The 55,190-nt window shown below is 67.0% G+C and carries 55 protein-coding genes (2 of these 55 running past the window's edge); 27 read left to right on the top strand and 28 right to left on the bottom strand.

The genetic code is table 11. The features are described 5' to 3' along the window. From AC5P7A_RS06530 to AC5P7A_RS06500, 7 genes are all read right to left on the bottom strand, one after another. Positions 1–987: the 5' portion of a hypothetical protein gene (locus AC5P7A_RS06530; protein WP_014645777.1), read on the bottom strand. The gene continues 114 nt to the left of window position 1, outside the view; 987 of the gene's 1,101 nt are visible here — the first part of the coding sequence; its start codon is at positions 985–987; its stop codon lies off the left edge, out of view. Beyond that, positions 978–2,174, bottom strand: coding sequence for a hypothetical protein (locus AC5P7A_RS06525; protein ID WP_053495494.1), 1,197 nt, complete (start codon positions 2,172–2,174; stop codon positions 978–980). The genes AC5P7A_RS06530 and AC5P7A_RS06525 overlap by 10 nt, the downstream gene beginning before the upstream one ends. 106 nt (positions 2,175–2,280) lie before the next feature. Then, positions 2,281–3,543 carry an RNA polymerase sigma factor gene (locus tag AC5P7A_RS06520; RefSeq protein WP_169412369.1) on the bottom strand — a complete coding sequence of 421 codons (1,263 nt, stop codon included), beginning with the start codon at positions 3,541–3,543 and terminating at the stop codon, positions 2,281–2,283. 45 nt (positions 3,544–3,588) lie between these two features. Next, entirely contained in the window at positions 3,589–3,945 is a 357-nt protein-coding gene (locus AC5P7A_RS06515; protein ID WP_014645774.1) for a DUF1428 domain-containing protein, read from the bottom strand. 23 nt (positions 3,946–3,968) lie between these two features. Continuing rightward, positions 3,969–4,379: a VOC family protein gene (locus AC5P7A_RS06510; RefSeq protein ID WP_014645773.1), complete on the bottom strand. Its 411-nt coding sequence runs from the start codon at positions 4,377–4,379 to the stop codon at positions 3,969–3,971. A 36-nt stretch (positions 4,380–4,415) separates the two neighbouring features. Next, positions 4,416–4,838: a VOC family protein gene (locus AC5P7A_RS06505; RefSeq protein WP_014645772.1), complete on the bottom strand. Its 423-nt coding sequence runs from the start codon at positions 4,836–4,838 to the stop codon at positions 4,416–4,418. Between the two features lie 67 nt (positions 4,839–4,905). After that, positions 4,906–5,319, bottom strand: coding sequence for a YciI family protein (locus AC5P7A_RS06500; protein WP_014645771.1), 414 nt, complete (start codon positions 5,317–5,319; stop codon positions 4,906–4,908). A gap of 748 nt (positions 5,320–6,067) precedes the next feature. On the opposite strand from AC5P7A_RS06500, the gene AC5P7A_RS06495 reads away from it, so the two are divergent. Next, complete coding sequence (locus AC5P7A_RS06495) at positions 6,068–6,475, top strand: YciI family protein (RefSeq protein WP_012479004.1); 408 nt, start codon at positions 6,068–6,070, stop codon at positions 6,473–6,475. Here AC5P7A_RS06495 and AC5P7A_RS06490 read toward each other — a convergent pair. Then, a complete protein-coding gene (locus AC5P7A_RS06490) occupies positions 6,453–8,534 on the bottom strand; it encodes an NHL repeat-containing protein (protein WP_049441465.1) in 2,082 nt (693 codons plus the stop codon). The two genes, AC5P7A_RS06495 and AC5P7A_RS06490, sit on opposite strands and share 23 nt — an antisense overlap. A gap of 165 nt (positions 8,535–8,699) precedes the next feature. On the opposite strand from AC5P7A_RS06490, the gene AC5P7A_RS06485 reads away from it, so the two are divergent. Further along, positions 8,700–10,220, top strand: a complete 1,521-nt coding sequence (locus AC5P7A_RS06485; protein ID WP_111206133.1) for a hypothetical protein — start codon at positions 8,700–8,702, stop codon at positions 10,218–10,220. Between the two features lie 97 nt (positions 10,221–10,317). Here the strand turns inward: AC5P7A_RS06485 and AC5P7A_RS06480 are convergent, their stop codons facing one another. Then, positions 10,318–11,094 (bottom strand): lytic transglycosylase domain-containing protein, encoded by a 777-nt coding sequence (locus tag AC5P7A_RS06480; RefSeq protein ID WP_111206132.1) that lies wholly within the window; start codon positions 11,092–11,094, stop codon positions 10,318–10,320. A 203-nt stretch (positions 11,095–11,297) separates the two neighbouring features. Then, complete coding sequence (gene cycA / locus AC5P7A_RS06475) at positions 11,298–12,671, bottom strand: D-serine/D-alanine/glycine transporter (protein ID WP_032962245.1); 1,374 nt, start codon at positions 12,669–12,671, stop codon at positions 11,298–11,300. 230 nt (positions 12,672–12,901) lie between these two features. Between cycA and AC5P7A_RS06470 the strand changes: the two genes are divergently transcribed. Further along, the gene (locus AC5P7A_RS06470; protein ID WP_049441460.1) at positions 12,902–14,518 is read left to right on the top strand and encodes an EAL domain-containing protein; all 1,617 of its coding nucleotides are present in this window, start codon (positions 12,902–12,904) and stop codon (positions 14,516–14,518) included. Between the two features lie 217 nt (positions 14,519–14,735). Here the strand turns inward: AC5P7A_RS06470 and AC5P7A_RS06465 are convergent, their stop codons facing one another. Together AC5P7A_RS06465 and AC5P7A_RS06460 are read right to left on the bottom strand one after the other, a co-directional pair. After that, a complete protein-coding gene (locus tag AC5P7A_RS06465) occupies positions 14,736–15,920 on the bottom strand; it encodes an MFS transporter (protein ID WP_111207063.1) in 1,185 nt (394 codons plus the stop codon). Continuing rightward, positions 15,917–17,095, bottom strand: a complete 1,179-nt coding sequence (locus tag AC5P7A_RS06460) for a serine hydrolase domain-containing protein (protein ID WP_495219972.1) — start codon at positions 17,093–17,095, stop codon at positions 15,917–15,919. Before AC5P7A_RS06460 ends, AC5P7A_RS06465 begins: the two co-directional genes overlap by 4 nt. Before the next feature lie 230 nt (positions 17,096–17,325). Here AC5P7A_RS06460 and AC5P7A_RS06455 point away from each other — a divergent pair, with 230 nt between their 5' ends. Continuing rightward, positions 17,326–18,225, top strand: a complete 900-nt coding sequence (locus AC5P7A_RS06455) for a LysR family transcriptional regulator (RefSeq protein ID WP_329768431.1) — start codon at positions 17,326–17,328, stop codon at positions 18,223–18,225. A gap of 211 nt (positions 18,226–18,436) precedes the next feature. Continuing rightward, the gene (locus AC5P7A_RS06450; protein ID WP_495219971.1) at positions 18,437–20,044 is read left to right on the top strand and encodes an ATP-binding cassette domain-containing protein; all 1,608 of its coding nucleotides are present in this window, start codon (positions 18,437–18,439) and stop codon (positions 20,042–20,044) included. A gap of 186 nt (positions 20,045–20,230) precedes the next feature. Here AC5P7A_RS06450 and AC5P7A_RS06445 read toward each other — a convergent pair whose 3' ends face one another. After that, a complete protein-coding gene (locus tag AC5P7A_RS06445; RefSeq protein WP_014645761.1) occupies positions 20,231–21,556 on the bottom strand; it encodes a GTP-binding protein in 1,326 nt (441 codons plus the stop codon). 69 nt (positions 21,557–21,625) lie between these two features. On the opposite strand from AC5P7A_RS06445, the gene AC5P7A_RS06440 reads away from it, so the two are divergent. After that, entirely contained in the window at positions 21,626–21,997 is a 372-nt protein-coding gene (locus tag AC5P7A_RS06440; RefSeq protein ID WP_014645760.1) for a MerC domain-containing protein, read from the top strand. A 76-nt stretch (positions 21,998–22,073) separates the two neighbouring features. Here AC5P7A_RS06440 and AC5P7A_RS06435 read toward each other — a convergent pair whose 3' ends face one another. Next, positions 22,074–22,358 carry a metal-sensing transcriptional repressor gene (locus AC5P7A_RS06435; RefSeq protein WP_041863029.1) on the bottom strand — a complete coding sequence of 95 codons (285 nt, stop codon included), beginning with the start codon at positions 22,356–22,358 and terminating at the stop codon, positions 22,074–22,076. Between the two features lie 48 nt (positions 22,359–22,406). On the opposite strand from AC5P7A_RS06435, the gene dmeF reads away from it, so the two are divergent. Beyond that, positions 22,407–23,381 carry a CDF family Co(II)/Ni(II) efflux transporter DmeF gene (gene dmeF / locus AC5P7A_RS06430; RefSeq protein WP_053494887.1) on the top strand — a complete coding sequence of 325 codons (975 nt, stop codon included), beginning with the start codon at positions 22,407–22,409 and terminating at the stop codon, positions 23,379–23,381. A gap of 88 nt (positions 23,382–23,469) precedes the next feature. On the opposite strand, the gene AC5P7A_RS06425 is transcribed toward dmeF, so the two are convergent. Next, the gene (locus AC5P7A_RS06425) at positions 23,470–23,754 is read right to left on the bottom strand and encodes a hypothetical protein (protein WP_032961769.1); all 285 of its coding nucleotides are present in this window, start codon (positions 23,752–23,754) and stop codon (positions 23,470–23,472) included. A 90-nt stretch (positions 23,755–23,844) separates the two neighbouring features. Here AC5P7A_RS06425 and AC5P7A_RS06420 point away from each other — a divergent pair, with 90 nt between their 5' ends. Then, positions 23,845–24,261 (top strand): hypothetical protein, encoded by a 417-nt coding sequence (locus AC5P7A_RS06420; protein ID WP_075076834.1) that lies wholly within the window; start codon positions 23,845–23,847, stop codon positions 24,259–24,261. A 65-nt stretch (positions 24,262–24,326) separates the two neighbouring features. Continuing rightward, positions 24,327–25,247: a class I SAM-dependent methyltransferase gene (locus tag AC5P7A_RS06415; protein ID WP_230548521.1), complete on the top strand. Its 921-nt coding sequence runs from the start codon at positions 24,327–24,329 to the stop codon at positions 25,245–25,247. Between the two features lie 3 nt (positions 25,248–25,250). Here the strand turns inward: AC5P7A_RS06415 and AC5P7A_RS06410 are convergent, their stop codons facing one another. Continuing rightward, a complete protein-coding gene (locus AC5P7A_RS06410; RefSeq protein WP_495219970.1) occupies positions 25,251–26,219 on the bottom strand; it encodes a polysaccharide deacetylase family protein in 969 nt (322 codons plus the stop codon). A 64-nt stretch (positions 26,220–26,283) separates the two neighbouring features. Beyond that, on the bottom strand, positions 26,284–26,928 hold the full coding sequence (locus tag AC5P7A_RS06405) for a hypothetical protein (RefSeq protein ID WP_080342709.1): 645 nt from the start codon (positions 26,926–26,928) through the stop codon (positions 26,284–26,286). 138 nt (positions 26,929–27,066) lie between these two features. Between AC5P7A_RS06405 and AC5P7A_RS06400 the strand changes: the two genes are divergently transcribed. Then, positions 27,067–27,747 carry a hypothetical protein gene (locus tag AC5P7A_RS06400; RefSeq protein ID WP_495219969.1) on the top strand — a complete coding sequence of 227 codons (681 nt, stop codon included), beginning with the start codon at positions 27,067–27,069 and terminating at the stop codon, positions 27,745–27,747. Between the two features lie 110 nt (positions 27,748–27,857). On the opposite strand, the gene AC5P7A_RS06395 is transcribed toward AC5P7A_RS06400, so the two are convergent. Continuing rightward, entirely contained in the window at positions 27,858–28,031 is a 174-nt protein-coding gene (locus AC5P7A_RS06395) for a hypothetical protein (protein WP_005415066.1), read from the bottom strand. Between the two features lie 9 nt (positions 28,032–28,040). Continuing rightward, positions 28,041–28,853 (bottom strand): alpha/beta fold hydrolase, encoded by an 813-nt coding sequence (locus AC5P7A_RS06390; protein ID WP_197606606.1) that lies wholly within the window; start codon positions 28,851–28,853, stop codon positions 28,041–28,043. 221 nt (positions 28,854–29,074) lie between these two features. Between AC5P7A_RS06390 and AC5P7A_RS06385 the strand changes: the two genes are divergently transcribed. From AC5P7A_RS06385 to AC5P7A_RS06375, 3 genes are all read left to right on the top strand, one after another. After that, on the top strand, positions 29,075–29,554 hold the full coding sequence (locus AC5P7A_RS06385) for a nuclear transport factor 2 family protein (RefSeq protein ID WP_495219968.1): 480 nt from the start codon (positions 29,075–29,077) through the stop codon (positions 29,552–29,554). A 75-nt stretch (positions 29,555–29,629) separates the two neighbouring features. Further along, positions 29,630–30,022, top strand: coding sequence for an XVIPCD domain-containing protein (locus AC5P7A_RS06380; protein WP_032960177.1), 393 nt, complete (start codon positions 29,630–29,632; stop codon positions 30,020–30,022). 294 nt (positions 30,023–30,316) lie between these two features. Continuing rightward, the gene (locus AC5P7A_RS06375) at positions 30,317–31,378 is read left to right on the top strand and encodes an MrcB family domain-containing protein (protein ID WP_227864210.1); all 1,062 of its coding nucleotides are present in this window, start codon (positions 30,317–30,319) and stop codon (positions 31,376–31,378) included. 50 nt (positions 31,379–31,428) lie between these two features. Here the strand turns inward: AC5P7A_RS06375 and AC5P7A_RS06370 are convergent, their stop codons facing one another. The 4 genes from AC5P7A_RS06370 to AC5P7A_RS06355 all read right to left on the bottom strand — a co-directional run bounded on the left by AC5P7A_RS06370 (position 31,429) and on the right by AC5P7A_RS06355 (position 35,331). Further along, complete coding sequence (locus tag AC5P7A_RS06370; protein WP_495219967.1) at positions 31,429–32,574, bottom strand: YncE family protein; 1,146 nt, start codon at positions 32,572–32,574, stop codon at positions 31,429–31,431. 184 nt (positions 32,575–32,758) lie between these two features. After that, positions 32,759–33,769, bottom strand: coding sequence for an XVIPCD domain-containing protein (locus AC5P7A_RS06365; RefSeq protein WP_495219966.1), 1,011 nt, complete (start codon positions 33,767–33,769; stop codon positions 32,759–32,761). Positions 33,770–33,772: 3 nt separating this feature from the next. Continuing rightward, positions 33,773–34,408 carry a hypothetical protein gene (locus AC5P7A_RS06360; RefSeq protein WP_126411659.1) on the bottom strand — a complete coding sequence of 212 codons (636 nt, stop codon included), beginning with the start codon at positions 34,406–34,408 and terminating at the stop codon, positions 33,773–33,775. Next, positions 34,405–35,331, bottom strand: a complete 927-nt coding sequence (locus tag AC5P7A_RS06355; RefSeq protein WP_495219965.1) for an XVIPCD domain-containing protein — start codon at positions 35,329–35,331, stop codon at positions 34,405–34,407. The genes AC5P7A_RS06360 and AC5P7A_RS06355 overlap by 4 nt, the downstream gene beginning before the upstream one ends. Before the next feature lie 136 nt (positions 35,332–35,467). Between AC5P7A_RS06355 and AC5P7A_RS06350 the strand changes: the two genes are divergently transcribed. From AC5P7A_RS06350 to AC5P7A_RS06335, 4 genes are all read left to right on the top strand, one after another. Continuing rightward, on the top strand, positions 35,468–36,415 hold the full coding sequence (locus tag AC5P7A_RS06350) for a hypothetical protein (protein ID WP_448140737.1): 948 nt from the start codon (positions 35,468–35,470) through the stop codon (positions 36,413–36,415). Positions 36,416–36,436: 21 nt separating this feature from the next. Beyond that, on the top strand, positions 36,437–37,762 hold the full coding sequence (locus AC5P7A_RS06345; protein ID WP_495219964.1) for an XVIPCD domain-containing protein: 1,326 nt from the start codon (positions 36,437–36,439) through the stop codon (positions 37,760–37,762). A 91-nt stretch (positions 37,763–37,853) separates the two neighbouring features. Beyond that, on the top strand, positions 37,854–38,069 hold the full coding sequence (locus AC5P7A_RS06340; protein ID WP_172412071.1) for a hypothetical protein: 216 nt from the start codon (positions 37,854–37,856) through the stop codon (positions 38,067–38,069). 486 nt (positions 38,070–38,555) lie between these two features. Next, positions 38,556–38,924, top strand: a complete 369-nt coding sequence (locus AC5P7A_RS06335) for a hypothetical protein (RefSeq protein ID WP_495219963.1) — start codon at positions 38,556–38,558, stop codon at positions 38,922–38,924. Positions 38,925–38,975: 51 nt separating this feature from the next. Here AC5P7A_RS06335 and AC5P7A_RS06330 read toward each other — a convergent pair whose 3' ends face one another. Next, positions 38,976–39,329 (bottom strand): hypothetical protein, encoded by a 354-nt coding sequence (locus AC5P7A_RS06330; RefSeq protein ID WP_495219962.1) that lies wholly within the window; start codon positions 39,327–39,329, stop codon positions 38,976–38,978. 248 nt (positions 39,330–39,577) lie between these two features. Beyond that, positions 39,578–42,265 (bottom strand): pyruvate dehydrogenase (acetyl-transferring), homodimeric type, encoded by a 2,688-nt coding sequence (aceE, locus tag AC5P7A_RS06325; protein ID WP_012478970.1) that lies wholly within the window; start codon positions 42,263–42,265, stop codon positions 39,578–39,580. A gap of 546 nt (positions 42,266–42,811) precedes the next feature. Here aceE and AC5P7A_RS06320 point away from each other — a divergent pair. The 3 genes from AC5P7A_RS06320 to AC5P7A_RS06310 all read left to right on the top strand — a co-directional run bounded on the left by AC5P7A_RS06320 (position 42,812) and on the right by AC5P7A_RS06310 (position 44,910). Further along, positions 42,812–43,372, top strand: a complete 561-nt coding sequence (locus tag AC5P7A_RS06320) for a PadR family transcriptional regulator (protein ID WP_169411549.1) — start codon at positions 42,812–42,814, stop codon at positions 43,370–43,372. Between the two features lie 60 nt (positions 43,373–43,432). Next, positions 43,433–44,230, top strand: coding sequence for a siderophore-interacting protein (locus AC5P7A_RS06315; RefSeq protein ID WP_495219961.1), 798 nt, complete (start codon positions 43,433–43,435; stop codon positions 44,228–44,230). 278 nt (positions 44,231–44,508) lie between these two features. Then, a complete protein-coding gene (locus AC5P7A_RS06310; RefSeq protein ID WP_414611577.1) occupies positions 44,509–44,910 on the top strand; it encodes a hypothetical protein in 402 nt (133 codons plus the stop codon). Between the two features lie 230 nt (positions 44,911–45,140). Here the strand turns inward: AC5P7A_RS06310 and AC5P7A_RS06305 are convergent, their stop codons facing one another. Continuing rightward, positions 45,141–45,848 carry a YceI family protein gene (locus AC5P7A_RS06305; protein WP_005415047.1) on the bottom strand — a complete coding sequence of 236 codons (708 nt, stop codon included), beginning with the start codon at positions 45,846–45,848 and terminating at the stop codon, positions 45,141–45,143. Between the two features lie 86 nt (positions 45,849–45,934). Then, complete coding sequence (locus AC5P7A_RS06300; RefSeq protein WP_005415046.1) at positions 45,935–46,525, bottom strand: malonic semialdehyde reductase; 591 nt, start codon at positions 46,523–46,525, stop codon at positions 45,935–45,937. Between the two features lie 126 nt (positions 46,526–46,651). Between AC5P7A_RS06300 and AC5P7A_RS06295 the strand changes: the two genes are divergently transcribed. From AC5P7A_RS06295 to AC5P7A_RS06270, 6 genes are all read left to right on the top strand, one after another. After that, entirely contained in the window at positions 46,652–47,611 is a 960-nt protein-coding gene (locus AC5P7A_RS06295) for an ELM1/GtrOC1 family putative glycosyltransferase (RefSeq protein ID WP_197602876.1), read from the top strand. Between the two features lie 128 nt (positions 47,612–47,739). Next, positions 47,740–47,967, top strand: a complete 228-nt coding sequence (locus tag AC5P7A_RS06290) for a hypothetical protein (RefSeq protein WP_014645731.1) — start codon at positions 47,740–47,742, stop codon at positions 47,965–47,967. A 48-nt stretch (positions 47,968–48,015) separates the two neighbouring features. Beyond that, on the top strand, positions 48,016–48,867 hold the full coding sequence (locus tag AC5P7A_RS06285) for a DUF2145 domain-containing protein (RefSeq protein WP_069118074.1): 852 nt from the start codon (positions 48,016–48,018) through the stop codon (positions 48,865–48,867). 19 nt (positions 48,868–48,886) lie between these two features. Continuing rightward, a complete protein-coding gene (locus AC5P7A_RS06280; protein ID WP_014645729.1) occupies positions 48,887–49,390 on the top strand; it encodes a hypothetical protein in 504 nt (167 codons plus the stop codon). Between the two features lie 31 nt (positions 49,391–49,421). Then, a complete protein-coding gene (locus AC5P7A_RS06275; protein ID WP_014645728.1) occupies positions 49,422–49,937 on the top strand; it encodes a hypothetical protein in 516 nt (171 codons plus the stop codon). A gap of 75 nt (positions 49,938–50,012) precedes the next feature. Continuing rightward, a complete protein-coding gene (locus AC5P7A_RS06270) occupies positions 50,013–50,573 on the top strand; it encodes a queuosine precursor transporter (protein ID WP_014645727.1) in 561 nt (186 codons plus the stop codon). Between the two features lie 373 nt (positions 50,574–50,946). Here AC5P7A_RS06270 and glnE read toward each other — a convergent pair whose 3' ends face one another. Further along, the gene (gene glnE / locus AC5P7A_RS06265; protein WP_495219960.1) at positions 50,947–53,742 is read right to left on the bottom strand and encodes a bifunctional [glutamate--ammonia ligase]-adenylyl-L-tyrosine phosphorylase/[glutamate--ammonia-ligase] adenylyltransferase; all 2,796 of its coding nucleotides are present in this window, start codon (positions 53,740–53,742) and stop codon (positions 50,947–50,949) included. Positions 53,743–54,127: 385 nt separating this feature from the next. On the opposite strand from glnE, the gene scpC reads away from it, so the two are divergent. Continuing rightward, positions 54,128–55,190: the 5' portion of a succinyl-CoA:acetate CoA-transferase ScpC gene (gene scpC / locus AC5P7A_RS06260; protein ID WP_032960979.1), read on the top strand. It continues 452 nt past the right edge of the window; the window shows 1,063 of its 1,515 coding nt (coding positions 1–1,063); it begins with the start codon at positions 54,128–54,130; its stop codon lies off the right edge, out of view.

Below are 55,190 nucleotides of genomic sequence, written 5' to 3'. Positions count from 1 at the left end.
CTGCACCGGGCCGACCGACGACACGGTGCGCGGGAAACGACCGGTCACGTCCAGCACCTTGCCGGTGACAGTGACGAACACGCGGGTGTTGCCGCTGGCCGGATCGCGGTCACGCATGCCGACGTCGAGGGTGCCGACGGCGATGTACGGGATGTTGGCCGCACGGATGCCATTGGCGGTGTCGCGCAGGGTGGCCGGGGCCAGGTCGTTGCCGGTGCTGAAGTCCTTGCGGATGCGCTCGATGCTGAGCAGGCCGCGCGACTCGCCTTCCACGTACTCGGCTTCAACCACCTCGTAGCCGGCGGCGCTGAAGGCACCGGTCATCGCGGTGTTGACTTCGGCGGCGTTGGCCACCTTCCAGGTGATGTTGTCGGCGCGCGCGGTGGTGCTGCCGCCGCTGGTGACCGACACCGAACCGTTCTGGTTGATGCTGCCGTTGGTGCTGACCGAATTGCCGCGGAAGCTGTCGCCTTCACGGGTGTTCTCGCTGTAGCTGCTGCTGGCGTCGACGCGGCGGTATTCCTTGTCCTGGAACGACTGCACGGTGTCCTGCGAGCGCGCCATGAACAGGAACGTCAGCAGCGAGCGCTGCGCAGCGGTGGCGCCGGCCACGGCCGAACCCGCATCCAGCTTGGTCTGCAGCAGGGTGGTGTTGATCTCGGCGCGGACGGTGACGCTGTAGGTCTTGGCCTTCTTGTCTTCGGTGTCCGACAGCTGCACGGCGCTGAGCACGTAGCGGTCGATCTCGCCGATGAACTCGGCGCGGCGCGCCTCGAACAGGCGCAGCTTGGCCGCACCGGTTTCGGCGATGTACGCCTCCAGGGCATTGACCTTGGCCTTGTTCAGGGCCTGGGCACGGGTATCGGCGCTCAGGCGCAGGCCGTAGCTGGCCGAGCCGGTACCGCGCGAACTCGCGGTCTGCGCAGCGACCGGCGAGGCCACCGCCAGCGCGATGAGGATGAGCAGGATGGTACGCATCAACGACATGACTTGATCAACTCCTGGAGGGCTTGGGTCTGCTGCTGCAACGGGCGGCCGCCCGGCTTCTGTTCGTCCAGCCAGGCGCGCGAATCGGCACGCTTGGCGGCGGCGCCGGCGAAGGCGTCGAAGCCGGCCAGCAGGGTTTCGTAGCTGGCCGACCACTGGTCGACCTGCCACTGCGTGACCGGCACCACCTTGGTGGCCCCCTTGCGCAGCGGCTGTTCGAAATAGACCTTGCCCGAGAACGGCTCGCTCACCTTGGCGGTGAAGAAGGCGCCGAACAGCATCGTCTTCATCGCCGGGGTTTCCTCGATCACGCCGTTCTTCAGTGCATCGACCTGCAGCTGGATGACGTAGTCGGGTTCGGGAATCTTCAGCTGGTAGACCTTACCGTCGGCAAAGCGGGCGGCCATCGCACCGCCGATCGCCTGGCCCGAGGCCGGCGGCAGCAGGCCAACGCCAGTGTTGGACGACAGCGTCTTGGACAGTTCGTGCGCAAGCGTGGCACGCAGCGGTGCTTCCCACTTCGGGTCGGGCAGCTTGGCGCGTGCCGCGTCGGACAGGGTCACCCCGCCCACCTGCAGGCGACGCACGGCGGCATCGGGCAACCGGGCCTGCGCCAGGCTGGCCGCCAGTACCTGCGACAGGCTGGTATCGGCACCGCCGTACAGCAGATCGGCGACGATCGCGTCGATATCGTCGTTGTCCGGACGGTAGTCCTGCACGTCGATGCGCTGCAGGGTGAGCGGATAGGAGGCGATCACCTGGCGCTCGCGGAAGTCGAAGAACAACGCCTGCAGCGCCACTTCCACCAGCACCTTGTACTGGTCGCCGATCGGTTCGACCGAGACCAGCTCGCGATCCAGCGCAGCGGCCAGCACGGTGGCACTGGTGGTGCCGTCGAGCATCGCCACCGGCTGGTCGATCAGCTCCAGGTGGGCCGGTGCGTGGCGCTTGAGCGACTGTGCCAGCGTCTGGTTCAGCGGGACCAGCCCACGCCGTTCCAGCACCGCGTGCGCATGCGGGGTGGTCGCCTGCACGGCGGCGGCGTCAGCGGTATAGGCAAAACCGGCCCAATAGGCCTGCTGTGATTTGTCCGCAGCCTGCACGGCCATCGGCCATACGGCCAGGCACAGGGCACAGGCAAGCAGGCGCGCAAAAGCGCGCGATGCGCTCTTCGTCCTTGAATACATCCAACCGCTCCTCGGTCAATACGCACGGATCGCGGACGCTGATGCGTCCGCTGGGCGCGAAACATAGCCGCTCAGGCGGCCGGCGACAAGTGCTGCCTTTGTCGGCTCAGTCCGTGGGGGGCAGGCCCGCCCGTTGCCGCAGCAGTCCGCGCTCGGCCTGGTTCTGGCTGAGCCGAGCGGCCTGGCCAAAAGCGTCACGTGCGTCCTGCTCACGCCCCAGTGCCTGCAGCAGCTCGCCGCGCACCACCTGCAGCGGCGCATAGTCGCGCAGGCGCGCGTCGACCAGCAGGGGCTGCAGCTGCGCCCACGCGGCGAACGGGCCTTCGCTGCGCAGGATCGCCACCACCCGGTTCAATGCCACCACCGGCGAAGGTTGCACCTGCAGCAGCTGTGTATAGAGCGCGGCGATACGCGGCCAGTCGGTCGCGTCGGCGCGCCGCGCAGCCGCATGGCAGGCCGCGATGCGCGCCTGCAGCACATACGGATCCTGGTCGCCACCGATGGCCAACGCGCGCGCCAGCACCTGCTGCCCGCGGTCGATCTGCAGCCAGTCCCAGCGCGCGCGGTTTTGCTGGTCCAGCAGCACCGGCGCGCCCTGCGCGTCCACCCGTGCCGCTGCGCGCGAGGCCTGCAGTTCCATCAGCGCCAGCAGGCCCAGTACCGGCGGCACCGGCAACCGATGCGCCAGGATGCGGGCCAGCCGCAGCGCTTCCTCGCACAGCGCCGGGCGCATCCAGTCATCACCGGCGCTGGCGGCGTAGCCTTCGTTGAACACCAGATAGATCGCTTCCAGCACCGAGGCCAGGCGCTCCGGCATCGCGTCGGCGCGTGGCACTTCATAGGGCACCTGCTTCTGCGCCAGCGTGCGCTTGGCGCGCACGATGCGCTGGGCGATGGTCGGCTCCGGCTGCAGGAACGCACGCGCGATCTCGACGGTGGTCAGGCCACCGAGCAGGCGCAGAGTCAGTGCCACCCGCGCATCGGCCGGCAGCACGGGATGGCAGGCCACGAACATCAGCCGCAGCAGGTCATCGCCCAGGTCGTCCTCCAGTGCCTGGCTGTCATCCGGCGCCGGCAGTGCCGCCGGATGCAGTTCCTCGCCCCACTGCGCATGCTGCTGCGCCACCCGCTGGTGCTGGCGCAGCACATCGATGGCACGGTTGCGCGCGGTGGTCATCAGCCAGGCTCCGGGGTTGTCCGGGATACCCTGCTCCGGCCAACGCTCCAGCGCGGCCAGCCAGGTGTCCTGGGCCAGCTCCTCGGCACGGCCGACATCGCCACCGAGCAGCCGCGCCAGGCGCGCAATCAGCACTGGCGACTCCATCCGCCAGAGGGTTTCCAGACGCTGCGTCAGTGCGGGCTCGAGCATGCGCCGATCACAGCACGCACGCCCGGCCCGCACAAGCGCCGCAGCTCACGCTTCAACAATCGGCTTGAAACCGCCCCAGAACATGCGCCGGGTATCGAATGGCATGTCCTTCGGGCCCAGCGACGCCAGCCGTGGATCGGCCATCACCTTTGCGTTGATGCGGTCGCGTGCCGCGCGCGAGCGGAACACCACGAAGGCGACGATCACCGTCTCGCCCGGTTTCGCCTTGACCGCGCGCGGGAACGAGGTGCTCTTGCCCGGCTCCACATCGTCGGCCACGCATTCCATGTACTGCAGCGCGCCATGGTCCTTCCACACCGCACCGGCCTTGCGGGCAAGGCGACGGTAGGCCGCCACCTTGTCCTGCGGGCACGGCAGCACGTAAGCGTCCACGTAAGCCATGCGGGTTCTCCCTGCGGCGGCCGTCAGCCCGGCTCGCCGTCCATGTGTGCGATTTCCCAGAGATGGCCATCCAGGTCCTGGAAGCCACGCTGGTACATGAAACCGTAGTCGCGCGCGGGCTGCGGTTCACTGGCGCCGGCCGCCAGAGCCTTGTCCACCATCACGTCCACCGCCTTGCGGCTGTCCGCCGACAGGCAGGTGATCACCTCGGTCTGGCTGCGTGCGTCGGCGATCGGCTTGGTGGTGAACTGCTTGAAGAACGGCTGGGTCAGCAGCATCACGAAGATGCTCTCGCTGATCACCATGCAGGCGGCATCGTCATTGGTGAAGGTCGGGTTGAAGCTGTAGCCCAGCGCTGCGAAAAAGGTCTTGGACGCGTTCAGATCCTGCACGGGCAGGTTGACGAAGATCATCTGCGGTTGCGGTGCACTCATCGGTGAAGCTCCTTGTGGATGAAAGAAAGAGAGGAATCAGGGCTGCTTCATGCAGTTGACCATCCACGGCTTGCCATAGCGGTCGACCAGCATGCCCCAGCGGTGCGCCCAGAACGTTTCGGCGATCGGCATCTGCACCTGCCCCCCCTCGGCCAGCGCGGCAAACACGCGTTCGGCTTCTTCGATGCTGTCGACATCAACATTGATGGTGGTCGAGCCACCCTCGCCGCCGCCGGGGCCGTCGGCCGCCATCACGATGGCGTTGCCGATCTCCAGCTGGCTGTGGGCGACGTGGTCCAGGGTTTCCGGCGGCATCTCGTTGCAGCCCGGCGAGCCATCGGAGGGCGGCATGTCGCGGTATTTCATTTCCGAAGTGACCTGGCCACCGAGTGCCTTGGCGTAGAACGCCATCGCCTCGTGGGCCTGGCCGCTGAAGCCGAGGAAGGGAATCAGTCTCATGGCAATACTCCGTGATGTGGTTCAGGGCGGTAGCGCCGGGTCGTGCCCGGCGTGGAGATGAATCGGGTCAACCTTCCAGCTGTGCACGCAGACGCTGTTCCTGCTGCTGTAATTCGGGGGTGAAGGCTTCACCGAAGTCTTCAGCGGAGATCAAGGGACGCAGTTCGAGCGTGCCGCCACTGCCGAACGGCGCGCGGCTGGCCCATTCAACCGCTTCGTCCAGCGACCGCACCTCCCACAGCCAGAAGCCGGCGATCTGTTCACTGGCAGGACCGAACGGACCGGCCTCGACCTGGGGTGCCCCGCCGCCGAAGTGAATGCGACGGCCGCGCTGGGTGGCGTGCAGGCCTTCACCGGCCAGCATGATGCCGGCGGCCACCAGTTGTTCGTTGAAGGCGCCCATTTCGGACAGTTCCTGTTCGCTGGGCATGCGGCCGGCTTCGGAGTCGGCGTTGGCCTTCACGATCACCATCACTTTCATTGCGGTCTCCCGTGGGGACGCGTGGTGCGTGCCCTTCATTGGGTACAACGAACCAGGGTCATCGGAATCGACACGTTTCCGGAAATTTTTTTTCTGCGTGGAAGGCACGCCTTCGGCGGGAGTCGGCGAACGGCGGAGCCCCTCCGTGGTGGGTTGGGTTGGTCGCTGAAAGCGCGGGTTCATGGGTTTGGCCGGGTGGGTAGGCGGGTCGGGGGACGCCGTAAACCCATCCATGGGGGCTTGGCCGCGGCATCCATGCCGCGGACACCCCCGCCCCGCCTACCCACCCGGCCCTGGACAGTTTCCTGCCTCCGGTACCCACCACGGGAAGATCAAGAGAAAAGGCAACAGCAACGGCGACAGCAACAGCAACAGCAACAGCAAAAGCAAAGACGGTTGGCTGGCGGGCTCGGCTTTGCGAGCGAAGCGACCCGCTTTTGCTCTTGCTTGTTGATTTCCCGTGGTGGATCGGCCGCCGGAATCTGTCTGGGGCCGGGCGGGTGGGGTTGGCGGGGTATCCGCGCCATGGATGGCGCGGCTAAGCCTCCAGGGACGGATTCACGGCGTCCTCGCCAATCCCACCCGCCCGGCCCACCCTCAGGAAACCCGCTTTCAGCGACCCACCCAAACCCACCACGGAGGGGCTCCGCCGTTCGCCGCCCCCGCCGAAGGCGCGCTTCTGCGCTGCAACATGCCCATGCGCCATCCTGCGCCATCATGGGCACCCCGCCCCCGCCAGGACCGTCCCATGCAGCAGTACCTGCTTCTGATCTATATCGAGCCTGCCCTGCTGCAGGCCCTGCCCATCGAAGAATTCAACGCGCTGATGCGCGACTGCCTGGCCCACGCCGACAAGCTGCAGGCCGAAGGCACGCTGCTGGCCGCGCAGAAACTGCAGCCGGTCGACACTGCACAGACCCTGCGCGTGCGTGATGGCAACAGCCGTGTTCTCGATGGCCCGTTCGCCGAAACCCGCGAACTGCTGGCCGGCTTCAACCTGATCGTCGCCCGCGACCGCGACGAAGCCATGCGCATCGCCCGCGACTTCCCGTGGGCGCGCTTCGGCAGCATCGAAGTGCGGCCGCTGGAAGACATGGACGCCGAGCGCGAACGCTGCGGCGCCCCGGCTGCGGCTATGGCAGCAGCCGTACCCTGATCTCGCGCGGACCGACGCCTTCGTTGCCGCTGTAGTCGCGCACGCTGGCGCGCACGATGTACTCGCCCGGCGGCAGCGCCGCCGGCTGCCAGCGCCCGGTTTCCATCAGGCCGTCGCGCACGGTGTTGGTGGCCAGGTAGCGGAAACGGGTCACCGCGCTGCCATGCACGGTGATGCCGCTGTCCGGTGCGTAGGCCACGCGCACAGCTTCCTTCTGCGGCGGCATGCGGTTGAACACGATGTTCCAGCGTGGCTGTTCATAGCCCTGCAGCGCTCGGCCATCGGCGTCGAGGATCTGGTAGCCCACCTGGTACATGCCCAGGCGGCGGCGCGGCAGGTTGTTGTCGACCTGGTCCCAGGCCTCGACCACGATCTGCACGCCGCGGCCCTGGCGCGCCACCATCACCACGCCATCGCCGCCCGGCGCCATCGGCTGGTCGTTGTCGTCCAGCAGGGCCACATCGGTGATGCGCGGCGCGAAGTGGTCGGCGTAGCCCTGGAAGCCCAGCGCCACCGCGTTGGTCTCGAAGCCGCCGGTACCCACCGCCAGGTGCACGTGCGCCTGGTTGTTGATGCTGCCCAGGCGGTCACCGACGTGGATGCGCATGCCGCGGCGCACGCGCATCCGCTCCAGCCTGCCCTGCTCGTCGTACAGCGCCTGCCAGCGCGCATCGTAGGGTTCGTCGCGCGGGGTGCGGCCGACCCGCATGTGGATGTACTTGAGGCGATCCACGACCAGGCCCTCGGCCTGCTCACCCAGGTTCCAGGCGGCCACCGGGCTGCTGATCTTGCCTTCGGCGATCGCCAGCACGGTCTGGCCCACATCACCGCGCACGTCGAAGCCGCCATGCAGGTGGTGGCGGCTCTCACCGGTGAAGTTGCCGCGCACCTCGCCCAGGGTGCCGACCACTTCGTGCCAGCCGTCCTGCGGTGCCAGCGGCCAACGGCCCCCGGTCTTCGGCAGCGCGGCATCGGCAGCCGGGCCGACCAGTGCCGGTGCCGGCAGGTCGCCCACCGGCAGCGGGCGCAGGCGATGCAGGCGGTAGCTGGCGGCGTCGGCCACCAGCACGCTGCCATCGGCATCCAGCGCCAATCCGCTGGGGCGGGCCAGGCGCGGCAGGCGGCCATTGCCGACCAGCGCGATCTGATGGCCCTGCGGCGTCACCTGCACGATGCGGCCATCGAGGTCACCCACGTACAGCACGCCGTCATGGGTGGTGGCCAACGACAGCGGCCCATTGATCACGCCACCGGCGGCGACCACGGTGCTGACCGTACCATCGGCACCCACCCGGCGCACGGCGTTGTTGAACAGGTCGGCCACCAGCAACGCGCCCTGCGCGTCGAAGGCCAGCGCCACCGGCGTATCGAAGCGCGCAGCGGCGCCCACGCCATCGGCAAGGCCCGGCCGATCACCACCGGCCAGGGTGCGCACGCTGCCATCCGTACCGATCACCCGGATGCGATCGTTGAACGTATCGGCCACGTAAACCTGGCCCTGCGCATCCACGGCGATGCCCATCGGCGCATCGAAGCGGGCCTGCGCGGCAGGGCCGTCGGCGTGGCCCTGTTCGCCACCGGCCAGCGTGGTCACCTGGCCATCGGTACTGATGCGGCGGATCGCATGGTTGCCGGTGTCGGCCACATACAGGTTGCCCTGCGCGTCGGCGGCAATGCCCGAAGGCGTGTTGAAACTGGCCTGCAGTGCAGGGCCATCGACACGTCCCTCGCCCTGCCCGGCCACCGTTTCAACGCGGCCATCGGGAAGGCGGCGACGGATCCGGTTGTTGTCGCCGGCATCGGTGAAATAGACGCTGCCATCGGCACTGCGCAGCAACGCGTACGGATCGGCGAAGCGTGCCTGCGCGGACGCGCCATCACGGTCACCCGGGTGGCCATCGCCGGCCAGCGGTTCGATCTGCGCGGTCCACGCCAACGGCGTCGGAGCCGGACCCGCCGGTTCAGCCAGCGTATGCAGCGGTGTCTCCCACCAGGTCGCAGCCAATGCCACTACCGTCGCCAACGCTACGCCTGCCGCCATCCATTGCCACCGTGCCATCGTGCTGCGCTGCCTGCCTGCTGTCTGAAGAGGCACCGACAATAGACGCTGCGCGTGCGATCCGCCACGGCCGATTGTGCGGCTGAACGCCAGAATTCGCTTCGTCGTGCTTGTCCTCGCTGGCTGCAGCAGGTTCAATGCGGTTCCCACGGATGGAGATTCTCCATGCCCCGCGTTCTCCCGCTCACCGCCCTGCTGCTGGCCGCATTGGCCAGCACATCCGCCACTGCTTCGATCACGGTGGCGCCGCAGAAGCCGTCAATCACCGCCGATGCGATGCACCAGGCCTATGCCACGCGCTGGGATGAGGCCATCCAGCAGTCACGCAGTGGCAACACGCTGGGCGCGCTGATCAGCATGGAACGGCTGATGGAGGATCCCCTGCTGGACGACTTCGATGCCGAGCATCGTGGCCGCGCCTCGCAGGTCGCTGGCTGGACCGCACTGATGCAGAAGAAGCCGGCCCTGGCCCGCCGCTACCTGCAGCGGGCGCAGGAGGCCCTGCCGGAGGATGCACAGATCCTGCTTACCCAGGTGTCGGTGGAACTGTCGGACAACCAGCCGGCCGCAGCCACCACCTTCCTGGTGAAGGCACTGCAGCATGCCGACGCGCCGCTGCCGGTCGATCACCACGCCATCAACTACCTGCAGTACCGCCTGCGTGACCAGCCGATGAAGCGCATGGACCTGCTGCAGGCGCTGTTTGACAACGGCTGGAAAAGTGCCGGCCTGGAACCCACCGGGCTGTGGCTGACGCTGGCCACGCTGCAGGCCGACAATGGCCGTGGCGACGGCATTCCAGCCACGCTGGCCCGCATCGACAGCCCGGCCGAGATCATCCGCCTGCGCAGCGACAAGCGCTTCGACCGTTATGTCGATCGCGGCGATGCGCGTTTCGATCCGGTGCAGGCGGCGCAGCGCCACCTCGATGAACTGCGCGTCTCCGGCCTGCTCGACCGTGCACTGGACGCGCGCATGGCCGAGTTCAGCACCACCCTGCTCATGCTGGACCGCAACGAGGAAGTGCTGTCGTTGACCGAAGGCATGGCCGGTGCCGCGAGCAACGGCGAATCACCTGCCGCCGCCGAAGCGGAATGGGTGGCCTGGCTGCTCAACAGCCGGCTCACCGCACTGCGCCGGCTGGGCCGCACCGATGAGGCACTGGCCACGGCGCAACAGGCCCAACGCATCGGCGCACTCGGCCCGGATGGTGTCGAGCACCAGATGAATGTCGGCTTCGTCTTCAGTTCGCTGGGGCGCATGCAGGACGCTGCGCAGGCAGTGAATGACATGCCGGGCCTCGCCGGCTACGGCAAGGCCGCGCAGGCGCTGCTGCAGTTCGCCGCCGCCCGCGAGCGTGGTGATGCCAAAGCGCGCGAAGCGGCACGCGCGGTGATCCTGGCCCAGCGCGAGGATGCCCGCCTGTTCCATCGCGAAATGCTGCTGGAGGAAGGCAACCTGGACGGTGCCGCCGCCGTGCTGATCGAACAGCTGCGCTCGCCCATCGAACGCGGTGAAACCCTGGCCAGCCTGCAGGACATGCGCACGTATCCGTCATTGCCGGGTGATGTGCGCATCGATGCCGCGTGGCGTGCACTCAAGCAGCGTGCCGACGTGCAGGCCGAGGTGGCACGCGTCGGCCGCATCGAGCGCTACGACCTGGTCAGCACCTCCACCTCGCGCTGAGCGGCTTTTGTGTAGAGCCGAGCCGATGCTCGGCTGCAATTGGCGCAGCCGAGCATCGGCTCGGCTCTACAACGCCACGTGCAGGCGGCACCGTCCGCTAGCGCGCCGGCACTTCGGTGCGGATGCCCATCGCTTCGCGGTAGCGTGCGTACAGCGCCATCACCTTGTCCACGTAGGCCAGGGTTTCGGCGTAGGGCGGCACGCCCTTGTAGCGGGTGACCGCACCGATGCCCGCGTTGTAGGCGGCCGCCGCCAACGGGCGGTCGCCGTTGTAGCGGCGCAGCAGCGCGCGCATGTAGCGCGCGCCACCCTCGATCGACTGCTGCGGCGAGAACGGATCGCTCACCCCGTATTCCTGCGCGGTTTCGGGCATCAGCTGCATCACGCCCTGTGCGCCCTTGCTGGATACCGCCAGCGCGTCGAAATTGCTTTCGGCGTGGGCGATGGCACGCAGCCAGGCATCATCGACGCCGGTGGCCCTGGACGCGGCCTTGAACTGCCGGGCGTGCTGCGCCAGCTGCGGCGTGCCGACCTTGCCCAGGCCTTCGTGCGCCGGCTCGCCTGGCGGCGTGGCCACGGTGAACTTCAGGAACACCCGCGAGCCGGGCAGGTTGCGCGTGGAGTAGACCAGCGCCCCGTCCTGTTCGCGCTCGTACAGCACGCCGCTGAACACGCCCATGTTGCCCCACAGGTTCGGGGTTTGGACGGCGTTGTCGTCGATCTCCTTCGGCGTGCACCGCGATCCCGGCTCCGGCGCGGTGGCCAGGCTGACGGTGTTGCCCTGCACGCAGCGGTAGACGGTGCGCGCGGCGGCCAGCCCGGGCCACAGGCTGGGCAGCAGCAACAGCGCGAGCAGGAGGGGGCGAGGGGACATGGCGGCCGGATGATCCGGCCGTGCCCGCTAATGTTGGGTGAATGGGGGCCGGCAGGGCGGCGTCCTGCACCCGTGGTAGTGCCGGCCGCTGGCCGGCAACCTCAACAGCAACAGCCGTTTTCCCGCGAGGAGGCGGGGTGGGTCCCGCGACCTGCCGGGGTCACATCCCGTTGCTGAGCAACGGGACCTGACCCCACTTCGGATCACTTCGCGGTCCTCCGACGCACCCAATAGCCCACGCCCAGCAGCACGAACCACGCCGGGCTGGCGATCAGCGCCTGGCGGGTGTCGCCCTGCAGGCTCAGCAGCACCAGCACGGCGGCGAAGAACACCAGGCAGGCCCAGCACATCGCGACGCCGCCGGGCATCTTGAAGATCGATGCAGCATGGCGCTCCGGATAGCGACGGCGATAGGCCATGTAGGCCACCAGGATCAGCGACCAGACGAAGATGAACAGCACCGTCGCCAGTGTCGTCACCAGGGTGAAGGCGGTCACCAGGTTGGGAATCAGGTAGATCAGCAGCGTGCCGCCCAGCAGGCACAGGCACGAGAACAGCAGGCCACGGGCCGGCACTGCGGCGCGCGACAGTTTCGACAGCCCGCGCGGGGCGTGGCCCTCTTCGGCCAGGCCGTACAGCATGCGGCTGGTGGAGAAGATGCCGCTGTTGGCCGAGGACGTGGCCGAAGTCAGCACCACGAAGTTGATCAGGCTGGCGGCGGCGGGAATGCCGGCCAGCACGAACAGCTGCACGAACGGGCTCTTGTCCGGCACCACCTGGCGCCACGGGGTGACCGCCATGATCGCGATCAGCGCCAGCACGTAGAAGATGATGATGCGCACCGGGATCGAGTTGATCGCCTTGGGCAGGTTGCGCTCGGGGTCGGCGGTTTCGGCGGCGGTGGTGCCGACCAGCTCGATGCCGACGAAGGCGAACACCGCAATCTGGAAGCCGGCGAAGAAGCCGACCAGCCCCATCGGGAACATGCCACCGTCATTCCACAGGTTCGACAGCGACGCGGTGTGGCCGCTGGGTGAGGTGAAGCCCCACGCCACCAGCCCGGCGCCAGTGATGATCAGCGCGCAGATCGCCACGATCTTGATCAGCGCGAACCAGAATTCCATTTCGCCGAACAGCTTCACCGTCACCAGGTTCAATGCCAGCAGCAGCATCACGCAGGCCAGCGCCGGTTTCCAGGCTTCAAGCCCGGGGAACCAGAACTGCGCGTAGGCGGCAATGGCGATCACATCGGCGATGGCGGTGACGATCCAGCAGAACCAGTAGGTCCATCCACAGAAGAACCCGGCCCACGGGCCGAGCAGGTCGGTGGAGAAATCGATGAAGGATTTGTACTGCAGGTTGGACAGCAGGAGTTCGCCCATCGCGCGCATCACGAAGAACAGCATCGCGCCGATGATCAGGTAGACGAAGACGATGGAGGGGCCGGCCAGGCTGATGGTCTTGCCCGATCCCATGAACAGGCCGGTGCCGATGGCACCGCCGATGGCGATCAGTTGCAGGTGGCGGTTGGACAGGCTGCGGCGCAGGTGCTCGGGGGGCGTTGCGGGCTCGGTCATGGGCGCGGGCAAAAGGGGCGGGCGAAGCATTCGACGGTAGTCCTCCGCGGCGCCGAGCGCCAGCGCCAGACGGACCCATTGCGTCAAAGCGGGCCGCTTTCACCACAATGTGACCGAATACCGTATTGATCCCATTCCGCCCGGCCCGGCGCCATGCTCAGATAGCCGCACCTGCCCAAGGACCGGCCCACCATGCGCCCTGCCCCGCCCGCCCCGCTGGAGCCCCGGCCATGAGCCGGCTGCGCGTCATCATCGGCGGCACCGCCCTGGCCCTGCTGGCCGCTGCGCTGCCGATCGCGGTCATGGCCTACGCCACCTGGGACCGCGCGATCAGCGTCGAACAGCAGCGCCTGCGCGACATCGCCGATCGCACCCTGCGCCGCTCCGACCTGTCCTACCAGGAAGCGCTGGCGGCACTGAAATCGGCCGAGGCCGGCGCCTACGTACCCTGCAGCCCCGAACACATCCGGCGCATGCAGACCCTGGTGATGACCACCCCATCGATCGACCAGATGGGCTACTTCGAAGGTGGCAAGCTGCGCTGCACCTCGTGGGGTCCGTTCCTGTCCGATGTGGATCAACCCACGCCGGACCACGTCACCAGCGATGGCGCAGGCATTGCAGTGGATGTGCGCCCGGAAATCAGCGGCCGCCGCCAGGTGCTGGCGGTCCTGTATGGGTCCTACGACGCACTGGTGGACCCGCGCCGCTTCGTCGATGTCATTGCCGACCCGAACGTGCGGCTGGCGCTGGCCAGCCCCGATGGACGCCTGCTGGCCAAACAGCCCGGCCTGGATCCGGACCTGCTGCAGGCACTGCTGCGCGACCCCGGCGAAGGCCTGGATCACGCCACGCTGTTCGCCAGCGCGCGCAACGAGGAATGGCTGGCCATCGCCACCACGCCGCGCACCGCGCTGGCCGCCGCCTTCCGCCAGCAGGCATGGCTGTACGTGCCGGTCGGCCTCCTGCTGGCCGCCGCCGGGGCCGGCCTGGTGATCTGGCTGTCGCGGCGCCGCCTGTCGCTGCGCGGTGAGCTGGCCACCGCCATCCGCCGCCGCGAGCTGTACCTGCATTACCAGCCGATCATCGAACTGGACACCGGCATCTGCGTCGGCGCCGAGGCGCTGGTGCGCTGGCAACGCCCGGATGGCACCCAGGTGCGGCCGGACCTGTTCATTCCGCTGGCCGAAGAGGCCGGCATGATCGCCGACGTCACCGACCTGGTGATCGAGAACGTGGTGCGCGACATGCGCGAGCTGCTGGTGGCCGACCGCAGCGCGCACATCGCGATCAACCTCGCCGCCGAAGACATCAGCAGCGGCCGCGCCCTGAAGATGATTTCCCGGCACATGGCCGGCAGCGGCATCCTGCCGCAGCAGATCTGGATGGAGGCCACCGAACGTGGCTTCCTCGACCTGGACCGCGCGCGCACCATGCTTGCCGCCGCCCGCCGCGCCGGCCACAGCGTGGCGATCGACGATTTCGGCGTCGGCTTCTCCAGCCTGCAGTACCTGCAGCAGCTGCCACTGGATGCGCTGAAGATCGACAAGTCGTTCATCGATGCGATCGGCACCGAAAGCGCCACCAGCCCGGTCACGCCGCACATCATCGACATGGCCAAGGAGCTGGGCCTGTGGGTGGTGGCCGAGGGCGTGGAAACCGAAGCGCAGCTGGCCTACCTGCACAGCCGGCATGTGGAATTCGGCCAGGGCTGGCTGTTCTCGCGGCCGCTGCCGCGTGATGAGTTCGTCGCCTTCCACCACAAGCGGCAGCAGCAGTACGGCGCTGCACGCGAGCACATGCAGAACCCGCGCAGCGTGCCGATCGAGCGTGAAGGGATCGAGTAGGACGGCCAACGGCAGAGCCCCTGGTGGTGGGTCGCGTACAGCTATCCCGGCGTTGGCCGGGACGGTCTCTGACAGGTTCTGGCGGCGGTCCCACCACGGAATCAACAGAAGAAGCAAACGCGGGTCGCTGCGCTCGGTAGATCCACGCCATGCGAGGATGGCGCGGCCCACGGTAGTGCCGGCCGCTGGCCGGCACCGCATCATCGTTGAGCGCCGCCTACGCCCACGCCTTCGGCCGTGCCAGCAACCACGCGACGGTCACCGCCAGCAACAGCAGCGGCAACCATCCCAGCTGGCTCGGGCCGCTGGCCTGCAGCAGCACGCCGCCCGCCACGCCGCCGGCCGCAATGGCCAGGTTCCAGCCGGTCACCAGCATCGACTGCGCCAGGTCCGCAGCGGCCCCGGCGCGTCGTGCCAAGGCGGTCTGGAACAGGGTCGGCACCGCGCCGAACGCCACGCCCCACAGGATCGTCGCCAGCAGCAGCGTGCTGGCCACGCCGGGCCATGCCAGCAAGGCCAGCACCGGTACGATGAAGCCGATCACCGCCGCCCACACCAGCGCACGCAGGTGGCGATCCACGCCCCAACCAGCAATCCCGATGCCGGCAATCGCCGCCACGCCGAAGGCGAGCAGCAGCCGGTCCAGCCACGGGCCGGCACCCGCCTCCACCGCCAACGGTTCGATGTAGGTGTAGAGCACGTTGTGCGCCAGCACGTACAGCACCATCACCAGCAGCGCGCTGCGCACGCCCGGCATGCGCCAGACCTTGGCCAGCGACGCACGTTGACCGGCACCGGCCGCAGGCAGCGCCGGCAGTGCCCAGCGCGCGTACGCCAGCAGGCCCACGCCCAGCACGCTCATCAGCGCGAACGCCCAGCGCCAGCCGACCTGCTGGCCCAGCAACGTACCGGCCGGCACGCCCAGTGACAGTGCCAACGGCGACCCCACCATCGCCACCGCGATCGCGCGCCCCTGCAGCGACGGCACCACCATGCGTGCGGCATAGCCAGCCACCAGTGACCACAGCAGGCCACCGCTCACGCCGGCCAGGAAACGCGCAGCAAGGATCAGCGCATAGCTGCTGCTCAGCGCCGTCAACGTGTTGACCACCACGAAGCCGGCGATGGCCGCCAGCAACAGCGGACGCCGCGGCAGGCGCTGGGTCAACGCTGTCATCGGCAGTGCCGCCATCACCGAGCCCAGCGCATACACGCTCACCAGCTGGCCCACCGCCGCATCACTCACGCCCAGGCTGTCGCCCATCGGTCGCAGCACGCCGGCCGGCAGGGTCTCGGTCAACAGGGTGATGAAGCCGCCGCCGGCCAGCGCCAGCAGGCCCGCCCACGGCAAGCGTGTGGCCTCACCGGCCGGGCTGGCCGCATCGATGGCGTGGCCGCTCATCGCGCAGCCTCCAGGTCTGCATAGACCGCATCGCGCAGGTCATCGACGAAGGCACCATCCATGCCTTCGTACAGGGTGTTGGTCAGCGCCACCACGCTCAGCCCACGCGCCGGATCAACAAACCAGCTGTGCCCATAAGCACCGCCCCAGCGCCAGGTGCCTTCGCGCTGCGGCGTGCCGCTGGCAGCGGCCTCGCGCAGTACTGCAAAGCCCAGCCCGAAGCCCCAGCCGGCCGGTTCCGGCGGCCCAAATTCGCCCACCTGCGGGCTGGCCATCTCTGCCGCCAGCGCGGGCGGCAGCAGGCCGGAGCGCTGCACGTCACGCAGCGCCTCCAGCACCGACATCACGTCATCGGCAGTACCCACCAGGCCGGCGCCGGCCGAAGCGAAACGGCGGGCATCGAGGGCACGCGCAAGGCTGTACTCGATGCCCACCGTTCCCTCGAACGGCGCGACCACCTCCCCTTCCTGCAGGCGATGCGGCTGGGGCGTGTCGCTCACATACGGCGTGGCCAGCCGTGCGGCAGCGCGCGTGGCGAACGCGGTATCGCGCAGGCCCAGGGGGGCAGCCAGCAAACGCTTGAACAGCACCTGCAGCGTTTCACCGGTCGCCGCTTCGGCCACTGCACCGGCCACGTCCACGCCCAACGAGTACAGCCATTGGCTGCCCGGTTCGAACAGCAGCGGCGCCTGTGCGATACGGCGCACGTTCTCGGCCAGGGACACCGGGCTGGCGTCCATGCCATCGCTGACGCCGGCCCGGGCGTACGGTCCGTGCGCATCGGCTTCCAGGAAACGGTAGCCCAGCCCGCTGCTGTGGCTGAGCAGCTGGCGCAGGCTGATCGGCGGCCTGCGGCCATCGGCCAGCGCCGGCCGGAAGTCCGGCAGCCAGCGCCGCACCGGCGCATCGAGGTCGAGCACGCCCTCGGCCACCAGGCGCAGGATCACCGTGGTCAACAGCGGCTTGCTGACCGATGCCAGCCGGAACAGCTGATCGCGCTGCATCGGCAGGGCCGACTCGCGATCGGCCTGCCCGGTCGCGCTGGCATGGCGCAGCACGCCGTGCTCGCACACCAGCACCACCGCACCGACCAGGCGCGTCGGGTGGACCTGCTGCAGCAGCCGCTGCACCGAAGGCAGCATCGGTGCAGGTCCGAGGGAAAGAGCGGCATTCATCGCGGTGATCCGTGGGGAGAGGCCCGCCACGTTAGGCAGCACGGCGCGGTGCAAAAAGCCGGTTGCCGCTCCGGGCATCATGGACCATGGAGTCCGCAATCGGCATGATGGCCGGAACTGCAAGGCCGCAACAGCAGGCGCCCCCACCCTGCACCACAGTGTTGCGGTGGCGGCGCCGCCCGCCGTGATCACGCCGCCCCTACCCTGCCGCTTTCATTGCCCCTACGCCGATGTCAGTCCTGGACAATCTCGCCAACCTGCAGACCTTCGTGCACGCCGCCGACACGCGCAGCTTCGTCGAGACCGGGCGCCTGCAGGGCATCTCCGCATCTGCCGCCGGCAAGTGCGTTGCCCGGCTGGAGCATGCACTGGGCGTGCGCCTGTTCCACCGCAGCACGCGCAGCATCACGCTCACCGCCGAGGGCCAGCTGTTCCTGGCGCGCTGCCGGCGCATCCTCGACGAGCGCGATGCCGCACGCACCGAGCTGGCACAACCGCACGCCACGCCCAGCGGCACGCTGCGCATCAGCCTGCCGCTGGTCGGCGATCTCACCCTGCCGTTGATGGCCGAGTTCATGGCGGCGTATCCGGACATCCGCCTCGACCTGGATTTCAGCGACCGCCTGGTCGATGTCATCGAGGAAGGCTTCGATGCGGTGCTGCGCGTCGGTGAACCCAGCGACTCGCGGATGAACGCACGCCGGCTGGGGGTGTTCCCGCGCCGTGTAATCGCCTCGCCGGGCTACCTGCAGCGCCGCGGGGTTCCGCGCACGCCGGCGGAACTGATGCAGCACACGCTGCTGCACTATCGCTTCCCCAGCACCGGCAAGCTGGAGCCGTGGCCGATCCACTGGCCCGATGACGAAGCACCGCAGGAACTTCCGGTGCACATGGTGGCCAACACCATCGAAGCACGGGTGGCGCTGGCACTGCATGATGTCGGCCTGGCCTTCGTGCCGGTGCACTCGGTGCGCGATGCGCTGGCCGACGGCCGCCTGGTCACCGTGCTGGAGGATCATGTCCACTCCTGCGGCACCTTCCACTTGTTGTGGCCCTCGGGCCGCCACGTGCTGCCGAAGCTGCGGGTGTTCATCGACTTCGTCGGCGCCCGGCTGGGTACCGTGCCGTAGATCCACGCCATGCGTGGATGCTTAAGGTCAGCCGAGCATGGCTCGGCTCTACCGCTGCACGCAACCATTCAGCCAGCGCCGCTATACTGCCCCCTCATTCCTCCAAGAGGCTCGCGACCAATGCGCCATTGATGCCGCCGTCTTCCCATCAGACGGCCTGACTCTTCCCGCCCCTGCGCGCAGGGGAGAACCCGGCATCCCTGGAGGTCGCATGACCCCGCATTCCCTCACGCTCGATCGCGTGTCGTATCGACTGGCCGACGGCCGCCTGCTGTTTTCCGATCTGACGTTTTCCTTCGATCCGGTCGCTACCGGCCTGGTCGGTGCCAATGGCGCTGGCAAGAGCGTGCTCGCACGCCTGCTCGCCGGCCGGGTGCAGCCAGAGAACGGGCAGGTACGCGGCAGCGGCCGCGTGTTCCTGTTGCCGACGCCCGGCTATCCACCCGCTGGCACGGTCGGTGAACTGGCCGGCGTTGGCGCTGAACTGGCCGCACTGCAACGCATCGAAGCCGGCAGCGTGGACGAGGCCGACTTCGCCTGCGTCGGCGACCGTTGGGACCTGCGCGAGCGCCTGCAGCAGCAATGGCAGGCGCTACGGCTGCCCGACGACCTCGATCCCGCCCAACCCGCCGCGCGCCTCAGCGGTGGCCAGGCCATGCAGGTGGCGCTGTCCGGCGCCTGGGCCAGCGGCGCTGATTGGCTGATCCTGGACGAACCCAGCAACCACCTCGATGCCCGCCATCGCCAGCAGTTGTACGAACGGTTGCAGCAGTGGCGCGGCGGCCTGCTGGTGATCAGCCATGATCGCGAACTGCTGGCGCACATGCAGCAGATCGTCGAGCTCGACGCGCGCGGGCTGCATCGCTATGGCGGGCCGTGGCAGCACTACGCCGACGCGCGTGCCGCCGAACGCGAAGCGGCCGCGGCACAGCTCGACCACGCCCGCGCCCAGCACCGGCAGCAGCAGCGCAGTGCGCGCGAACAGCACGAACGCCAGCAGCAACGCCAGGCACGTGGCAATCGCGATGCAAAGCAGGCCAACCAGGCGCCGATCCTGCTCGGCCGACAGAAACAACGTGCAGAGGGCAGCCACGGCCGCGCACAGCAGGTACAGGCCGAGCGCCTGCAGGCCAGCGCAGACCAGCTGCGCGCTGCGGCCTCGGCGGTTCACGCCACACCGGAGCTCGCACTGTTTGCCGGCGAGGGGGAACGCGGCAGCGCACGCCTGCTGCAGGCCGAGTCGCTGGTGCTGCCGCATGGCTGCCGCGCGCCGTTGCAGCTGGACATCCGCCGCGGCCAGCGCATCGCCGTGGTTGGTGACAACGGCAGTGGCAAGTCCACGCTGTTGCGCGTGTTGGCCGGCCAGTTGCCTGCACGCAGTGGCAACGTACAACGGCATGCACCACTGGCGCTGCTCGACCAGCAGCTGCTGGGGCTCTCCGGCGAGCGCAGCATTCTCGACACCGTGCAGGCTGCCAACCCGGCGGCCGATACCGGTGAACTGCGCACACGGCTGGCCCTGCTCGGGCTGGACGCGCAGCGCATCCAGCGTGCAGCCCATCACCTCAGCGATGGCGAACGGGTGAAAGGCGCGCTGGCCAGCGTGCTGTATGCCGCCCCCCCACCGCAGCTGTTGCTGCTGGACGAGCCCGGCAACGCACTGGACCTGAGCGCGTTGCAGGCACTTGAAGAACTGCTGGTGGCATGGCCGGGAGCGCTGGTGATGGTCAGCCACGACCGGCACCTGCTGCAGGCGTTGCAGCCGACGCAGGTGTTGCAGGTGAGCGCCGAGGGTTGGCAGTGGTGTGACGCCTTGTAGATCCACGCCATGCCTGGATCTACTGCAGCAGCCGAGCATGGGCTCGGCTCTACAGGATTGGCCGCGACGGATCACATTGTAGAGTCGAGCCATGCTCGACTCCGCCATGCATCCATCCACGCATGGCATATCGACCAGGGGTAGTGCCGGCCGCTGGCCGGCAACCCATCGATCCTCAGTGCACCGTCACCGCTTCCACACCGGGAACGCCTGCGGCAACTGATGCCACAGCAGCGGGCCCGCACGCAGCTCCTGGTCGTTGAGCAGGCAGGCATCCAGTTCCGCACGTACCGCACGCTCATCCATGTGCACGCCGATCACCACCAGCTCCTGGCGGCGATCCCCCCACAACGGGTGCCACAGGCGTTGCATCGCCGAGTGCGCGGCCGCATCCGGGAAGTCTTCCGGCCCCGGCAACGGTGCGCTCCAGCAATCGGCCTGCTGCCGCGCCCAGCCCAGGTCGCTGTACGGCAGCGGCGTGGGCGGCAGCAACGGCGGCGTGTCCTCCAGCCCAGCACGCACGCGATCGCGTGCGGCGTACCAGAATCCCGCCGCCTGCGTCCGCGTCGCGGCACCTACGGTGTTCAGCTCGCCCACCCAGTCCATGCGGTTGGCCAGCCAGAACCAGCCCTTGCTGCGGATCACGCCCGGCATGCCCGACTGCAACGCGCGGGCGAAACGCGCGGGATGGAACGGTCGCCGCGAGCGGTAGACGAAACTGGCGATGCCGTACTCCTCGGTTTCCGGCGTGTGCTCGCCACGCAGCTCCTTTACCCAGCCCGGCGCACGTTGCGCACGCTCGAAGTCGAAGCGACCGGTGTCCAGCAGCTCGGCCAGCGGCACGTCACCGAAGCTGGACAGCAGCAGTTTCGCGTCGCGGTTCAGGCCACGCAGCACGGCCAGCGTGTCCTGCAGCACTTCGTCATCGGTCTGATCGACCTTGCTGACCACGATCACGTCGGCGAACTCGACCTGTTCGCACAGCAGGTCGACCACGCCGCGATCGTCATCCGGCCCAGCCTGCTGGCCACGCTCGGCCAGGCGCAGCGTCGAGCCGAAGTCGGCGAGGAACGCGCTGCCGTCCACCACCGTCACCATCGTGTCCAGGCGCGCGATGTCACTCAGGCTGAAGCCCTGCTCGTCGCGTACCGCGAAGGTGGCCGCCACCGGCATCGGCTCACCGATGCCCGTCGACTCGATCAGCAGATAGTCATAGCGCCCCGCATCGGCCAGGCGCCGCACTTCCTGCAGCAGGTCATCGCGCAGCGTGCAGCAGATGCAGCCATTGCTGAACTCCACCAGCGTCTCTTCGGTGCGGCGCAGTTCGGCGCCGCCCTCGCGTACCAGCTGCGCATCGATGTTGACCTCGCTCATGTCGTTGACGATGACCGCCACACGCAGGCCCTCGCGGTTGCGCAGGATCTGGTTGAGCAGGGTGGTCTTGCCGGCCCCGAGGAAGCCGGACAGCACGGTGACCGGAAGGCGGCGGTCGGCGCGGGAAACAGTGTTCATGTCGGAGCGGGTTGGCTGCGGAACGGAAATGTTACTGTATAACAATTACTGCGCAAGGAACCTCCCCCCATGAAGTCGCCTTCTGCCGCCCTGCTTGATGCCGGCGCGGTCGCCCTGTCCAGCCTGTGCCTGCTGCACTGCCTGGCGCTGCCCCTGCTTGCCGCCGCGCTGCCGCTGTTCGGCACGTGGGCCGAAGCGGAATGGGTGCATCTGCTGTTCGTGGCCATCGCCTTGCCGCTGACCGGCTACGCGCTGTGGCGGGCAGAACGCCGTCACCCGCTGCCCGTGCTGGCCTGGGCCACCGCCGGCGCCGGGCTCGGCCTGCTGCTGGCCGGCGCGTTGGCGCTGCCCTCGCACGACTGGGAAACACCGATGACGGTCACCGGCAGCCTGCTGCTGGCCGCCACGCATATCTGGAACGCGCGACACCGCCACGGGTAGTGCCGGCCGCTGGCCGGCAACCTCATGAACGGGGAAGACAACCTGCAGTCGCCGGCCAGCGGCCGGCACTACCTGGTCATTTGCCGTAGCGGCGCAGCAGCTCGACCAGCACCTGGGCCTCGGCCGCCCGCTGCTGCGGGTCTTCGGCGCCCACCACGTGTTCCTGCAGGTGCTCGTGCAGCAGCTCCATCAGCAGGCTGTGGGCGGCACCGCGCACGGCGGCAACCTGCACCAGCACGTCCGCACAGTCGCCGGCCTCACCCTCCGGCCTGTCCAGCGCCTGCTCCAACGCCGCCACCTGTCCGCCGATGCGGCGCACCCGGGTCAGCAACTGCTTTCGATGCTTGTGTACATGAGCCATGCCGGAATCATATACCCTATGGGGGTATCCACTCCACCGCTGGCCCCCATGCACCTGGACGCCCTTGCCGCCGCCCGTCGCCACGAACACCGCTTCGACGACGGCAACCCGCTGGCCGAACGCAATACCCGCCGCGCCCTGTGGCTCACCGTCAGCATGATGGTCGTGGAGATCGTCGGCGGCTGGTGGTTCAACTCCATGGCCGTGCTCGCCGACGGCTGGCACATGAGTTCGCATGCGCTGGCGCTCGGGCTCTCGGTGTTTGCGTACCGCTGCGCACGCCGCTACGCGCACGACCCGCGCTTCGCCTTCGGCACCTGGAAGATCGAGATCCTGGCCGGCTATACCAGCGCCATCGCCCTGCTCGGCGTGGCCGCGCTGATGGCCGTGCAGTCGCTGGAGCGGCTGTGGGTACCAGCACCGATCCACTACAACGAAGCCATCGCCATCGCGGCGGTCGGGCTGGGCGTGAACCTGCTGTGTGCCTGGTGGCTGCACGACAGCCCGGGCCACGCGCATCATCACCATGGCCATGACCACGGGCATGACCACGGGCATGGCCACGAACACCACGACCACGGGCATGCGCACGGTCACGACCTCAACCTGCGCTCGGCCTACGTGCACGTGCTGGCCGACGCCGCCACCTCGGTGCTGGCCATCGTCGCCCTGCTCGGCGGCAAGCTGCTCGGCCTCACCTGGCTGGACCCGGTGATGGGCCTGGTCGGCGCCGTACTGGTCACGGTGTGGGCGGTCGGCCTGCTGCGCGACAGCGGCCGCATCCTGCTCGACGCGCAGATGGACGCGCCGGTGGTGGCCGAAGTACGCGAGGTGATCGAACAGGGCCCGTGGCCGGCACGCCTGGCCGACCTGCACGTCTGGCAGGTGGGTCGCGGCAAGTACGCGGTCAGCGCCAGCGTGGTCACCAGTGACGCCACGCTGGATGCCGATACCGTGCGCAACGCGCTGGCGATCCACGAAGAACTGGTGCATGTAACGGTGGAGATCCACCGCAGCGAGTGATGCACGCCAGGTAGTGCCGGCCGCTGGCCGGCAACCCCATGAACACCGCACGCCACCTGCAGTTGCCGGCCAGCGGCCGGCACTACCGCTAGAGCTTCAGCATCATCCGCAGCAGGTACATCAGCAGCGGCAGCGCGCTCAGCACCGCACCGCTGATGCCGATCCATGGCCAGCGCTCGCCACGCACGCGCGCGGCCACTGCCAGGCCGCCGCCCACCAAGGCCGCGCCCAGCACGCCCACGCCCAGCCCAGCGGCCATGCCATTGCCACCGGCAGCGACTGCCGCCTGCGCCGCCACGGTGCCTGCCCCCCACCCCACAGCAATCCCCAGCCAACTGGCCACGCCGCACCACGGTGCCTTGCCCTGCGCCATCCGAAAACCCCTGTGTCCTTGCCGAATTTCTGTACGGGCCACGCCCGCGTGCTGCCTACACTAGCCGCACCTGCCCTGTAGGGACATCCCATGCGCACGCTCCGCCTGCTGCTGCCCGGTGCCCTCCTGCTGCTCACTGCCTGCGGCGACGATGCGCGGCTTCCCTTCTCCGCCGACCCATTGCAGGGCTGCTTCGCCACCGGCGCGCGCAAGCCCGCCGACTTCCGCATCGACAAGGAAGGCGGCCAGTACTTCGTTTCCTTCAGCCGTGGCGAGCAGTGGCAGCGCGAACCGAACGCCCTGCACAAGGCCACGTCCAGCGAGATCAGCCGCTACTTCCGCGACGACGCCGACCAGATCGACAATGCCCTGATCCGCATGTCCGGCGGCTTCGGCATCTTCCACTTCAACAAGGGCGCGACGCTGAAGGGCAAGGCCAGCGACAGCGACTACATGGCGCTGATGCTGATCGGGGCTGGGCCGGTGTATGCGGTGAAGTGCGATTGAACTGTAGAGCCGAGCCCACGCTCGGCTACGTTTGCAGTAGATCCACGCCATGCGTGGATGCAGGCATGGTGGAGCCTAGGGCGGGCTCGGCTCTACAACAGCTGCGGTACCATGCCCTCCCCCGAACCGCCCCGGTACCCGCCGTGCCCCATTACACCGGCCCCCTGCTGACCCGCGACAGCGCCGATACCCTGCGCCGTGCCCGTGACAAGGGCGCCGCCGACTGGCAGGGCTCGCTCGATCTCGGCCGCAGCCAGGACAGCGTGGCGCTGGATGCGGATGGCTTCCACTTCCGGGGCCAGCCCTATCCCTGGCCGGGCAAGCTGAAGGACCGCACCCTGTACTACTGGGATGGCGAGGACTTCGCGCCGATCTCGCGCTACAGCGGCTCGCTGATCAAGCTGGTGCCGACCGAATGGGGCGCACCGACCTTCGAGATCGACGGCATCAAGATGCTGCCGACCTCGAAGCTGTCGCCGTTCGAGGATGCACGCCGCAAGGTGGAGCTGGTCGCCCCGGCCGGCAAGGTCATCCTCGATACCTGCGGTGGTCTCGGCTACTTCGCCGCCTGTGCGCTGGAAGCCGGTGTCGGCCAGATCCGCTCGTTCGAGAAGAACGCCGATGTGATGTGGCTGCGCACGCTCAACCCGTGGTCGCCGGATCCGGACTCGGCTGCCGCCGGTGGCCGCCTGCAGTTCAGCCACGGTGACGTCTCGCAGCAGATCGAACAGGTGGCCAGCAACAGTGTCGACGCGATCCTGCACGACCCGCCGCGCTTCGGCATCGCCGGCGAGCTGTACTCACAGGTGTTCTACGACCACCTCGCCCGCGTGATCCGCAAGGGCGGCCGCCTGTTCCACTACACCGGTGCGCCGAACAAGCTGACCAGCGGCCGCGACGTGCCGCGTGAAGTGGCCAAGCGCCTGGAAAAGGCTGGTTTCAAGGCCGAACTGGCGCTGGACGGCGTGCTGGCCGTCAAGCGCTGAGCCTTACTCCGAATCGACCTTGGCCAGCTTCATCACCCACGCCGGCACCTCGGGCTCGCCGGCGTAGAAATCCTTCGGCTTGCTCTCCGCCATCGCCCAGCGGTGCAGCCAGCTAGGGCCATAGCGGCCGTTGTAGCCCTCGGCACCCCGCGCATAGGCCGGGTCACTCATCGCCTCGTCCAGCGAAATGAAGCGATAGCCGCGGCGCTTCGTGGCCGCCACCAGTTCGGCGAAGATGGCCGCGTTGAGCTCATTGGCGTGCATCAGCCACACCTGCGGCAGCGCGTACCCCAGCAGCGCCTGCGACTGTTTCTCGTAATAGTCCAGCTTGTTCAGCATGTACGGCACGTAGCCCTTGCGCAGCTGCGCCAGCGTCGCCGCGCGCGCGGGCGAGTCCGCCTGCTCGTTCATCACGTTGGCGTAGGCGAACGCCCACACCCACTCACCGTTGTCCACCGTCACCGGTGCCACGCGGTAGCCATGCTGCTTGAAGAACACATCCATCTGCACGCGCTCATCCGCGGTGCGCCCGGCACGCAGGTAAGGGTGGCGCATCCACTGCGGCGCCTGCCCCTTCTCGGCCAGCAGCGGCCGCAGCACCGTCTCGCCGCGCAGGAAATCCTGCTGGAACGCCACCAGGCCCCTCGCATTCAGATCCATGTGCGAATAGGTGTGGTTGCCCAGCACATAGCCCGCATCACGCCAGTCGCGCAGCATCTGCACCCGCGCCGGCTGCTCCTGTCCCTCCACCTCAAGCTTGTTCTCGTTGACGAAGCCCACCACCGGCACGCCAGCCTCGCGCAGCTGGGCCATCAACGCCTCATGCCGTTCCTGCAGATCCGGCGGCACGATCTGGTCAAGCCGTGCCCATGGCAGGTCATCGATGGTCACCGCGATACGGCGGTCCACCTCGGCGGCATGCACCGCCAGCGAACACAGCAACAACGGCAACGCACGCAGCAACAAGCGCATCGGGTCTTCCCTGGAGTGGCGAGGCGTCGACTGTAGCGCGATTGCCGCGCGCCGCCGAGCGTGCTCAGCCCGCCCGGGCCCGCGCGATCGCATGCCACAGGGCAACGCCGCCGGCCATCGCGGCCAACAACAGCACCGTCAACACCAGCGCCAGATCATCCGGATTGCGCAGCAGTGGCGCGTTCACCCGCGTCAGGATGTGGAACACCACGCGCTGCGCCTGCTCCAGCGGTACATCGCCCTCCGACACCAGCTCCACCAGGCACGCCGTGGGTGACAGCCGCGCCACATTACTCCACGCATCCTCGTACAGGTGCAGTACCCATCCGGCCAAAGCCAGTGCGCCACCGTGCAGCACCATAAGCGCCACGTTCGCCGTGCGCAGCCGATCGCGCAGCCACAGCGCACGGCTTGCGCATACCGCCATGGCCCCCAGCAAGGCCAGCACCAGGCCTACCCATGGAATCCAGCCCAGGGGTTGCCAGTCATCCAGTGCGCCCGCACGCGCCATCACCTGTTCGGCAACCTGCAATCGCGCCTGCGCGTCCGGCCCCCCACAGGCCACCGTCACCGGCTCCAGCAACAGCTCCACGCGGTAATGGAAGAAGCCGGCAGCCAGCACCACAGACAGCAGCGCGACCCACTGGAGCATCAACAGGATCGGCCCCTGCCCACAGATGCGGCGGATTCGGGAAGTGGCGGCGCTCATCGGTTCATCCATGACAGCAAAGAGCCATCCTAACCAAGCGCTTCGCACGTGTCGGCTGGCGGATGCGACACGCACCACGCAGCGCCGTTACGATGACGAGGTTGATTGAATCCGTGTGTGCCAAGCAGGATGTTCCCGATGGTGATGCTGTATCTGGTGGTACGAACGCTGCTGCCACTGCTGGCGTTCGTGCTCGCATGGTGGCTGCTCTCGCGCCTGATCAATGCGCGCGTCGCCCGGATGCCACGCGTCCCGTTGAACCTGCCGGAGCACAGCAGCAGCCCCCGCAGGAAGGATCGACGCATCTACGCGCGCAAGCTGCGGCGCAAGCCGGGCCTGCGCACGGCAACCCGCGCCGCCACCGCACCCCGCAGCTGGCACGTCGCCGCGGCCATCCTCTCGCTGATGGCGCTGATCGCCACCGTGCTGGTCATCCCCGATGGCGCACGCTTCCAGGTGATGGTGGACAATCTCACCGGTTATGCGGGAACCGTCGTCGAGGCGCAGGTTCCCGTGGCCGCACAGCCCGTCGTGCTGGAGGCATGGCAACCCGCGCTCGCACAGCTGGGGCGGCCCACGGCGATGCGCTACCCGATCGGTCGCACCGGCGGTGAGCATGAAGCCCATGCGGTCGTGCCCGTGCAGATCCGGCAGCAGGGCAACCGCCTGCAGGTGGCCATCGCGCTGCCGTTGGACACCGAAATGCTGCGTGCGGAACTGGCACGGCTGGCCGGGTTGCCAATCGAGGCCATTGACGTACAGCAACGCGAGGTTGCGCCGTGGAGGGAGGCGGACTGGCAGCCACTGCCCGGCCCTTAGCGCCGAGCCCATGCTCCGCTGCCCTTTGCCCCTTCTCCGGCTGGCACGCGCTGCGCGCGCCAGCCGAGCATCGGCTCGGCGCTACACCAGGCCCACAGCCAGCCTTTGAATCACGACCCACGCGGCAGCTTCGCCGCCCACATGTTGTCGACCAGGTTGGGATAGCGCCGCCCGTTCTCCTCGGCACGTTGCCGTGCCGCCGCCTTCTGCGCATCCGATAGCGGTTGCGACGTCTGGCCCTTGGGGTTGGGCTTCTTCCACGGGGGTGTTCTGGTCTGGCGCATGGCCGCAGCTTAGCGCTTCAGGAAGTTCAGCAGGGCCAGATTGAAGCGGTCGGCGTGGCTGGTGTTGCAGCCATGTGGCGCGCCTTCCAGGATCACCACTTCGCTGCCTTTGATGGCCTTGTGGGTACGCTGGCCGGAGCCCTCGAACGGCACGATGGCATCGCTGTCGCCGTGCAGGATCAAGGTCGGCACCGTGATCTTCTTCAGGTCATCCCGGAAATCGGTCGTGGCGAACGCCTTCATGCAGCCCAGCGCCGCCGTCTGGTCGGATTGATGGCACAGTGCGATCGCCGACTGCCGCGTCTCTTCGGTCACCATCAACTGGCCGTTGGCGCTGAAGAAGTCGCGGGTGAAGCCGTCGAAGAACGCCTCGCGGTCCTTCTCCAATCCGCTGCGCATTTCATCGGCCTTGTCCTGGGTCAGCGGACCTTCCGGATTGTCGTCACTACGCAGCAGGAACGGCGGCACCGCCGCAGCGAACACCACACTGTGCAGGCGATCCTGGCCGTGGTTGGCCACGTAGCGCGCTACCTCGCCACCGCCCATCGAGAAACCGACCAGGGTGACATCGCGCAGGTCACGTTCCTCGATCAACCCCGCCAGATCCGCCGCGAGGGTGTCGTAGTCATAGCCCTCGGCCGGTTTGTCGGAGCGGCCAAAGCCGCGCCGGTCGTAACTGATGACCCGATACTGGGCATCGCGCAGGATCGCCACCTGGGTCTTCCAGGCATCGGCGGACAACGGCCAGCCGTGGATCAGGATCACCGGGCGGCCGTCGCCACCGGTATCTTCAACATGCAGGCGGATGCGGGAAGCAGGCATGGGCGCTCCTGTGGAAGGGGAGGAGTGCAGGCTAGCGGCAGCGCCCTGTGGCAGCCGTGAGGGAATCACGCCCGCCCGTGACATCGCCTGCACATGCCGCAACGCGAAGCCGCACCGGCATTCGCGGCCTTCGCACCCCGCCTTCCCGGTTTCGTCGCAGCGCCGTACCGCCGTGGTCACCGGCATGCCAGCCTGCGCAGACCATCCCCGGGAGTCTTGCCATGCTGCTGCTCACCCTGCCCCTGCTGGCCGCCGGCCTCGCCACCGCACCGTCGCCCACCACCGACCTGCGCGAGCAGATCCGCCAGGCCGACAGCCAGTTGTTCGCCGTCGCCTTCGAGGCCTGCGACGCCGACCAGGCCGCCGCGATGACCACCGAAGACATGGAGTTCTTCCATGACAAGGACGGCAAGTCGGCCAGCAACCGCGAGGATTTCCGCCGCAGCGTAGCCAACCTGTGCGACAACGCGCGCAAGGGCGGCTGGCGCCTGCGCCGCGAGCTGGTGGACTCCTCGCTGCAGGTGTTCCCGCTGCACGACGAGCGGGCGCTGGAAATCGGCGCCCACCGCTTCCACGAGCGCGGCAAGGACGGCGTGGAGCACTGGGTCGGCCAGGCCCGTTTCATCCAGGTCTGGCGCCGCGTGGACGGGCACTGGCTGGCCGAACGGGTGATCAGCTATGACCACCGGCCGGCGGACTGACCTTTCCGGCGTCCTTCACCGGCCGGATCTATACTGGCGGGGTTGACCCCGACCCACCGCTACCGTTCGATCGCCATGGCAGAGATCACCCCCAACCACCCCGACTACGGCCTCAACCAGCAGATCCGTCAGGGCGTGGCCGCACTGGACGCCCAGCATGGCCGTCCGTTCGACCAGACCAGCGAGCGCCTGACCGCCAGCCTGACCGTGCTCGCCCGCGAGCAGGGCCTGCAGCAGGTCGACCATGTGCTGGTCAGCAACGCCACGGCCCAGCACCCGGCCGGGCACAACGTCTTCGTGGTGCAGGGCGACCCGGCCAATCCGGCGCACCTGCGCGCGATGATGCCGACGGCCGTGGCGGTACAGACGCCGGTGGAGCAGTCGATGCAGAAGTTGGGGTTGGGTGTGCAGCAGCAGGTCGAGCCGCAGGCGCAGGAAATGCAGAATCCCACTCCGCGGATGGGGTAACCACGCTGGCGCTGCTCAGAGCCGGCCAACACGTGATCAGGGCGCCCGCTGAACTGCAGCGCCCTACTTGAGATTCAGGCCAATCACAAGCCATCCCGACCGTAGCCCCGTTTACCTCGAACTACGGGCCCTACTGGCCACATCTGCGCCAAATCATCCACAAACGACAAGCCTTGGCGCCAATAACTCCAGCTTGATACGCATTGCGGATCGATATCCCTGTATGCATTAATTGCGCCTATCGAAAAGAGCGCAGGGGGCGTCGTGGGTATCAGGGACGAATTGCAGAAGGTGATGGAACTGCAGCCTCAATACAGTTCATTGCCGACAACTGCCATGCAGGCTCGCGGCCAGATCATCAAGTATCGGCTACCTAAGCTGCTTAGCGAGAACGCCGAGCAACTTCGCCTTGCATCAGACATCGAGCCGGGGGATTTTTTACTTGTTGGGCGTGATGGGATCGGCAGAAAGTCCCAAGTTCCGTGGGTTCGTTTCGCATCTGAAGCACGCTCGCCCACCGCAACCAAGGGCTGGTATGTGGTGTGGCTGTTCCGCGAGGATGGCTCCGGCGTCTATCTAGCGGTCTCCCATGCTTCTACCGAGAAGATTGATGGCGATTTTATCAAGCGTTCCCCTGGCGAGACCCAGCGCCTAACCAGATGGGCCTTGGAGATACTTGAAAATGACATCACCGCGGATCCACGACTACTCAAATCCATGACTTTGGGTGACGGCTCCCTGGCAAAGGCTTACGAAAGCACCACAGCTGTTTCGTATTTCTACGCCAAGGATCACGTTCCATCCGATGACCAATTGCGCGCCGACATGCTCACGATGGCGCGTCTACTGAAGAACATCTATCGAGGTGAGCCGGCCCAGAAGCGTAGCGGCCAAACTTCACCGGATGTTATTGCAGTGGTCGAAGCGATCGAAGAAACCACCTCGGGTCGCAAGAAGTCTGGACAGGGCTTTGGGCTCACGCAACCTCAGCGCCGGGCAGTGGAGCTGCAGGCGATGGCACTTGCCAAGGAGCACTTCGGCAATGCGGGATATGAAATCAAGGATATGAGTGCCACGGCCCCTTACGATCTGGAGATCAGAAAAGAAGGCCAGGTTCACTACATCGAGGTGAAGGGAACCACCGGCGGATTGGGGGACATCGTGCTCACCAAGAACGAAGTGCAGCACCACCTAAAGCATCATCCGTACAACGGCCTGTTCGTCGTCCACGGTATCCAACTGCAGTCGCACGACGGCATACCCGTTTGCGCCGGCGGAACCGCGCACATTCAGCAGCCGTGGCAAATCTCAGATGCGAACCTGCAAGCTCTCGCCTATCGATATCGTATTGCGTAGAACCCAATGAATCGGCCGCGCTTCTCTCAAGCGCGACCGACTTTTGCTCGTTACAGCTGAATCCGCGCCACGCTCTCGTCAGCGCCCTTGTCATCCTTCTCGCCGTTCTTGATGCTCACGAACAGCACGTTGTTCTTCGCATCCAGCGCCAGGCTGTTCGGATGGGTCGGTACCTTGTAGGTACCCACCTTCTGATAGCTGTCACTGTTGTACGCCGTCACCGTACCCGCTTCGCGGTTGGTCACGTACAGGCGCTTGCGCGGTGCATCCAGCAGGATACCCAGCGGGCCGGCGTCGGTCGGGATGCTGGCCAGTTCCTTGCCGGTGCTGCGGTCCAGCACCAGCACGCGCTGGCCCGGGTGCTTGCTGACCAGGCCGCTGCTCTTGGCCTGGTAGCCACGCAGGAATTCCGAGCCCTGATCGGTCACGAACAGGCGCTTGCCGGCGGGGTCCAGCGCGATGTTCATCGGCTGCTCGGCAGCGATCCTGTGCTGCGCCACCACCTTGTTCGAGTCGGTGCCCACCACCACCAGGTCGGCCAGCAGGTTGCTGGTGTAGACGCGCTTGTTGGCCGCATCCAGCGCCAGGCCCGGCGCCTTGGCATTGCCCAGGCCGTCGATGGTGTTGATCACCTTCAGCGTGTTCGTATCGATCACGAACAGCACGCTGCTCACGTCCGGCTGGCTGCTGTGGCCGGTCACGTACAGGCGGTTGGCCGCGCTGTCGACCACCAGCTCGCGCAGGTCGTGGGTGTAGGCAGCCTTGCCGTCCTTGCCGGTCTTCTTCTCCATCAGCTGGATGGTGCCGACGGCCTTGTTCTGCGCGGTGTCGACCACGGTCACCGACAGGTCCACGGTGTTGCCCACGTACAGGCGGTTGTGGGCGTCATCCAGCACCACACCGAACGCCTTGCGCTCCAGCGGGATGCGGGTTTCCACGGCCAGCGTGGCCGGATTCAGGCGCAGCACCTGGGCCGGGCCGGCGTCATCGCCGAAACCGCCGGAGGAGGCCACGAACACGGCGTTCTGTTTCGGGCTGTAGGCCAGCTCGTACAGGCCCTTGGCCACGGCCTGGCGCTGCACGGCGGCGGTGGCGCTGGCGGCGGGCGCATTGTCGGCGAATGCAGAAGGCGCGCCGAGGCTGAGCGAAACGGCAACGGCCAGGGCGGCCGAGCGGAAGAGAGGAGTACGGAACATGCGAGCGTCCTTGAATGGGCACGGGAAGGTGTCCTGGCTCGCTGGGCCGTACTGCGACGGCCCGACCTGCATCTGTCTGCGCGGGTGGGCTGGCTGGGGTTGCGGGGGAATGGTAGCAGGTGGGGGGGCGTGGCGTGCGCCGGCGCGGGCATGGCAGACGTTCGACCTTGGCGCTACCCGCCGGCTATGCCATCCGCGGGCCGTGGCTCTGTTGCAGTTGCTGCTCTTCCTGCAGCCGCTGCACATCGCGCTGCGGCAGGTTCTGCTGCATCTGCGCCACCCGTTCGAACGAGGCCTCTACCGGTGCCTGCGCTGCCAGCTCCGCAGGCATGCTGGCGCGCTGGTGTGCCGGGTCACCGCGGTCCCCCTGCACGATGAACAGCTTCGGCGCGGTATCACCGCGCTGCTCGCCCAGCACCACTTCGTCCACGCGCGAGAACTGCTGCTCCTTCGACAGCGCGAGGAGGCTGGCACTGACATTGCCGTTGCGTGCACCGAAAGCGCTGAGGTCGGCCACCTGCTGGTGGATCTGGTTGAGGCGGGCATGATCCTCGTGCGCCGGGTCTGCGGGCGTGCCGTTTGCCGCGAGGGTGCTGTTGCCGCGCCACTGCTCGCCGTTCTCGGTGAACATCCACTCGCGGAAGGTCTGCTTCGGCATCGGGTTCCACTGCACCCTGTCCAGCTCGCTGCCCTTCACCTGCTGCGGAATGGCATTGACGGCGCGAATGTTGTCCAGGACCTTGGTGGCGCCCTCGTAGTTGTTGATCTCCCCGGCCAGCCCGACCGGTCGCAGGCCTGCGTGGTTCAGGGCACCCCATGCGAAATCGGTGCAGGCGTTGGAGAAGAAGTCGTAGTTCATGTCGAAGCCGTGCTTCTTCGGGTCTGTCGAGAATTCGAGGATGCGATCATACTGCGCCTTGCTGATCTCGATCGTGCGCTCGAAGCGGGGTTTGTCGTAGACCCGCAGATCCGTGTCATCGACTTTGCCCAGCGAAGGATTCGCACGGTCGTTCCCCATCGTGAATCCCCTGCTCACGGGTACCGGGTCATTTGATCGTGTCAGCGAAAGGAACATGTGCCCAGCAAATGACGGATCCAACAATCTCTTCTGGCCCGCGTCGCCCACATCGACTCTCGGCGTGCCCGGTGCGGCAAGATGAATCGTGACCGTATAGCGCTCTGCTTCCTTGCTCATGTCTTACTTCCCTAGCGATTGATATCCAACAATAAGTTCGGCATGGAGCCCTTCCAGCTGCGGACGGTCCTCCATCAGGTCGACTGTCAACCGATACCGGCCCGGCTCCAGCCAACCGACATCCGCGACCTGAAGTACCTGATACAGCATCTCACGCGAGTGCAGACCGGCGTCGATCAGTGCGCCCTCATCCAAGCTTGTATCGGAGAGATATCGCACAACCTCATCTTCTGGAATTCTCTGTGAGTCGCGCCCGTCAGGAGTGCTCTGCCATAGCTGTACAGGACCAGGTGCGCCGCCATCAATCCGCTCCAGGCGCAATCGCGTGGGTGGCCTTCCCAGCCTGATCTTCTCCCACGCGTCCAGCAACGAGCGCCCGTCGGTATCCTGCAGCCGCAACCCCATGTTCAGGATCGGAATGGCCGGCTTCTGGGCTGCCGGCAAATCAAACGTGACCTCGGCAATCCGACCGGCCTTCTGCAACTGCACGGCCCGCGTGAATGGCACAACCGTGCGGGCCTCGGCCTGTGCGCGCGTCAGCAGGGGCGGCGCAACCTCAGGCGCTGGTGACGCACGGCATGCCGCCAGCGCACCCAGCACCGCCAGTACCACCAGCCCCCGCCGCAGTAACCGCGTCATTGCTCCTTCAACCGCAGCGAATCGGCCACATCGGTCTTGGCCGCCACCTCGGTGGCGATGCTGGCGCGGCGGTGCCCTGGGTCGTTGCGGTCGCCCTGCACGATGAAGATGCTTTCGGCGGCATGGCTGTTCTGGGTCGGCCGGCTCAGCAGCACGTGGTCCACGCGCGAGAGATTGTTCTGCTTGGCCAGCACCAACAGGCTGGCGCTGATGCGCTGGCTGGCGGCATCGAACGGGCGGCCGTGCGCGGCGTCCAGTTCGGCCACTTTCTGGATCAGCTGCGAGAACAGGCGATGGTCTGGGTGCGAAGGGTCCAGCAGCGTGCCGGCCACTTCAATCGGCGTCGGCGGCGGCTCATCGCTGGCGCGGTCGCCCTGGCGATGATGCTCGGCCTCGCGCTCGGGCATCGCATGATGGGTCTCGGCATTCAGATCACTGCCCGGGAACGGCGCGGCAATGCACTGGATCTCTGGCAGGTTGAACAGCACCGCGAACTCGCCCAGGTTGCTGCCCCCATCCAGCGGCGCCGGCAGCGGATGCAGGCCGGCGTAGTGCAGGGCAGCCCAGACGAAATCGCTGCAACGGTTGATGGTGGCCGGGCGATCCACATCGAATTCGAACTCGGCCGGTTCCTCGGCGAAATCACGCAGGCAGCCGTAATGCTCCTCGGTGATTTCCAGGGTGCGGCTGTAGTACGGGGCCAGATGCTCGTCGGCATCGTCGTGGCGCACCTGCGCGTACTGCACGCCGGTGCGGGTTTCGCCCGGCGCCTGGCGCGGCGGCGCGAAACCGTAGCTGTGGGCCTCATCGCCCGCAGCGACCTGCAGGTACATGTGGCCGCGCGGCGAGATGCCTCCACTCTTCAGCGGGGTGCCGGGTGCGGCCAGATAAAGGGTTGCGGTGTAGCGTATTGCCTGCTCCATGCCTGCTCAGCCTTGTTGGGTGCTGCGGTCCTGGGCGGATGATGGCATAGGTGGGATGGGGGGCAGGTGGAGGAATAGAGGCGACCGATCGCGGCTTGCTGAATATGTGAGCCAGCGTCCAGTACTGGATCCGGGCGTGAGCAAGGTCCGGCAACGACTGGAGCTTGCCATTCCACCGTTCTATAGTCGTTTCGATCATGCAAGGGAATCGCCCATGAGCAGAGCACCGGCTTGCCGGCTTGCCTACTTCGTCCTGGTGGCCGTGCTCAGCACCACCGCCTGCGCGAAGGCCCCATCCACGGAAAAGGACCCGAACGGAACCCCCATGTCCGAAACCGCAACCAGCCCACGTACGGTGGGCGGACAGACCTACACGACGCAGCCGGTGGAAGCTCGGCTTGGCCCGCACCGCTTCATGTTCCCGGCCAACCTCTACTACAACCAGACGGGCCCCCTGGCCGATGGGGGCGTCATGCTCACGGTGTTCTGGCCGGATTTCGATGCAGCGCCCCCCGGTGACCGCCCGGTGCGCAGCACGCAGGACAGCCGGCGGCAGGTGCTGGTCGAGCTTAGGTACATTGATCGCGTTCCCATCCAGAACTATCTGGCGCGTCGGTCCAGTAGCGAAGCCACCAGCGCGCCGGGATCACTGGAGCGAAGGGACCCGGTAGAGAACCTAGCGCTGCGCGTTGCACAACCCGAGCGCTGGGGTCTGACGCCGTATGCGATTGACCCATCGTTGATGGCAGCCTATGCAAAGGACTCGGAGGCTGCGCTGGGCAGGCCTTACGTGCACAACCCGGGGATGGAGCCAGACTGGTATGTGGCCCGCTCGGCGGAGGGGCAACTGACGACGTTCATCAGCTGCGACCCGGCAGATCGCATTCCTGACGGGCTCACGATTCAGGGCAAGACACTTGAACGCGCCGGAGAAGGCCAGATCGCAATGTGCCGCCATTCCATCGTGGATGTGGGCGACAGCATTGCCATCGAGATGAACTATGCACGCGTCATGCTGAGCGACTGGCAGCGTCTGGAAACCAGCGTGCGTGATCTTCTGAGCCGATATCGCGTTCAGCCGTAAACCGCATCTCAAGGATGAATCATGAGCGGACTTACCGATAAGGACATTCGTGTCCTGTCCTCCTACGCGAAGGAGGGAAATCGCGAGCTGTATTGGAACTATCTCGCGCAGCTTCCCGAAAATGATGGCTACGGACTGCTGGCGTTGGGTGTTGTGCGCAACGACAGCCTCCCCGGCCGGGTGGCCAATAGCTTTGCGACCGCCGTTGCCGAGCAACAGGCCACGCTGTTCGGCAACGAGAAGAACGTAGCGTTCACCGAACGCAGGCAAGAAACCTTCGGCCAGGATCTGATCAGGAACGACCTGGCGGAGCGCAGAAGTTGGATGGAGGCCGGCAGGCCCGATCTGGCACTCAACCTGCCCTACACCAGCACGCTCAAATCCCACGATGTTTCGTTCGAAAAGAACGACCTCAATGTGAACTGCTGGACGCCACGCTTGCTGCTGGTGTCCACGGAGCACAAACGCGGCGAGCAGGCAGCCGAAAAGGTCTGGCAGAACATGCTGGACAACAGCGCTGCCGGCGCATTCCGTGCCGGCAAGACGGCCGTCAGCGTGCACCTGGATATGCCGCAGCCCGCTGGGCATTTCTACTTCGTTGAGCTGAGCAAGTTCGAGGGCGCAGCGCTCCTGCAGCGCGACGCCGTCGATCCGAACGTGATTGGTACCAAGTTCGACTATCACAGCTACGACCCCAAGGACGGCAGCTGGAACCGCACAGTGGGCGTTCCCCCGCTGGATAGAACAACCAAAGAGACCGATCCCGCCGAGATTTCCGCGTTGAACGAGACCCGCGAGGTTCGCCTGGAGCGCGAGGTCAAGGCGAAGCAGTTTCATCCTGAAGATCCCTACAGAGAGATCGCCAAGAGCCCACGCGTGGTGTCTACGCAGGAACCCGAGCCTCTCTTTACGGAAGGTCGCCGAATCGCAGCGATAGAGCCGGGCAGCCCGGACTACGCGCTCCATCAGCAGATTCGCCAGGGCGTCGCTGCACTGGACGAGAAGCACGGCCGCCCCTTCGACGCGACCAGTGAGAACCTCGCCGCCAGCCTGACAGTGAAGGCACGCGAGCAGGGTCTGGAACAGGTGGACCATGTGGTGCTGAGCAACGCCACGGCCAATCAGCCGGCGGGTCACACCATCTTTGTTGTACAAGGCGACCTATCTGACCCCGCCCACCTGCGTGCAGGGATGCCCACTGCCGTGGCTGCACAAACGCCGGTGGCTGAGTCGCTGCAGCAACTGGCTGTGGTGGGCGATCAGCGCGAGCTCGCCCGCCAGAATGCGCAGCAGGCGCTGGATGCACGTACGCAGGAACAGCAAAGCCACGCCATGCGCATGGGCTGATCGCCCAGGTCGAGGCGGCCTTCCTCCGGGCCAGAGGTCGCAGCCCCTGGGACCTCCCCAGGTCATCCTCCCCTGCTTCGGGAGGATGACCATGACCAAGATCGACCCCGTATGGCTGGAAGCCTTCGACAGGGAACTTCTCTACTTGTTCGCCATCGATCATGGCGACGCAGGCATGGATGAGTACCTGCTGGGCTGCTACGCGGACCTTCCGCCACGCGACGCGGCGCTGGCGTTCGGCAGCGACTACGACCTGGAGCGCGACGATGCGCTGTGGCCACGGCCGGGCGTGGCGCTGCAAAGTTAAGCCGTGTCGCAATCAGCCAACTTCGGACCTCAGCCATGCGGGCGGATTGTCGCTTTTGAGACCCCGATCCTCTGCAAACCGTGCTTTTCAATGCGCATCCGGGCGGTAACTTAACACCGACCGAAACCACTGCACCGCAAGGGTTCTGCGGCCCGCGCGCCATGCAACAATGCCGTAAGCGTCAGCATTTGCGGCCTCTGTGGCCTACGGTTTCTTGGCATCTCGCAACCATGCGAGTACACCTTGGCGTGCCACCTCGCACTAGGTGGCGCGGGACTCGAAAACCCGTCTGAATACCCAGTGCTTTACGCTTGCCAGTCGGCGTCATCTTCGGATGGCGCCGGCTGGCAATCCGTTCGCGTTCCATGGCGGGCGGTGCGTGGGGGCCTTCGGGCCCGCCGGCTTGGGTATTCACCGGTTTTCGAGCCCGCACCGTCCGCCACCTTTATCGGTGGCGCTGCTATCTGTCCTGTACGGAGCATTGCCATGAACACATCGGACTTCCGTTCCCTGCACGCGCAGTACGATCCGGACAACGCCGAGAGCGAGCGCGAATCCTCCCCCGATCCAAACTCCTTCGTCGCCACGCTGCACCGCATCGGATCTGGTGCAGCTGCGGACGGCCAGCCTTGGCCGGAGCGGCACCAACTGCCTGGGCGTTGTCTACAGCTAGCTGATGCGGATTGCGCGCTGGCGGGGCTGCGCGTGTTGGCCGAGCTGATGTTGGCTGCGGAGCGGACTCGCCAGAATGGCGCACCCGAGGAGTACCTGGGGGATCGGGTGATGGAAGGGTTGAAGTTGGCGTGTGTCGCGTTGACAGCGCAGGTTACCGAGCGGGTGCACGTGCGGGAATAGCGCGTCAGCACATCAATGCCAAGCACTGAGTTGCGGAACGATGACAGGTTGTCATGGCTCTGACTTTGTCATCTCTTGCGGCATATGCATCACGTCGAATAGGAGCATTTGCTCATCTTCGATGAACTCCTCAAACTCTGACTCGATTCGCTGAACGGTTTGCCTAACCAACGTTTTCGTCCCCTTAGTCAGGACGATGGCGATGTCGAAGCCTCGATCAAAACCTTTGGCTATTACTCCCAAGAAACCACGAGTTTTTCCTGACTGAATCTTGCCTAGCAACATCCCAGGAGCCGCCATGGAGGTATTCGTGGCGCTGAGTTGATTAACAACTCGTTCGATACATTGTGTCAGCTCAACGTCATCCCCACGCTTGGCATTCAGACGCGAATAAAATTCAGACAAAGCTGCTCTCCTTGCATTGAATCGGTTGGATACAAGTCTACAGAGCCATGTTGACGTATAGAGCAAACAACTCTAAACAGACCACGCCAACTTGCCCCGACCGGTACAGCATCTCCCCAGACCGACCATAACACCGATTTGCTACATATCAGCCCCAACATTGGGCGACATCATCCTCTTACTTCTTTCTCCATCTAGAAAAAAGGCGGCCAATGGCCGCCCTTTCTCACGTCAATTAATTGACGAAATCAAACCCCAACAGGATTAGCCTTCTCCGGATCAATCTTGTACTGCTTGATCGCCCGGGCCACATCCTTCGCGGTCATCTTCCCTTCCTTCGCCAGCGCCGCAATCGCGGCATGCGCGATGTAGTACCGGTCAACCTCGAAGAACCGACGCAGGTTCGCACGCGTATCCGAGCGACCAAACCCATCCGTACCCAGCACCGTGTACGACATCGGCACGAACGCGCGGATCTGGTCCGCATACGCACGCACGTAGTCGGTGGCGGCAATCGCCGGGCCCTGGCGGCCTTCCAGCAGCTCGGTCACGTAGGCCTTGCGCTGCTCACCTTCCGGATGCAGGCGGTTGGCACGTTCCACGTCGAAACCATCGCGACGCAGTTCGTTGAAGCTCGGGCAGCTCCAGATATCGGCGGTCACGCCGAAGTCCTTGTCCAGCAGCTCGGCCGCGGCAATGGCTTCGCGCAGGATGGTGCCCGAACCCAGCAGCTGCACGCGCAGCTCGCCCTTCTTCGGCTTGCCGGCGTCGGTCAGCAGGTACATGCCCTTGACGATGCCTTCGGCCGCACCTTCCGGCATTTCCGGGTGGGTGTAGTTCTCGTTCATCAGGGTGACGTAGTAATACTCGTCCACCTGGTCTTCCATCATGCGCTTGGTGCCGTGCTGCAGGATCACCGTCACTTCGAAGCCGAAGGTCGGGTCGTAGCTGCGCACGTTCGGGATGCCACCGGCCACCAGATGGCTGAAGCCATCTTCGTGCTGCAGGCCTTCACCGTTCAGCGTGGTGCGGCCGGCGGTGCCACCCAGCAGGAAGCCGCGGGTACGCATGTCGGCAGCCTGCCAGGCGATGTCGCCCACGCGCTGGAAGCCGAACATCGAGTAATAGATGTAGAACGGCAGCATCGGCACGTTGCTGACCGAGTAGCTGGTACCGGCGGCCATCCACGAGCTGATCGCACCCGGCTCGCTGATGCCCTGCTGCAGCACCTGGCCGCTCTGGTCTTCGCGGTAGAACATCAGCTGGTCGGCGTCGACCGGCTTGTACTTCTGGCCGAACGGCGCGTAGATGCCGATCTGGCGGAACAGGCCTTCCATGCCGAAGGTACGGGCTTCGTCAGCCACGATCGGCACGATGTGCGGGCCCAGTTCCTTGTCACGCAGGGTGATGTTCAGGCTCTGCACGAACGCCATGGTGGTGGAGTAGCTGCGCTCGCCGCTGCTCTTCAGCAGGCGTTCGTACGCTTCCAGCTTCGGCGCCACGAAGGTCTTGTCGGCCTTGCGGCGGCGCTGCGGCAGGTAACCGCCCAGCGCGGCACGGCGTTCCTGCAGGTACTGCACTTCCGGCGAATCCGGGCCCGGGTGGTAGAACGGCACCTGGCCGTCGGCCAGCTGCGCGTCGGTCACCGGAATGTTGAAGCGGTCGCGGAAGTGGCGCACCGCTTCGTCGTCCAGCTTCTTGGTCTGGTGGGTCGGGTTCAGTGCCTCACCGGCGCTGCCCATGCCGTAACCCTTCACGGTCTTGGCCAGGATGACGGTCGGCATGCCCTTGGTGTTCACGGCCTGGTGGTAGGCGGCGTACACCTTGTGCGGGTCGTGGCCACCACGGTTCAGGCGCCAGATGTCGTCGTCGGAAAGGCCGGCGACCATCGCAGCGGTTTCCGGGTACTTGCCGAAGAAATGCTCGCGGGTATACGCGCCGCCGAAGGCCTTGCAGTTCTGGTATTCGCCGTCGACGGTTTCCATCATCAGCTTCTTCAGGACGCCGTTGGTGTCCTTGGCCAGCAGGGCATCCCAGTAACCGCCCCACAGCAGCTTGATCACGTTCCAGCCGCCGCCACGGAACACGCCTTCCAGTTCCTGGATGATCTTGCCGTTGCCGCGCACCGGGCCGTCCAGGCGCTGCAGGTTGCAGTTCACCACGAAGATCAGGTTGTCCAGGCCTTCACGGCCGGCCAGCGCGATGGCACCCAGGGTTTCCGGCTCGTCGCTCTCGCCGTCGCCGATGAAGCACCACACCTTGCGGTCGGACTTCTCGATCAGGCCACGGTTTTCCAGGTAGCGCATGAACTGCGCCTGGTAGATGGCGGCCAGCGGGCCCAGGCCCATCGACACGGTCGGGGTCTGCCAGTAGTCCGGCATCAGCCACGGGTGCGGGTACGAGGACAGGCCACCGCCGTCCACTTCCATGCGGAACTTGTCCAGCTGCTCTTCGCTGATGCGGCCTTCCAGGAAGGAACGCGCGTAGATGCCCGGGGCGCTGTGGCCCTGGATGAACAGCAGGTCGCCCGGGTGGTTCTCGCTCGGGGCGCGCCAGAAGTGGTTGAAGCCCACGTCGTACAGGGTGGCGCCGGAGGCGAACGAGGCGATGTGGCCGCCCAGGTCACCCGGCTTGCGGTTGGCGCGCACCACGGTGGCCATCGCGTTCCAGCGGATGATCGAACGGATGCGCCATTCCAGCTCGGCGTTGCCCGGGCTCTTGGCCTCGAACTGCGGTTCGATGGTGTTGACGTATTCGGTGGTGGGAGAGAACGGCAGGTAGGCGCCCGAACGACGGGTCAGTTCCACCATGCCTTCCAGCAGCTGATGCGCGCGCTCGGAGCCCTCGACATCAATAACGGCCTTCAACGACTCGATCCACTCCTGGGTTTCCACAGGATTCGGGTCGTTGTTCAGCACCTCGTTCAACCAGTTCATTAGCGCTCCCATAACCGCACGCACGCGCGCGACTGTTGTATAGATTTCTAGACCGCAAAGTGTAGCGCACCAAGGGCTTTCGTCACTTGGCTACGCAGGCGTATGGATGCAACCGGCCAGTGTCCGCAAGGGGCTTGCCGCGCCCGCTGACGGCCCTGCGGCGGGCCTTGGCGGCTGCGCGGGCTGTCGCTTGCGGGCCGCTGCGCCCATGTGCAGGACGCAGTGTTACCGCTGCCGATGACGGTTGTAGGGCAACTCCGGCACCGCTGTAGGGGCGGTTCGGGCAACGGTACTGAACCGGCGACAACATGTCGCACCTGCCTCTGGATCGGTACCGGCTGCGGGTCCAACGTGGGCCGCGAGTGAGGGGCCTGGCGGCCCTGCTCCCTTCCACGGTTCGCCGGGGCGCCCTGCAAGGGGCGCCCCTTTTGCTGTGGGCCCGCGGCCAGCCGTGGCCCAAAACGCACCTGCTTGTGGCCGGATCGGTGATTGCCGGCTTCGATATATCGATATATCGTTTGCACACTCGTTTACCGATATATCGAAATGAGCCGCACCCCTTCTCCCAGAGCCCGTTCCACCGATTCGGCGGTGCCCCGCCGCAACGGCCAGCCACGCGTGCTGAGCCGCGGCGACCTGCGCCTGCTGGTGCTGGCCCTGATCGGCGAGCAGCCGCGCCATGGCTACGAACTGATGCAGCTGATCAGCAACCAGTTCATGCAGGCTTACACGCCCAGCGCCGGCACCATGTACCCGCTGCTGGCCAGCTTCGAGCAGGCCGGCTGGATCGAGGCCGAGGAAGTGGATGGGAAGCGGATCTTCCGCATCACCGCTGCCGGCGAGTTCGAGCTGAAGGTGCAGCGCACCCAGGTGCGTCTGGCGCAGCGACGTGCCTTCGACCGTGCCCGCGAGATCACCAAGGCCTCGCTGCCGCCGCCGCTGGCCACTGCCCTGCGCGAGTTCAAGCGGGCGCTGGTGCATCACCACGGCCGCTGGGCCGAGGGCGAAGCGGAAGAAGTGGCGGCGCTGCTGACGCGGGCCTCGGCCCTGCTCAACGGTACAGCCGGTAGCGAGAGCCCACCGTTTTCAACGACCCAGCCAGACTGAATCCAGCCAGGTCCTCCCCTACGCCGCGCGCCCCCGCGCGACACCTTTACAGGTATCCCCATGACCGAACACAACAACACGCGCCTGCGCCTGGATGTGCGCTTCCGTGAACTGACCGTGCTGCGCACCGAAGAGGTCACCCCGCACATGCGCCGCGTGGTGCTGGGTGGCGACGATCTGGCCGGCTTCGATTCGCCCGGTGCCGACGACCACATCAAGCTGTTCTTCCCCAACGCCAGCGGCGAGATGGTGCTGCCGGTGCTGACCGCCGAAGGCCGCAGCTACCCGGACGGCAAGGCGCCCTCGCCGTCGCGCGACTACACCCCGCGCGCGTGGGACCACGAAACCGGCGAGCTGGCCATCGACTTCGTGCTGCACGACCAGGGCATTGCCGGGCCGTGGGCCGAGCGCGCGCAGCCGGGCGACACGCTGGTGATCGGCGGCCCACGTGGCTCGTTCGTGGTGGCCGACACCTACGACGCCTACGTGCTGATCGGCGATGAAACCGCGCTGCCGGCCATCGCCCGCTGGCTGGACGTGCTGCCGGACGCTGCCGAGGTGCAGGCCTTCATCGAAGTGCGCGACGAGGCCGAACGCCAGGACCTGCCGCAGTACGAGAACGTGCGCATCCACTGGCTGGAGCGCAACGGCTTCCCGGCGGCCGGTAGCACGCTGCTGGAAGACATGCTGACCGACTTCGAGGCACCGGACGGCGATGTCTTCTATTGGATCGCCACCGAATCGCGCCGCGCGCGGATGATGCGCAAGTTCATCGAAGGCCACCTGGGCGTGCCGCGCGACTGGATCCGCTCGACCGGCTACTGGAAGGCCCACCCGGACGAAGCCGACGGCGATTGACCGGCTCGGGGTCAGATCCCTTTTCCTGTGGAAAAGGGATCTGACCCCATGCACCAGAACCTGCCTGGTGGGTGCGGACCGTTGGTCCGCACGCCCTTGACTGTGTAGAGCCGAGCCCACGCTCGGCTGCTCTCCGCTCCGCCATCGGAAAACCCTCGCGCTGCGCGCGATGAGCCGAGCGTGGGCTCGGCTCTACACGGATTCCGACACCCGGTTCAACGCATCAGCCGCCAGGCAATGCGACAATCGCGCTCCTTTCCTGCAGCAACGAGGCCCACATGGCCAAACTGACCCTGGCCAGCGTGGACGCGCTGCGTACCCGCTTCGCCGATGACGCCGCCTGCGATGCGGCCCTGGCCGCCTTCGCCGACACCGCTGCACTGCGCGCGCCGCTGCGCGAGCTGGTGGCGGCACAGCACCGCTACCTGCAGGCCGAATTCGAAGTGGCCCAGGTGGCCGACGTGCTGCGCCGCGACCAGAAGTACGCGCCGGTGGGCCGGCCTTCGATCAACATCGTGCAGCTGCGCAAGCAGCAGGCCGCGACCAAGCAGGCGGCGCTGATCGCACGCCAGGTGGTGGCGCAGGCCGCGCAGACCTTCGTGCGCGTGAGCGGGCTGGCGGTGAAGGCCAAGCAGAGCCCGAGCGAAGCGTGTGGGGCGTGGCTGGGCGCGTTGCGCTGAGCGCGCGTACCCGGTAGATGCCAACCTTGGTTGGCCTGCGGAGTGCCCATGTGCCAACCAAGGTTGGCATCTACCAAAACACTCTCCGGCCCGCATGAACCGGTAGTGGCCAACCTTGGTTGGCCTGCGGAGTGCCAGTGTGTCAACCAGCGCGTGTTCCCCGGCACCCCAAAAGAAGGCCCGCTTTTCAGCGGGCCTTCTGCCTTCTCACGACGAGTGAGCGGGGTGCATCAAGCGGCCGGCTTTTCGCCGGTGGCTTCGGTGGTGATGCGGATCTTCACTTCATCGCTGACATTCGGAGCATACGCGCCGACGCCGAAATCGCTGCGCTTCAGGGTGGTGGTGGCATCGAAGCCGGCGGCCGGAACCTTGGCCATCGGGTGCTCGCCGCCGCCGTTGACGGTGACGTCCAGGGTGACCGGCTTGGTGATGCCCTTGATGGTCAGGTCGCCGGTGACGGTCAGCTTGTTGGTGCCGGCCGCTTCCACCTTGGTGCTCTTGAAGGTGGCATCGGCGAACTTGGCGGCGTCGAAGAAGTCGGCGCTCTTCAGGTGCTCGTCGAACTTGGCGGTGAAGCTGTTCAGGCCGCTCAGCGGCAGCTTCACTTCCACGGTGGACTTGGTCACGTCTTCGGCGTTGTACACCAGGGTGCCTTCGACGTTGCCGAAGTGCGCGCTGGGGTTGGAGAAGCCAAAGTGGCTCCACTGCGCCAGCACGTCGGTGTGGCTCGGGTCCAGCTTGTAGGTGCCCGAGGCGATCTTGATCGCTTCGGCAGCCGGCGCAGCAGCGGCGGCATCGGCGGCCGGGGTGGCGGCCTGCTCGGTGGTGGCCGGGGCGGCAGCATCGGCGGCCGGGGCAGCGGTGTCGGCCGGCTTGGAGCAGGCGGCGATGGCCAGGGTCAGGGCCAGCGGCAGCAGCAGTTTACGGGTGGCGCTCATCTGAGGAACTCTCCGGATCGTAGGGTGGGTACACGGTGCAGCAAGAGCCCGCCGCACGACGGCGGGCCCGAAACCGATACAGCGACTTACGCGATGCGCGCCGCTTCGTCGAACGACAGGCGCGGCAGGCGCGGGAACAGGCCCGCCGGATCACCGTAACCCAGGTTGACCAGGAAATTCGACTTGATGGAGGTGCCGGCGAAGAAGGCTTCGTCGACCTTGGCCGGGTCGAAGCCGGACATCGGGCCGGCATCCAGGCCCAGCGCGCGCGCGGCCAGGATCAGGTAGGCGCCCTGCAGGCTGCCGTTGCGGATGGCGGCTTCATGGCGGCCTTCCTGTGGGCCGTCGAACCAGGCCTTGGCATCGGTATGCGGGAACAGGTACGGCAGCTTCTCGTGGAAGTCCAGGTCGAAACCGATGATGACGGTGACCGGCGCGGCCATGGTCTTGGCCAGGTTGCCTTCGGACAGCGCCGGGGCCAGCTTGTCCTTGGCCTCCTTCGAGGTGACGAAGACGAAGCGGGCCGGCGTGGTGTTGGCCGCGGTCGGGCCCCACTTCACCAGGTCGTACAGTTCCTTCAGCAGGCTCTCGGGGACCGGCTTGTCGAGGAAGGCGTTCTGGGTGCGGGCCGTGCGGAACAGCTGATCGAGGGCGGCGGCGTCGAGCGCGTGGGACATCGGTGGATCTCCAGGGCGGCGAAAGGAAGTCAGTGCCCGCGGGCGGCGCGGGGCGAATCGACGAGCCGCAGTGTAGAGTGTCGCGACTGTTGCAACACCCAGCAGGACTGAAACGAATTAATGCCAATGGTGAAACGATCGAGCGCGCCCTGGACGGTCACTGACGGCCGCGCGGGCAATGTCCGCCAGGCGGTCGCGCTGGCCTCGGCATTGCGCCAGGGCACCCACCGACCGCTGCTGCTGCAACCGCGCGCGCCCTGGCGCTGGCTGGCGCCGCGGCGCCTGCCCGGCGATGTGAACGGCTACGGCGAGGCCTTTGCGACGCTGGCTGCCGACGCCCCGGCGTTGGCGATCGGCTGTGGCCGCCAGGCCGCTGGCGCCCTGCGCGTGCTGCGCGCACGCGGCAGCCAGGTGGTGCAGATCCTCGACCCGCGCATCGGCGCGCGCCACTGGGACGTGGTGGTGGTGCCCGAACACGACGCCCTGCGCGGCAGCAACGTGCTGACCCTGCTCGGCAGCCTCAACCCGGTGGACGATGACTGGCTGGCCTGGGGCCGCGCCGCGTTCGCCGGCTTCAGCACCCTGCCCGGCCCGCGCACCGCACTGCTGGTCGGTGGGCCGACGCCGCTGGCGCCTTGGGATGAGACGGCGATGGTCGGTGTATTCCAGGCGCTGGCCGAGCAGATCCGCAGCGAAGGCGGCAGCCTGCTGGCCACCACCTCGCGACGCACCCCACCGGCGTTGGCGGAGATCCTGCGCGCGAAATTCGCCGACCTGCCGCACGTGATCTGGGGCGATGGTGGCGACGGTACCAATCCCTATGGCGGCCTGCTCGGCTGGGCCAACCGCGTGGTGGTCTCGCCCGATTCGGTGAACCTGCTCTCGGAGGCGTGCGCCACGCGCATGCCGGTGATGGTGGCGCTGGCCGACACAGCGCAGGGCCGCCTGGCGCGCTTCCAGCAGCAGCTGCGCGAACGTGGGCGGTTGCAGGCGCACTGGCTGGACTGGCAGTACGACCGCATCGAGCCGCTGCGCGAAACCGCGCGGGTGGCGGCGGAAGTGAAACAGCGCCTGACACTGGGGTAGTGCCGGCCGCTGGCCGGCAATCCTGGGCGCCTGGCATCGCGGTAATGCCGGGTGCGCAGCGTTTTCTGAACATTTCGATCCGGCACCACGGTTACAGTCCAAGGCCCCCCGTTGGACTGAACTTCTTCATGCGTACCCTGCTCCTGCTGCCCCTGGCCCTGCTCGCCGCGTGTTCCACCGCGCCCACCGAGCTGGATCCGATCTCGTATCAATGCCAGCAGCAGCTGGACGCGTACCGCGAACAACCGGCGCTGCGCGATCCGAAGGGCCAGCGCCCGCCACTGCCGGTGGCTCCCATCAGTGACGCCTGCGACAAGGAGCTCAAGCGCAAGGGCGTGGATCGCCCGCTGCGCTGAGCAGCGTATGATCGGCGCGCGGGCCTGCCCGCCGTTGAAGGTACCGACATGGATCGTTTTTCCCGCCTGCCCCGCGCCGCGCTGCTGATCGCCAGCCTGCTGGCGACCGCACCGGCCTGGGCCAACAGCACCGCCTGCCGCGAGCGCTACCCCAGTGTGGCATCGCAGGCGGCGATGCTGGACGTGGCCTGGACCACCGCCGAACGCCTGGACGCGCTGCCCGATGTGGACGTGGTGGTGGCCGCGCGCGGTGGCCAGGACCTGAGCCGCTACGGCCTGCGCCACAGCCACCTGGCCTTCCTGCTGCACGAGGACGACGGCCGCTGGCGCGCGATGCACCTGCTCAACCGCTGCAAGACCGACAGCTCACAGCTGTACCACGAGGGCCTCGGCAACTTCGTCGGCGAGAGCGGCGGCCATACCGACCTGCGCATCGGCGTGCCGTCGGCCCCCTTGCGTGCCGCACTGCGCGCGATGCTGGTGCCGCCCTCGATCCAGCCCAAGGCGCTGCACGAAACCAAGTACAACGTGGTCGCCTACCCGTTCGCCACCGACTACCAGAACTCCAACCAGTGGGTGCTGGAAGTGCTGGCGGCGGCGATGGCGCAGGCCGAAGGCGCGCCGGCCATCGTCAAGCGCGAACAGGCACAGCAGTGGCTGCGCCAGCAGAAGTACCAGCCCAGCGTGCTGCATATCGGCCTGGGCAAGCGCGTGGGTGCGCGCCTGTTCGTGGCCAACGCCACCACCACCGACCATCCGGCCGGCGAACGCATCTCCGGCAACTATTCGGTGGTGACGGTGGAATCGGTGTTCGACTTCCTGCACCAGCGCAGCCAGCTGCAGCAGGAACTGGTGATCCCCCATGTGCCGGTGGCCGGTGCCACCGCCGCCTCGCCCTGAATCCCGCAAGGAGAACGACATGCGTCTGCTGCACAACTCCCTGGTATCGATGCTGATCGTCACCGCGCTGGCCTGGTCATCGGCCGCCCATGCCGAACGCCGCATCGTGATCATCCATGACCCGGGCCCGCAGGGACCGAGCCTGGAAATGTCCACGCAAATGGTGGCCTCGGCCCGCGCCGCCGCGGCGAAGGAAGCCCAGGATGCCGCCGATGCCGGCCAGCCGCTGGCCCGCCCGCAGCAGATCAAGCTGCCGCAGATGGAGGTGAGCGCGATTGCCACTACCGTCGACGGCCGCCGCGAAGTGCTGCTGCGCGATGCCAACGATCCGCAGAACACCGCGTCGATGCAGTACCCGCGCGGCGTTGGCGACCCGGCCGTGCAGTTCACCGTGGGCCAGACCGTGAACTTCGAGCCGACGGGCAATGACCAGGGCTGGCAGTTGAAGGACAACCAGGGCCGTGCGCTGGAATACCTGCCCGAAGCTACCGGCCCGCGCGACATCTTCGATACCCGGCGCTGAGCCGCCGCCCCACGCTGACCAGGAGGTCTCCATGTTCCGTTGCCTGCGCGTTCCCACCACTGCATTGCTGCTCTCAGCGCTGCTGGTGCCCACCGTCCATGCCGGCGCCGCGCCGCAGTTGAACAGCAGCGAGGCCAGCGTGATCGTGACCTCGTTCGTGGTGCTGTCGCTGCCGATGGCGGCCTCGATGGGCCTGTCCGAACTGTCCAAGGCGCCGTTCAAGGCCAGCGAACGCAATGCCAGGGCGACCCGCACCAAGGCGGTGCCGCTGCCGCCAATGGAAGTGAAGAAGGTGGAGACCACGCCCACGGGCGAACGCCAGGTGCAGTTGCAGGTACCGGACAAGGCCGACCACACCGCCACCCTGCGCTGGCCGGTGCAGCCGCCGGGCGAGAACCCGACTGCAGCCTTCGTGGTCGGGCAACGGGTGCATTTCGACCCCACCGAGGCCGGTGCCGGCTGGAACGTGAAGAGCGCGCAGGGCCAGACCCTGGCCTATGTGCCGACGGCCTATGCCGCCGGTGATGTGATGAGTGAAGCGCTGTAAAGCTGAACGACCGGTTTTGGCTTTGCCGCAGGCCGGGCGGATAATGGGCGATCCCCTTTGTCCCCCTGGCTCGCCATGTCCGTGCGTCCTGCCCCTCTGTTTGCCCCGCTGACCCCGCGCGCCCTGGTGCTGGCGGTACTGGCCATGGGTGCAGTGGTGCTGCTGTCCAACGTGCTGGTGCAGTACCCGATCAACGACTGGCTGACCTGGGGCGCCTTCAGCTATCCGGTCGCGTTCCTGGTCAGCAACCTGATCAACCGCCGCTTCGGCCCGGGCCCGGCGCGCCGCGTGGCGTGGATCGGCTTCGCGGTGGCGGTGCTGCTGTCGATCTGGGTGGCCACCCCGCGCATCGCCATTGCCTCGTGCTCGGCGTTCATCGTGGCCCAGCTGCTGGACATCACCGTGTTCGACCGCCTGCGCCGCGGCAGCTGGTGGCGCGCACCGATGGTGGCCACCACCTGCAGCGCGACGGTGGACACCACCCTTTTCTGGTCGATCGCGTTTGCCGGTTCCACCTTGCCGTGGGTGAGCTGGGCCGCCGGCGACCTGGCAGTGAAGCTGGCGATCGGTGTCTGCCTGCTGGCCCCGTTCCGCGCGTTGTTGTGGAAGATGGCGCCGTTGCGCGCCACCAGCTGACCGCCATTGATCCGGTGGGTGCCGACCGTTGGTCGACACGCCCTGCAGAACTCATCGCTGCCGACAGATTGTGCCGACCAACGGTCGGCACCTACCAGGAGCGGGCGTCGCAGGGCCATTGATCCGGTAGTCGCCAACCTTGGTTGGCGCTTGGCATTCATGCCAACCAAGGTTGGCATCTACCAACGGCGTGCCATCGAAGGGCCATTGATCCGGTGGGTGCCGACAGATTGTGCCGACCAACGGTCGGCACCTACCAGGAGCGGGCCACCGAAGGGCCATTGATCCGGTAGTCGCCAACCTTGGTTGGCGCTTGGCATTCATGCCAACCAAGGTTGGCATCTACCAACTGCAGTCCTCCGCCATCCGGCACTCAGGCGAACGGCAGCTCTGCCGCTCTGCACGCCGCCGTAATCGTTGCACACGCCTCTTCAATCGCCGGCGTGGTCGGGGCCAGCCGCGGGCGGCGGTCCAGCGTGCAGGCCAGGCCCACGTCCAACAGCGTGGCGTGCGCGCCATGCAGCGCCTGCGCGGTGGCATCGGGCAGGAAGCCCGCAACCGCCAACGCATCGATCAACGACGGCGTATCGCGCGGCTGCAGCAACGCCACGTGCCGCGCACTGCGCGCCAGCACACCGGTCTGCAGTAGGAATTCCAGGTCCACCACGCCGCCAGCACCTTGCTTCAGGTCCAGCCGTGCGGCGTCGCTGCGGTCCAGTTCGGTGCGCATGCGCCCACGCATCTTCAGCACGTCGGCATACAGCACACCCATGTCGCGCTCACGCCCCAGCGTCTGTGCACGCACCTGCTCGAAATCGGCCAGCAGGCTGGCATCGCCGGCCACGCCACGCGCGCGCACCAGCGCCTGGTGTTCCCAGGTCCACGCACGTTCGCGCTGGTATTCGGTGTAACTGGCCAGCGAAGACACCAGCGACCCCTTGCCACCATCCGGGCGCAGGCGCACATCGATGTCGTACAGGCGGCCGGCGGCGGTGACCGCACCGAGCAGCGCCATCACCTTCTGCGCCAGCCGCGCATACCAGCGCCCCGGCTCCAGCGGACGCGCGCCGTCGCTGGCCTCCACGCCGGCCGGGTTGTCGTGCAGGAATACCAGGTCCAGGTCGGAACCGAAGCCCAGTTCAAGCCCGCCGAGGCTGCCGTAGCCGATGATCGCGAAACGTCCACCGGGAATCGCGCCGTGCGCGGCGCGCATGTCCGCCTCGGCCATCGCCAGCACGGTGACCACCACCGCCTGCGCCAGTTCGGCCAGTTGCCGCGTGCTGTCCACCGCGCCCTGGCGGCCGTCCAGCGTGGCCATCGCCATGCGGAAACTGAGCGCCAGCCGCGTCTCGTTGAGCCAGCGCAGTGCCGATTCGGGATCTTCCACCGCCAGCACCTGCTGGCACTCGGCCAGCATGCCGGCCGCATCGGGCATCGGCCCGGACACGCGCACATCCAGCAGTTCATCCAGCAGCAGCGGATACGCGACCAGCCGCTCAGCCAGCAGCGCGCTGCGTGCCAGCACATCGACCAGACGCGCCAACGCGCTCGGTTGTTCATCCAACAGCGCGAGATAGCTGGTCCGGCGCAGGACCGCCTGCAGCAGGCCGAGCACGCGCTTGAGCGCGGCATCGGGCTGCGGCGAACGCGTGGCCGCATGCAGCAACGCGGGCAGTACGCGATCCAGCCGCGCACGCGCCGCATCGGACAATGACTTCACGCCGGTGCCCTGGGCGAAATCGCGCAGCGACTGATCGGCGCCATTGGCATCGAGGAAACCGGCTTCGGCCAGCAACGGCGCGTTGCTGCCCTCGGGCAGGCTGCGCCAGTAGTTGGCCAGCGCGTCGGGCGCGGCCTGGCCCTTGCGCGGGGCCAGCAGCGCGGCGAATTCGGTGCTGACCCGCTGCTGCTGTTCGGCCAGTGCCGCGCGCAGTACCTCCCAATCCGGGTAGCCGAGGCCGATGGCGATGCGCGCGCGGTCCAGCGCGTCGCTGGGCAGCACGTGGGTCTGCGCGTCGCGCAGCATCTGCAGGCGGTTCTCCAACCGGCGCAGGAACAGGTAGGCCTCGCGCAGCGCAGCGCCATCGTCGGGCGCAATCTGTCCGGCGGCCACCAGCGCGTCCAGTGCCACCAGCAGGCGGCGCTCGCGCAGCGCCGGCTCACGGCCACCGCGGATCAGCTGCAGCGCCTGGCACAGGAACTCGATTTCGCGGATGCCACCGGCGCCGCGCTTGATGTCTTCGTGCAGCTCGCGGCGCGCGACTTCGGCGGTGATCGCCGCCTTCATCTCACGCAGGCCGTCGAGCGCGGTGAAATCCAGGTAGCGGCGGTATACGAATGGGCGCAGGGTCTGCAACCACGCTTCGCCGGCGTCGATGTCGCCGGCCATCGCGCGCGCCTTCAGCCACGCATAGCGCTCCCAGTCGCGGCCTTCGCGCTGGAAGTACTGATCCATCGCCGCGAACGACAGCGCGACGCGACCGGCGCTGCCGAACGGGCGCAGGCGCAGGTCGACGCGGTGGCTGAAGCCATCGACCGTGGTTTCGTCCAGCAGCTTGGCCAGGCGCTGGCCGAGGCGGGCGAAATACTCCTCGGCGGCCAGCGCGCGCGGACCGTCGGATTCGCCGCCCTGCGGGTACGCATAGACCAGGTCGATATCGGAACTGAAGTTGAGCTCGCCACCGCCAAGCTTGCCCAGGCCGAATACCACCAGCTGCTGGGGAACGCCTGCGCCATCGCGGACCACGCCGTGCCGCCGTGCGAATTCCTGCTGCAGGGCGTCCAGCGCCAGCCGCAGGCAATCCTCGGCCAGGGTGGTGGCGCCGGCCAGGGTCTGCGCCACGTCGTCCAGCCCAGCCAGGTCGCGCCAGATCAGCCGCGTGGACATCGCGGTGCGCCAGCGCCGCAGCTGTGCCGGCCAGTCGCTGGGTTGCAGCGGATCGAGCACCGGCGCCGGGATCGGCGGGCAGCCGGGCGCGGCCAGCTGCGCCAGCAGCGCCGGTTGCCGCACCAGGGTGTCCAGCGCGAAGTCGCTGGCCACCGCCAGCCGGGTCAGCAGCGGCAGCAGCTCGGCCGGAACGGGCTCGGTCAGGACCTGGGCCAGGCGCGCCAGGGCGCGGTCGACAAGGGGCTGCAGGGTGGCGGGCAGGTCAGCGGTGGCGAGGGTCATGCGCTGATTCTCGCGGGGTCGGATCCCTTTGCCAACGGCGAAGGGCTCTGACCCCGAGGTGCCGCCGGTTGATGCCGCTGCCGGGTTAGAGCCTTTTGCCCTTGGCAAAAGGATCCGACCCCGAAGGGGTGCCGCGCATTCATTCTGGGCGGCAGGCAATAAAAAAGCCCGCTTGCAGCGAACTGCCAGCGGGCTCTGCTCCCTCCCCCACGTCGGGATGCAGGGCCATCGTGCGGGCTGCGAAAGCACTTTGCACGCTGCACTGCAAAACAAAACCGGTGGGTATGGGTGACCCCGGTGGGGAAAAGCCATTCCACGAAGGTAGAACCCCCCGTACGGATGAGGATGGCCGATAATCGGCTTTCCCCCCAGAAACACTGTCGTCATGTCTGTTGATCGCATCGCCAACGCGCGTCTTCGTGACCGCGTGGTCTCCGCCGAGGCCGCAGCCGCGCTGATCCAGCCCGGTGAAACCGTGGCCATGAGCGGCTTCACCGGCTCCGGGTATCCCAAGGCCGTTCCCGTCGAACTGGCCCGCCGCATCGAAGCGGTGCACGCCCAGGGCCAGCCCTTCCAGATCAAGCTGATGACCGGTGCCTCCACCGCGCCGGAACTCGATGGCGCGCTGGCCAAGGCCGATGGCATCGCCATGCGCATGCCGTTCCAGAGCGATCCGGATGCGCGCAACCGCATCAACGAGGGCAAGCTGGATTACATCGACATCCACCTCAGCCACGTCGCCCAGCACGTGTGGTTCGGCTTCTACGGCGAGATCGATACCGCCGTGATCGAAGTCTCGGCCATCCGCGAAGATGGCTCGCTGGTGCCCTCCACCTCGGTCGGCAATAACAAGACCTGGCTGGACCTGGCCAAGAAGGTGATCGTCGAGGTCAACGAATGGCAGCCGGCCGGCGTCGACGGCATGCACGACATCTACTACGGCACCGCGCTGCCACCGCACCGCAAGCCGATTCCGCTGGTGAACGCCAACGACCGCATCGGCGACACCGCGCTGCGCTGCGACCCGGACAAGATCGTGGCCGTGGTGCGCACCAACGGCCCGGACCGCAACAGCCCGTTCAGTCCGATCGATGCGACCAGCGAACAGATCGCCTCGCACCTGATCGAGTTCCTCAAGCACGAGGTGAAGAAGGGCCGCCTGCCGCCGAACCTGCTGCCGCTGCAGTCGGGCGTGGGCAACATCCCCAACGCCGTGCTGGCCGGCCTGGCCAGGAGCGGTTTCCGCGACCTGGCCGCGTTCACCGAAGTGATCCAGGACGGCATGCTCGACCTGCTGCGCGATGGCGTGCTGAGCTACGCCTCGTGTACCGGCTTCGCGCTGAGCCCGCAGGCCAACGAGACGTTCAAGGAGAACATCGATTTCTACCGCGAGCGCATCATCATGCGCACGCAGGAGATCTCCAACCATCCGGAACTGGTGCGCCGCC

Source organism: Stenotrophomonas sp. YJH_SMC_65, assembly GCF_059369475.1.
This window is presented reverse-complemented; position numbering and strand designations above follow the sequence as displayed.

Coding starts and splice junctions, on each gene's coding strand:
- AC5P7A_RS06460 (WP_495219972.1), bottom strand. CDS start 17,095: ATGAATGCCGCTCTTTCCCTCGGACCTGCACCGATGCTGCCTTCGGTG.
- AC5P7A_RS06485 (WP_111206133.1), top strand. CDS start 8,700: ATGCCCCGCGTTCTCCCGCTCACCGCCCTGCTGCTGGCCGCATTGGCC.
- AC5P7A_RS06355 (WP_495219965.1), bottom strand. CDS start 35,331: ATGGAGCAGGCAATACGCTACACCGCAACCCTTTATCTGGCCGCACCC.
- AC5P7A_RS06405 (WP_080342709.1), bottom strand. CDS start 26,928: ATGAGCGCCGCCACTTCCCGAATCCGCCGCATCTGTGGGCAGGGGCCG.
- AC5P7A_RS06395 (WP_005415066.1), bottom strand. CDS start 28,031: ATGCGCCAGACCAGAACACCCCCGTGGAAGAAGCCCAACCCCAAGGGC.
- AC5P7A_RS06275 (WP_014645728.1), top strand. CDS start 49,422: ATGTTCCGTTGCCTGCGCGTTCCCACCACTGCATTGCTGCTCTCAGCG.
- AC5P7A_RS06380 (WP_032960177.1), top strand. CDS start 29,630: ATGGCAGAGATCACCCCCAACCACCCCGACTACGGCCTCAACCAGCAG.
- AC5P7A_RS06305 (WP_005415047.1), bottom strand. CDS start 45,848: ATGAGCGCCACCCGTAAACTGCTGCTGCCGCTGGCCCTGACCCTGGCC.
- AC5P7A_RS06465 (WP_111207063.1), bottom strand. CDS start 15,920: ATGAGCGGCCACGCCATCGATGCGGCCAGCCCGGCCGGTGAGGCCACA.
- AC5P7A_RS06390 (WP_197606606.1), bottom strand. CDS start 28,853: ATGCCTGCTTCCCGCATCCGCCTGCATGTTGAAGATACCGGTGGCGAC.
- AC5P7A_RS06455 (WP_329768431.1), top strand. CDS start 17,326: ATGTCAGTCCTGGACAATCTCGCCAACCTGCAGACCTTCGTGCACGCC.
- AC5P7A_RS06525 (WP_053495494.1), bottom strand. CDS start 2,174: ATGTATTCAAGGACGAAGAGCGCATCGCGCGCTTTTGCGCGCCTGCTT.
- AC5P7A_RS06295 (WP_197602876.1), top strand. CDS start 46,652: ATGGTGAAACGATCGAGCGCGCCCTGGACGGTCACTGACGGCCGCGCG.
- AC5P7A_RS06370 (WP_495219967.1), bottom strand. CDS start 32,574: ATGTTCCGTACTCCTCTCTTCCGCTCGGCCGCCCTGGCCGTTGCCGTT.
- AC5P7A_RS06290 (WP_014645731.1), top strand. CDS start 47,740: ATGCGTACCCTGCTCCTGCTGCCCCTGGCCCTGCTCGCCGCGTGTTCC.
- AC5P7A_RS06400 (WP_495219969.1), top strand. CDS start 27,067: ATGGTGATGCTGTATCTGGTGGTACGAACGCTGCTGCCACTGCTGGCG.
- AC5P7A_RS06495 (WP_012479004.1), top strand. CDS start 6,068: ATGCAGCAGTACCTGCTTCTGATCTATATCGAGCCTGCCCTGCTGCAG.
- AC5P7A_RS06320 (WP_169411549.1), top strand. CDS start 42,812: ATGAGCCGCACCCCTTCTCCCAGAGCCCGTTCCACCGATTCGGCGGTG.
- AC5P7A_RS06340 (WP_172412071.1), top strand. CDS start 37,854: ATGACCAAGATCGACCCCGTATGGCTGGAAGCCTTCGACAGGGAACTT.
- AC5P7A_RS06445 (WP_014645761.1), bottom strand. CDS start 21,556: ATGAACACTGTTTCCCGCGCCGACCGCCGCCTTCCGGTCACCGTGCTG.
- AC5P7A_RS06470 (WP_049441460.1), top strand. CDS start 12,902: ATGAGCCGGCTGCGCGTCATCATCGGCGGCACCGCCCTGGCCCTGCTG.
- AC5P7A_RS06285 (WP_069118074.1), top strand. CDS start 48,016: ATGGATCGTTTTTCCCGCCTGCCCCGCGCCGCGCTGCTGATCGCCAGC.
- AC5P7A_RS06415 (WP_230548521.1), top strand. CDS start 24,327: ATGGTGGAGCCTAGGGCGGGCTCGGCTCTACAACAGCTGCGGTACCAT.
- AC5P7A_RS06510 (WP_014645773.1), bottom strand. CDS start 4,379: ATGAGTGCACCGCAACCGCAGATGATCTTCGTCAACCTGCCCGTGCAG.
- aceE (WP_012478970.1), bottom strand. CDS start 42,265: ATGAACTGGTTGAACGAGGTGCTGAACAACGACCCGAATCCTGTGGAA.
- AC5P7A_RS06375 (WP_227864210.1), top strand. CDS start 30,317: ATGGAACTGCAGCCTCAATACAGTTCATTGCCGACAACTGCCATGCAG.
- AC5P7A_RS06310 (WP_414611577.1), top strand. CDS start 44,509: ATGGCCAAACTGACCCTGGCCAGCGTGGACGCGCTGCGTACCCGCTTC.
- AC5P7A_RS06450 (WP_495219971.1), top strand. CDS start 18,437: ATGACCCCGCATTCCCTCACGCTCGATCGCGTGTCGTATCGACTGGCC.
- AC5P7A_RS06345 (WP_495219964.1), top strand. CDS start 36,437: ATGAGCGGACTTACCGATAAGGACATTCGTGTCCTGTCCTCCTACGCG.
- AC5P7A_RS06420 (WP_075076834.1), top strand. CDS start 23,845: ATGCGCACGCTCCGCCTGCTGCTGCCCGGTGCCCTCCTGCTGCTCACT.
- AC5P7A_RS06490 (WP_049441465.1), bottom strand. CDS start 8,534: ATGGCACGGTGGCAATGGATGGCGGCAGGCGTAGCGTTGGCGACGGTA.
- AC5P7A_RS06315 (WP_495219961.1), top strand. CDS start 43,433: ATGACCGAACACAACAACACGCGCCTGCGCCTGGATGTGCGCTTCCGT.
- AC5P7A_RS06300 (WP_005415046.1), bottom strand. CDS start 46,525: ATGTCCCACGCGCTCGACGCCGCCGCCCTCGATCAGCTGTTCCGCACG.
- AC5P7A_RS06365 (WP_495219966.1), bottom strand. CDS start 33,769: ATGAGCAAGGAAGCAGAGCGCTATACGGTCACGATTCATCTTGCCGCA.
- AC5P7A_RS06505 (WP_014645772.1), bottom strand. CDS start 4,838: ATGAGACTGATTCCCTTCCTCGGCTTCAGCGGCCAGGCCCACGAGGCG.
- AC5P7A_RS06410 (WP_495219970.1), bottom strand. CDS start 26,219: ATGCGCTTGTTGCTGCGTGCGTTGCCGTTGTTGCTGTGTTCGCTGGCG.
- AC5P7A_RS06480 (WP_111206132.1), bottom strand. CDS start 11,094: ATGTCCCCTCGCCCCCTCCTGCTCGCGCTGTTGCTGCTGCCCAGCCTG.
- AC5P7A_RS06280 (WP_014645729.1), top strand. CDS start 48,887: ATGCGTCTGCTGCACAACTCCCTGGTATCGATGCTGATCGTCACCGCG.
- AC5P7A_RS06360 (WP_126411659.1), bottom strand. CDS start 34,408: ATGACGCGGTTACTGCGGCGGGGGCTGGTGGTACTGGCGGTGCTGGGT.
- cycA (WP_032962245.1), bottom strand. CDS start 12,671: ATGACCGAGCCCGCAACGCCCCCCGAGCACCTGCGCCGCAGCCTGTCC.
- AC5P7A_RS06515 (WP_014645774.1), bottom strand. CDS start 3,945: ATGGCTTACGTGGACGCTTACGTGCTGCCGTGCCCGCAGGACAAGGTG.
- AC5P7A_RS06270 (WP_014645727.1), top strand. CDS start 50,013: ATGTCCGTGCGTCCTGCCCCTCTGTTTGCCCCGCTGACCCCGCGCGCC.
- AC5P7A_RS06335 (WP_495219963.1), top strand. CDS start 38,556: ATGAACACATCGGACTTCCGTTCCCTGCACGCGCAGTACGATCCGGAC.
- AC5P7A_RS06500 (WP_014645771.1), bottom strand. CDS start 5,319: ATGAAAGTGATGGTGATCGTGAAGGCCAACGCCGACTCCGAAGCCGGC.
- AC5P7A_RS06520 (WP_169412369.1), bottom strand. CDS start 3,543: ATGCTCGAGCCCGCACTGACGCAGCGTCTGGAAACCCTCTGGCGGATG.
- AC5P7A_RS06440 (WP_014645760.1), top strand. CDS start 21,626: ATGAAGTCGCCTTCTGCCGCCCTGCTTGATGCCGGCGCGGTCGCCCTG.
- dmeF (WP_053494887.1), top strand. CDS start 22,407: ATGCACCTGGACGCCCTTGCCGCCGCCCGTCGCCACGAACACCGCTTC.
- glnE (WP_495219960.1), bottom strand. CDS start 53,742: ATGACCCTCGCCACCGCTGACCTGCCCGCCACCCTGCAGCCCCTTGTC.
- AC5P7A_RS06435 (WP_041863029.1), bottom strand. CDS start 22,358: ATGGCTCATGTACACAAGCATCGAAAGCAGTTGCTGACCCGGGTGCGC.
- AC5P7A_RS06385 (WP_495219968.1), top strand. CDS start 29,075: ATGCTGCTGCTCACCCTGCCCCTGCTGGCCGCCGGCCTCGCCACCGCA.
- AC5P7A_RS06425 (WP_032961769.1), bottom strand. CDS start 23,754: ATGGCGCAGGGCAAGGCACCGTGGTGCGGCGTGGCCAGTTGGCTGGGG.